Origin of the sequence: Halorhabdus rudnickae (assembly GCF_900880625.1) — an archaeon.
GTDB lineage: Archaea > Halobacteriota > Halobacteria > Halobacteriales > Haloarculaceae > Halorhabdus > Halorhabdus rudnickae.
The window spans coordinates 1,910,943-1,966,045 of the sequence record NZ_CAAHFB010000001.1 but is presented as its reverse complement, the minus strand read 5'-3'; the positions used below and the strand labels follow the sequence as shown (position 1 = coordinate 1,966,045).

Below are 55,103 nucleotides of genomic sequence, written 5' to 3'. Positions count from 1 at the left end.
ACACTCGAGTCGCTGCTGGTCGAACACACCCAGACCGATGACTCGTTGATCGTTCCGACCTGGCGACCGCTGGTCGCAACACTGGGGCTCGAGGACGATCTCACTCGGCGTTGGACCATCGAGGGCCTCTCGGAACGCGCTTGCAACTACGACGACGGCGAGAACGCGATCCGGGCCGTCAACGAAATCGCTCCCTTCGAGGTGCGCGAGCGCGCCCCCACACGGATCGGCAACCGGATGGGGCGCCCGGAGAAGTCAGAGGAACGGGAACTCTCGCCCGCAGTCCATACGCTGTTCCCGATCGGCGAGGCCGGCGGCAACCAGCGCGACGTCGCGAAGGCGGCCGGTCACGCCGACGAGATGGGCGACGCGCCCGGTGAGGTCGATCTCGAAGTCGGCCGTCGCCGCTGTGTCGACTGTAGCACGGACACGTACCGACCGCGCTGCCCCGACTGTGGCGGCGTCACCGAATCCGTCTACGTCTGTCCCGACTGCGATCGCGAGGTCGAACCCGACGAGTCCGGTCGCGCAGAGTGCCCCCGCTGTGAGACGCTCGCCTCGCCGACCCGGATGACCACGATCGACATCGGCGAGGAGTACCGCCAAGCCCTTGCGGCCGTCGGCGAGCGCGAGGTCGCCTTCGACGTGCTCAAAGGCGTCAAGGGGCTCACCTCGAAGGAGAAGACGCCCGAACCCATGGAGAAAGGGGTCCTGCGGGCCAAACACGGCGTCAGCGCGTTCAAGGACGGGACGGTCCGCTACGACATGACGGATCTCCCGGTCACGTCGGTTCGACCCGAAGAGCTGGACGTCACTGTCGATCAGTTCCGCGAGCTCGGCTACGAGGAGGACATCCGCGGCGATCCACTCGTCCACGACGACCAACTGGTCGAATTGAACGTCCAGGATATCGTCCTCTCCGATGGCGCGGCCGAGCACATGCTCAAGACCGCCGCCTTCATCGACGACTTGCTGACGTCTTACTACGGCCTCGAACCGTACTACGAACTCGAGGATCGGGACGACCTCGTCGGCGAACTCGTCTTCGGGATGGCGCCACACACCAGTGCGGCGACCGTCGGCCGCGTGGTCGGCTTCACCTCCGCGGCGGTCGGGTACGCCCACCCGTATTTCCACGCCGCGAAACGGCGGAACTGTTTCGACCCGGGCACGCGGCTGTGGTACGGCGAGGATGGCGACTGGCAATTTGGAACGATCGAGACGCTTGTCGAGGACCATCTCACTGACCCCCAAGAGACGGACTTCGGCGACCTCGTCGACGAACCAGACGTTGAAGTGCTGGTTCCCTCGGTCGAGCAGGACGGCACACCCTGCCGCAAGCCCGTCGAAGCCGTTTCGAAACACCCTGCGCCCGAGCACGTGGTTCGAGTCGAAACGGAGGGGGAATCGCTTTCGGTCACGCCCGGCCACACGATGCTCCGTCGGAACGGTGACGGCCTCGAAGAGGTCAAGGCGTCGGAACTTGCGGTCGGTGACGAACTCCCCGCCTTCGACGGCGGCGAAACGACGCGGATGGGCACCGAGACGACGGGGACGGGCGACGACCTGGACGGTGAGGCAGGCGTCCCGTTCGAGACGGTTACGGCCGTGGAGTACGAACAAAGCGACCGCGAGTTCGTCTACAACTTGACTGTCGCCGATACACACACTGTCGCCGTCGAGAACCTCTATACGGCACAGTGCGACGGCGACGAAGACTGCGTTATGCTGTTGCTGGACGGGTTGATCAACTTCAGTCGGAAGTTCTTGCCCGATCAACGTGGTGGTCGGATGGACGCGCCATTGGTGATGTCCTCGCGGATCGACCCCGCCGAGATCGACGACGAAGCCCACAATATCGACATCGTCGAGGAGTATCCACTGGAACTGTACGAGGCGACCCGGGAGATGGCCCACCCGGAAGATGTCGACGTCAAGATTGCCGAGGACACCCTCGGAACCGACGAGGAGTACACTGGCTTTGCCCACACACACGATACGAGTGACATCGCTCTGGGACCGGATCTGTCGGCGTACAAGACGCTGGGGTCGATGGAGGACAAGATGGACGCCCAGCTCGAAATCTCCCGGAAACTCCGGGCGGTAGAGGAGAGCGATGTCGCCGAGCGGATCATCGAGTATCACTTCCTGCCGGACCTGATCGGTAACCTGCGAGCGTTCTCACGGCAGGACGTCCGGTGTCTTTCGTGTGGCGAGAAGTACCGTCGCGTTCCCCTCACCGGCGAGTGTCGGGAGTGTGGCGGCGACGTTAACCTGACCGTCCACGAGGGATCGGTCAACAAGTACATCGACACGGCCATCCGCGTCGCCGAGGAGTTCGGCGCCCGGGAGTACACCAAACAGCGCCTGGAGATCCTCGAACGCTCGATCGAGCGCGTCTTCGAGGACGATACGAGCAAGCAGACGGGCATCGCGGACTTTATGTGATGGTTTGTTTCCGATCCGAGTAGAGCGAGGATCGGATTTTTGGTCCAGATTTTTGCGCGAGGGTGGCGAGACGCGACCTGTGGGAGCGTCTCGGAAAAGCGAGCGGTGCAGCCGCGAAGCGAGTGACCCGAGCGGAAAAAGGTGGGAGTGATACGAGCAAGCAGACGGGCATCGCGGACTTCATGTAATCGCTGGGATTTGATGATCGAGACTCAGCGACGAATTCTTGCCATTTGATCGCATGGTCTGTGATATGTTTCAGGTCGCCGCTAGCATTGAATCGACTCCCAGGGCACGATACTGTCTGGACCGCTCGCGGGTGGCCTAGCGTGGCCTCGATAGTGACGGTCGGGAGTGCGGTGCTCGATCGCGTCTACACGCTCACGAACTTACCAGAGCGAGATGGTGGCGCCTTTGCCACCGACTGTATCGAGCGGGCCGGCGGCGTCGCCGCGAACGTCGGCTGTGCACTCGCGACGCTCGACCACGATGTCGGAGTGATCTCGCGGGTCGGCGACGACGACGCGGCCGAGACCATTGTCGGTTCCCTGCACGATCACGATGTCGATACCACCGGGATTCGGCAGGGCGATGGCGCGTCCTCGTACACGCTCGTCCTTCGAGGCCCCACCGGTGACCGCATGATCGTCGCCGGGGGCGAGAGTGTCCCACAGTTGCGACTTCAACCGACTGATCGCGATCGGGTACGTGGAGCCGACTGCGTGTTCACGAGCGCCTACGCCCCCGACGCCGTCGTGAACGACCTCTTGGATCTCCGTGAATCGGGGGCTATTGATGCTCTCGCGTTCGATCTCGCTGGCCCTCTCGAGGAACTTGAAGGCCGTGGGACGGCCCCCGAGACGATCGATCGCCTCACCGCGAGCGTTGATTTGTTCGTGGTCGGTGAGGTCGCTGCCCGATCGTATCTCGGGCGGGAACCTCGTGAGGCCGCACGGCGGTTACGCGAGGCTGGGGCCAGCCGTGTCGCCGTCACGGTCGGTGCAGCGGGCGCGTACCTAGCCGAAAACGAACTGCGCCACGTCAATGCTGTCGAAACCGACGTCGTTGACACGACCGGCGCTGGCGACGCTTTCACTGCGGCGTTGATCGACGCCTGGGTGCTGGGCAACCACACAGCTGGGGCCGCGGGCCGAGTCGCAGCGGCCGCGGCGGCTCAAAACTGTACCGCTCCGGGACCTCGCGGGGCGCTCCCCACGCGCGAGGATCTCCCCGAAGCATAACTCCAGGCGTCAGTTGGTGGGCTATCAGTGGTCGCCGTCAGCTTTTGCCGCCCCGACCAACTGCTGTACCCGTTGCTCGTCGACTGGTGCGGTCGTTTCCCCGTCCTGTTTGAGTGCGGTGCCGACGATCGCGCCGTCGGCGAGATCGAGCGTTTCGGCCGCCGTCGCGGCTGTGACGCCGCTCCCGACGAACACCGGCGCTTCAACCCCGAGATCGTCGCGGGCCTCGACGACGCAACGGAGATGATCGCGGTCTGTCTCGGCCCCGGTTCCCGAACCGCTGGCGACGACGCCGTCAGCGTGGCCTCGCTCTAGCAGTTCGGCGATTTCTTCCCCAAGGGGTCGGTCAGCGAGTGGCGCGGAGTGTTTGACGTCAACGTCTGCGAGTATCGAGACATCGGCGTCCAGCCGATCGCGGAGCCGGACGGTCTCGGCCGCCCGCCCGGTGACGACGCCCTGGTCGGTGAGGCGCGCACCCGAGTGGACGTTGACGCGGACGAACGACGCGCCAGCCGCTGCCGCGATCGACAACGCCGATTCGGCATCGTTTCTGAGGACGTTGACGCCAACGGGCAGGTCGATCTCCTTGCGGAGGTCTGTGACGAGGGCTGTCATCGATGCGACGACGTGCTTTGGCACCGCCTCGGCGTAGAAGGGTGCATCGCCGAAGTTCTCGACCATCACGGCGTCGACGCCGCCGGCCGCCAGGCGCCGGGCATCTCGCATTATCGTTTCCCGGATCGCGTCCCTATCGCCGTCAAACGCCGGCGCACCGGGCAGCGGTGGCAGGTGTACCATCCCGACGACGGCTCGATCGCCACCGAAATCGAGACTCATCGGTCGAACCGTCCTCCTTTTGCCGTACCTGGTTTGCCGTCTCCATGCTGGCTAGCGATACCGTCGTCGTATGACATATCGAACTCATGGTGCCACGCGCAGAAATATGTTCAGTCGGCCGATCACGTTTTGCCAGACACGAACTCAAGGAGATGACGTTCCGGAACGACCCTCTCACTCCTCAGCGGGGTCGACCTCGGTGATGAGGCCCGGCTCGTCGCTGGCGATGACGATGATCTGATCGGTGACGTCTTCCATCGTGTTGGCGAGGTCGTCAAAGAGGATGGCGAGTTCGCGATACATCAGCGCTTGTGCGGTCTCCTCGTCGGCGAAGGCGGTCCGGATGACGTCGTTTTTGATCGAGTCACACCGACTCTCCATGTCTCTGATTGCCTTGATCTCATCGTAGAGCGTGTCTGAGCCGCTTGTCGTCCCGAGACCGTGGACGAACCGCTCGACGACTTCTTCGAGCGTTTCGGTCATGTCGGCGACGTGCTCGGCCATCTCACGCAGGCCCTGATAGCAGTCAGTGTCCGTCGGCGGCTGCATCATGGCGATCTCGTCGGCGATCCGCTCGGTGACGTTCGCTAAGGAGTCGACCTGCTTGTAGAACTCGATGAGGCCGGACTGGTTGTAGTTGATTCGAGTGTTGAGCAGTCCCATGTCTTCCGGATCGGAGTTCGTAATCGAACTCGTGATCGAGCGAATCATCCGGTCGCCTTCACTCTCTAAGTCGCCGATGCGTTCGACCGTCTCCGTGTAGTCCTCGCCCGCCTCGTACTGTTCGAGGAGGATGGGGAGCAATCCGACACACTTATCGAGGCGATCGAGATACGCGTCTGTCTGCGATTCGAGTTCGTCCCCGAAGTCGGCATCGTTGGGCATGCAAGACGCCACGTACCGAATAAGGAAAGGGTATTCGTTCTGCCTTCCAACTGGAACACACATTCCCTAGGCTATTTCTGCTGGGTCGAGCCGATACCGGACCGTCGGCTCCCCGTCGAACCGCGGCCCTGTCCCGTCCTCCTCGAAACCCTCTTGCTCGAGGACGCCACGAATGTCCGTGCGAGAATCGGGAAGTAGTACTTCCACGGCCATGGTTTCGCGTCGAGCGAACCCGATCGGCTCCTCGAGGAGCCGGGTACAGGCCGCGGTCGTCCCCTCGAATTGAGTAACGTGGACCACCTCTCGGCGGGCATCGAAACTCACGAAGCCGACGATCGATTCGTCGTCCGGGTCGAGTGCCACTCGGACGGTCCGATCGTGGACGAGATTTCGCATGACGTCGACCGGCGACGCCGTCAACTCGGCGAGTCGCTCGGTATCGGCCTCGACAGCATCTCGGACTTCCATGCCACAGAGACACGTAGCGGACGTAGTTAACCGCTGGGGCGTCGAGCCGTCTCCACGCTGGCTGTCGATTGCTGGCCGACGGTGACGGCATCGCGTCGCGTGATCGCCGGGAAACCTAAGTTACCGACCGATAGATGGGTCCGTATGTACGTCTCTCCTGCCGTCCGATCGATCCGTGAGCATCCGATCGAGGGCGAATCGACCACACTGCTGGTCAGCGTCGCCGATGGCGCTGCCGTCGACGATGTCCGTGACGCGATCGCGGGGGCCGGCGGGCGGATCGAGCGGACACTGGAGTTCGAGACACTGGCTGTTTCCGTTCCCCAGACCGATGTGGGGGAGATCTGTGCGCTCGACGGGATCGAATCTATCGAGACTGACCAGACGCTGGCAATCGATGCCGACGGCGCGGGTGAGGACGTCTCGACGCCCGGGGAATAAGACGTTCCGCTCCGGGGGACGCCCTGCATGCGGGGTCCCGGAATCAGACGCAAATGTTTTGCTTACCCGCCGATTATCCGGATTCAGCATGGCGGACTGTCCACTCGCCGACGATTGCCCCGAATTCACCGAGCGGATCGAGGGCATGGGCTGTACCCACTACGGCGACCGCGGGGGGGCCGAGTGGTGTAACCACTACAACCAGCCCATCTCGGACCTGAAGTCCCAGCCGGTCAAGCCGGGCGAGGAAGTCGTCGTCACCGTCGAGGACATCCACGAGAGCGGGGCCGGTGTTGGTCGCACCGAGGACGGGTTTATCCTCATGGTCGATGGCGTTCTCCCGGAAGCTCGTGCCCGCGTTCGCGTGACGACAGTCCACTCGAATCACGCCCGCGCCGAGGAAGTCGAACGTCTCCCGCTCGATGCGGACGAGGACGTCGAATCTGACGAGGAGACGAGCGAGGACGAGACGGCAGAAACCAGCGAGGACGAGGCAGACGGACCCGATCGGCCGGAACTCGGCAGCCGAGACAACTTCTGGGGCGCCTGAGTCCGGACAGTTCGGGACGCGACCGCATTTTCGCCAGTGGCGCGCCGTACGCTCGGGCCAGTTCCCGTGGGTCTTTTTGTTTCGTGTGGCCCACCTGACGGTATGGATCTCGATCTGGCGGGTAACGTCGCACTGTGTACCGCTGCTACCAGCGGCCTCGGACTCGCGAGTGCTGCATCCCTCGCTACTGAAGGCGCGGACGTCGTCGTCTGTGGTCGTAGCGAATCGCGGCTCGAATCGGCCAGTGATCGACTCGAAGCCACGGGATCGGGTGACGTGCGTGCGATCCAGGCCGATATCACCAATCCGGACCACGTCGAGGCGCTGGTCGCGGAGACCGTCGAGACCTTCGGCGGGCTGGATCATCTCGTGACGAGCGCGGGTGGGCCGCCCAGCGGATCGTTCCTGGATACACCGACCGACGCGTGGTACGACGCCTACGACCTCCTCGTGATGAGCGTCGTCCGCGTGACGCGGGCCGCCTACCCTCACCTCGTCGAGAGCGAGGCGGGCTCGATCGTCAACATCACGTCCCGATCAGTGCGGGAAGTCATCGACGATCTGGTGCTCTCGAATGCCGTTCGGCGGGCCGTCGTCGGTCTGATGCAAACCCAGGCCCGGGAGTTCGCCCCCGACGTGCGGGTCAACGCCGTGTTGCCGGGTGCCCACGAGACGGCACGGATCGAGGAACTGATCCAGGATGCTGTCGATCGCGGGGAGTACGACAGTTACGAGGCCGGGTACACTGATTGGGCAAGCGACGTCCCGATGGACCGCATCGGCGAGCCCCGAGAACTGGGCGATGTGGTTGCGTTCCTCTTGAGTCCCCGTGCGAGTTTCGTCACCGGGTCCGCGGTTCCGGTAGACGGTGGCTCGATCCGGGAGTGACTGGCTTTACATTTCGGGTCGGGCCATCGACAGCGCGATCATCACGCCGACGGTGACGATCGCAACGGCCATCGCGCCGACGTATCCGATCGGAGGGAGATCGCCCCACGGAGGAGCCGGATAGAAGAAATCGACGACCAGAAGGACGATCATACTCAGCGACGTCAGCACCGAAAGGGCGAACAGCCAGAACCAGACGTAGCCGCGCATACGTCCGCGTTCTCGGGGCGAGCTAAAGGAACTTCCGGGATTACCACCGATCAAGAGAGATCGCCCTGAATCGCCGAGTGGCGTACCAGTACCCCCCTGCAGCGACAAGGCCGAGAACGGCTGCGTAGACGGCCAGGAGTGTGATACCGCCCCGTCTCGATTCCGTTATCGTCACCCACAGCAATACGATCCCGATCGCGCCGACGATTATTCCACCCATGAAGAAGGCGATCGTGATCAATAGGGAGGGATGGGCCCGCTCGACGTTCATGTACTCGCGACGTTCGAACTTCGGGACGGCCGCTCCCAACCCGAGTGCGGTCCCTGCAGCGACGACGACCAGGATGGTGGCGAGCAGCGACTGGCCGAGGACGAAAGCGGGGGTGTATTCGATCAGTCCGAACGGGGCCCCAATCCCGATCGCGACCACCAGTCCGAGGGCGATCCCGGCGAGCATGCGCCCCCGGAGGAGCGGCCCGATCTCGGACGTGCTGGTCAGCAACAGCGGGAGCTGGTCCCGATCGTCGCCCAGTGGATTCAGACAGAACGCCCCCCCAGCGAGGATTGACCCCGCGATGACCGTCCCGGGGGGACCGACCGTCAACAACGTGTGTGGGTCCTCCAGGGCTGTCCCAGTCATTCCCAGCGCGCCGAACAACACCGGCATCAGATGGGCAAGCGTCCGCGGGTCACGGCGCGTCCGCAACAGGTACCGCCAGGCGATCCGGCTTGCCGGCGTGAGATCGAACAGCCGCGGGACACCGTCCGTGCCCTCGACGCCCGGTGTCTCACTGTCGCCGACGTCGCCGAGGAGCATGTGGGTTTCAAGCCGGATCGCGACGAGGAATCCGACCGGTCCAACCACGAGCAGCGCCGCGGCGACGGCGACGCCGAGCGGCTCGATCGCCGCCCCGAAGAGCGAGCACACGACGCCAGCGTATGCCTGCACTGGTTCGCCAGGCAGTATCGCCCCGATCGATCCCGGTTCGAGGGCGCTCTCGTCATCGAATACTGACGCCAAAGCGACTTGACTCCCGACGAAGAGTGCGATCATGACTGCGAGAAACAACGCAGCACGGACCCACAGTGACACCTGCAAGCGGTCGTTCACGTACCGTGAACAATCACCGAGGGTTCGCCCGACGACGAGGCCGGCTGCTAGAACCGGGATAGCACCGAGTCCGACGAGGATGGGAACGAGCGGCCCACCAGCCCCCTGGCCGACGATCACGAGCAGGACGATCCCGAACGGAACGATCGCCGCGAGTCCCTCGACCGTCCTCGTGGCGAACTGTCCGATAGCGACGGCACGCGGGGCCATCGACGTACGGATCAGCGGTCCGACGACGCCGACGCGTGACTGATTGAATCCGCCGACGAATCCGAGGTACAGGCCGCTGAAGCCGACGCCGATGTACCCCGCAGCGAGTGTCCCGACGGGTACTGTCCCGCCCGCAGCCTCGCGGCCGAATTCGGCTATCGAACCCCAGAACATCATCGGAAACACGAGTGACATGACCGCCAAGGTTCCCAGTCCGATGAGCTGTCGCGAATTCTCCAGGGTTGCCCTGACCGTCGTGCGTAACTCAGTTCGAGTTAGCGACCACACTATGCTGGCCATCCGTCGGCTGGATTGTTCGCGTCCAGTCATTGCCAGGACGTGGACGAATCGGCAGTCAGTTCGAGGAACGCGTCCTCGAGGTCACCCTCACCGTCGTCGCTGGCTCCGGCGAGGCCGTCGGGCGACCCCTCTGAGACCAGCCGGCCGTCGTAGAGGACGCCCACTCGGTCGGCGATCTCCTCGACGACTGGCAGAATATGGGTCGAGAGAAACACCGTCGTTTCCCCTGCAGCCAGATCCACGATCAACTCTCGGAGGGTCTTGGCTGCCCGTGGGTCCAGTCCCGATGTCGGTTCGTCCAGGAAGACCACCGCCGGGTCGTGCTGGATGGCCTGGACGAACGCCGTTTTCTGTTTCATCCCCTTGGAGTAGCCGTCGATCCGCCGATCGAGGTCGTCTTTCAGGTCGAGCGCGTCGACAATCTCCAGCGCCCGTTGCTTGACCTCGGACCAGGGAATGTCCCGCAGATCGGCGGCGAACTGTAACTGTTCGCGCCCGGTCAATTCCCGATACAGCGGCGGCTCCTCCGGGAGGAGTCCGATGTGATCGACGAGGCTGGCGCGCTCGGTGCAATGGATGCCGTCGACGAACCCGTCGCCACTCGTCGGCTCGATCAATCCCGTCAGAATCCGCATCGTGGTCGTCTTTCCCGCGCCATTGGGGCCGAGAAAGCCGTACACGACGCCCGCGGGCACTTCGAGGTCAAGCCCGTCGACCGCAGTCGTTCCCCCATACCGCTTGGTGATGTCCCTCGCGGTGATCGCGTTCCCGTCAGCTGTCATTACTCGCCTTTCGCTGACACCCATAATAATAGGTCCTCTTCGACTGCACGCGCTGCAGTCGATTCCGTGGATTCCACTCCCTCACCACGTCTCGACTGTCCGTCTGATTCCACTTGCCCAATACGTCTCGACTGCCCTCGGATCCCACCGTTCACCACGTCTCGATCGTGTCCGAACGGATGTCCTCGACGCATCCCTGGCAATCTGGATGCTCCGGGTCGAAGCATTCGGGCCGTCCGTCGGGGTCGACGCTGACCGCTCGCTGTTCGGCGTATCGTCGACAGACGATTCGGGCCTGCCCGTCCTCGGAGAGCGGGAGATCCGCGCGGGCCGAACGCTTTGCGTCCGCGTAGGCCCGCCTCGCCTCACCCAACTGCCGACCGACCGACTGGAGGCGCGAGCGGACGAACTGCGGGAGTCGATCCTCCTCCTCGGCCATACGCTCTCTCCGGTCTCCCGCTTCAAGAACTTTCCCGCCACAGACACGCCCTTCACCCGGTCTTGTCGAGACTTTCACTTCCGGTCCGGTCGCCAGTAATTTAAATAGGAGGACGACCTACCAGTGGATGTCTCCCATCGAAAACACGCGGAGACAGCACAGCTATGACGGATTTGCATACCCACGCGGAAGAGATACACGAGCAGTTCGACGACCAGCTAGACGTTTCTCTCGACGAGATCGAGGACCGACTCGATACGCTGGTCAACGAGTACCAGGTCCCCATCAGCGAGGCCCGTCGCAGCGTCACTAACTCCTATCTCGACGAGGCGGGACTGGATCGCGAGGACATCGGCGGCGGTTCGAGCGGCAACGAGACGGTTCAGGCCGCCGACGTCGACGCACCCGAAGAGTGGGTGGACATGACGGCAAAAGTCGTCGAGTTGTGGGATCCCCGGAGCGACGCCGTCGCGCAGGTCGGTCTGCTGGGCGACGCGACCGGGACGATCAAGTTCACCAAGTGGTCGAAATCGGACCTTCCCGAACTCACAGAGGGCGAGACCTACCACCTCCGGAACGTCGTCACCGACGAGTACCAGGGACGGTTCTCGGTCAAACTCAACCGGACGACTGTCATCGAGGAGGCCGACGAGGAGATCGAAGTCGGCGACGACGCCCTCGAAGTCGAGGGGGCCTTGGTCGACATCCAGAGCGGCAGCGGGCTGATCAAGCGCTGTCCCGACGAGGACTGTACGCGCGTCCTCCAGAACGGCCGCTGTTCCGAACACGGCGAGGTCGAGGGCGAGTTCGACCTCCGGATCAAGGGCGTACTCGACGACGGCGAGGAGGTCACGGAGGTCATCTTCGATCAAGAGGCGACCGAGAACCTCACCGGCGTGACCTTAGCGGAGGCCAAGGACATGGCGATGGACGCCCTCGATACGAGCGTCGTCGAAGAAGAGATGCAGGGGACGATCATGGGGCGGTACTATCGCGTCGAGGGGCCGACCTTCGGGCGGTACCTGCTGGCCGACGAGGTCGAGACGCTGACCGAAGCGATCGATCCTGAAGCTGCTCTCATCAAGGCGAGGTCGATATAATGGCGGCGACGCCAACTCGCGAAGTCGCCCGTCGGGTCTTTGCCGGCGAGTTCAACGACGCGATGTATACGTTCAAAGAGAGCGACGACGAGCGCGCGCCGGTGTACGTCCTCCTTCCGACGGGCGAGCGCGCCAACCGCGTGTTCGTCGTCGGGACGCTGACCGAGACCGAGGACGTCGGCGAGGACAGCGAGTACTGGCAGGGGCGGGTCGTCGATCCCAACGGCGACACATTCTTCATGTACGCCGGGCAGTACCAGCCCGATGCTGCCTCGATGCTGCGGGAACTCGAACCGCCCGCGTACGTCTCCGTGGTCGGCAAGCCCCGGACCTACGAGACTGACGACGGCGAGGTCAACGTCTCGATCAGGCCCGAGTCGATCACCCCTGTCAACGAGGGGACGCGCGACCGCTGGGTCGTCGAGACGGCCGAACGGACGCTCGAACGCGCCCAGGGCTATCGCGAGGCCGACCCGACTCAGGACGAGTTCGCCCCCGACGAGTACGTTCGAATGGCACACGAGGAGTACGAGCCGGTAATGGAGAATTACCAGCGGCTGGCCGTCGAGGCCCTGGAGAGTCTCCAAGCGGAGACGGCAGAATCCGACGTCTGATCCGCTTCGGCGCCGCCCGTTTTCCGGCAGCTCGGGCACGTTTTGGCCGTTGAAGCGTTGTCTGACAAATCATTAAGTAGCTGGACGAACGATCGTCCGCCAACGATGAGTAACAAGAACAAAACGATCTCTTTTCGGGTCAGCGAGGAGAAATTCGAGACCTTGCGGGAGATCGCCGAAGAGCGTGATATCTCGCTGTCGGCTGTCTTTCGGGATTACGTCGACATGCTCGTCGATCACAACGGCAAGGTCGAGGTCGTCCCCGAGCACGAACTCAACGGTGGGGCCGAGAGCGACGACGAGACCTTCCCCCCGCAGGTCGAGGTCCCGAAGTCGTTCATCCGCGAGCACGAGCGCCTCGAACTCGAATCGGATCACCTCCGTGAGCAACTCGAAGAGTACAAGCGCTACGTGACGAAACTCCGCGAGGAAGTCAACGGCGACGACGAGGACATCATCCAGCTCGAGGATCTGGACGGCACAGAGGAAGATGAGGAATCGGCTTACCGTATCGGCGAGTTCGAAGAGACGCTGTAGCGTCTTTCCGGTCGTCTTCTAGAGTAGCTGTTCGCGTCTGTTCTGTGCCTGTCTGGCGACGTCGGTCTCGCCTTCCACGTCCGCCAGCGATTCGACGGCTTCCAGCGTCCGGACAGCGTTATCAAGAAAAGAGAGTACGTCGCCGGGATAGGCATACAGCATGTAGTCGTCGCCCATCACGTCGACGATGGCGTCCGGGCCCAGCCCCCCGGCGCGCAACTCCAGGAGGTACCGGACGAACTTCTCCTCGGGATGGCCACAATGGGGGGCTGACTCGCAGTCACAGTCCATGAAGTCCTCGGCGAAATCGAGGATCCGATCCTGGGTGGCGTCGTCTACCTTCGCCAGGTTCTCCCCGTGAAAGAGGACATCCAGTGTCGCGCCGGAGAAGGCACTCTTCGGGAAGGACGTCTCCAGTTGGGAGACGAGCTGGCGGTGGTTCTTGACGTAGATCTTGTCGGTGATCGCCACGACGACTGAACGAAGGAGAGTGCCGGGCAAAAGCGTCTCGGAAACACGAGCGCTGTCCGGTCGCCGACGTCCTCCCTGCAAGAAATACTGCCGATGATAGGATAGCGACGAAAATTGCCACCCTGTGACGGCGAATAGCTTTCCGGAAGTATCGCCGGCAGTATCTCACCACTTCAGACGAAGCCACTGTTGGCCCTGAGTGCCCTATATGCCTGTACTTCGGCGGTTGACGGCTTCCCATCCTCTTGTGCCCGATACCGGACGCTCCACCGTTGAAGCGTCGGCCAACGGAAGTAGAGAACGGTCGGGATCAGCACCAATCCGATGTAGGCCATATTGGGCAGCGTGCTGCGGGCCAATCCTTCCCCGGAAAGGAGGGCGATAGCGAACACACAGAGCCACCATCGCACCGGCGAGATTCGAAAGCACGGTGTCTTTCAGCGATCTCATATCTATTGTCGTCCTCAACTGTCATGAAAACATTTCCTTATGTAATACTGCGGAATTCTTGGGAACGAACTTCTTCAGCTGGGAGACGAGCTGACGGTGGTTCTTGTTGTAGATTTTGTCGCTGATCGCCACGTCAGTATGATAGCGTGCTCCCGAGGGGAAAAAACGTCTCGGAGGCGTGTCGACGAGGACGGTAGCTCGACACTCGTTACGGTGTCCAGGTATCGATGACCTGCGTTCGATCGCTGTCGGGGGGCTCCCAGACGATACGGACCTCTTCAATGGATCCGGCATTGAGGGTGGAGCCCAGATGACTATCGGAGGGCGAAGCTGTACCCGTATAATCGATGTTCCACTGGTCACCGGCAGTCATTGTATCGCCGCTGTAGTGCTCGTCCATCATTGCATCCCGCGTAAACGCGCCCATATCCACGACAACTCTGTATTCCGATAGCTTCAGGGCCTCTCCACCGTCGTGCGTGATACTGAGCCAGCCTGTGGAGTTTTCGTACCGGAACTCCACCCTGTCAGGCCCGCTGTTCGACGGCCCTTTGTTCATTACGAACCCCGCGATCACCGCAGCGAGGATCACCGTAATCGCAACCATCAGAATCACGCTGATGACCGGCGACAAGCCCCGTTCGTCATTACCTTCCAATCTCTTGAGTACCATCATTTCCGACAGTAATCTTGGTCATATATAAACTCCACGAGTCGAATATGTAATCTCAAAACGAATTTTCGCCACGACAAGACGATTTATCGACGTATTACGATCTAGCTTACTCTCGAATGAAATTTTTCAAACAGATTACTATAGGTTGTTATTGACAATAAAAATGCCTTTCCGCGAAAGAGCTTCATATTTTAGACGACGGCGATCGAGTTCACCTGGTGCTCGTATCCATATACTGCATATTCCGCTTCTGAGGTCGTGATTATACTCCCGGCCGTAACAAACTGAAGGAATTCGTCACCACCGTGGTGGCGAATATCTTTACGAACGTACTGCCCGCAGTATTCGTTTAGCGACTTCCACAATATTGCGAATCTTTGAAGCTCTTTTCGGCTGTTTCTGGCTCGGCATGACTGGAATAATTTGAGAACGAAGGGGTTGTCCTTTCACCTCACGAACGACACGTTCACGCATTTTGTTCGACCTGCTCATTTACTACCAGTTAGCGATTCTGAAAACGCGCATGACGATTTAGGTGGCTTCCATCACTCATGATATTTGACCGGGTGTCCCGTACCGGTCAGGCGATGTGACTATCGCGGCAGTACCGACGCGCGGACTTGATCCGTGCGATCGACACGCTGTCGCTGTCCGTCGTCGATTGTCATCCCCCTCGCTTTGGAGAGGGCCGTCAGAGGCACGGGCCCACTGCACGAAGCGTGTTGCTCACCCCTACCCCCCCACAACACGCACGTTTCAATGAATATGTCTCGTCTGGTTCGATAGTCTTTTCTCGAAAGTACCGCAGTCCGTACGACTGTGTGGGCGTCTCCGGCCAGAGTGAGCAGCTGACTCCGGTCGCTTCGGACGTTCGCTCGCCACTTCTTTGTCCGTGGGCGCGACTTCTCATATCCGTTCGTCGCCAGAAGGTCCGGGTGCGAGAATTGAACCCGCGTCTCAGCCTCCACAAGGCTGAAGGATAGTCCACTACCCTAACCCGGACACGTATCCGAGAGTAACCGAGTCGAAGTCAAATACGTTACGACTCGTCGTCCGACCGCTAGGTCGGGCGATCCCACTCACCACAACCCCTTCGTTTCCACTCGAGATCCATTCACACGGGGACGAGTCACTCACGCACTCGGCCGAGCAGCCACTGGACAGCGACGCCGAGAGCGACCGCGCCGAACAGTCGTTTCCGACCACTGAACCGGACGAATTAGATCTCTTCGGGGAATCCCCACCACGCCGATCAGTGTTGCCGTGATGCCGTCTCCGCCGCCCGCACCCGACCTGTGGTCGGGCGGGCCGTCTTCGGCCCCTTTATCCTCAGCCCTGTTCGATGCCTCCTCGAACCCACTGCCGAAGCTATCGAGTCTGGCCACGGGGATGGCCGTCCTTCAGCGCCCTCTCATCGCCTGCTCTCGTGGCGGCACGAGGACTTCCCCCCGAAGAGAAAGGTATAGCAGTGTCGCTCTCTCAGATGGGGCCAAGATGGCCACAGAGAGCGACCAGCGCGAACGCGGGTTCGATCACGAGGCGATCGAACCCGCCTGGCAGGACGCATGGGCGGAGGCGGACGTTTTCCGCATCCCGGATGACGCCGAGGACCCGGCGTACGTCCTGGCGATGTTCCCCTACACGTCGGGGAACCTCCACATGGGCCACGTCCGCAACTACACGATCACCGACGCGTTCGCCCGCTTCGAGCGCATGCGCGGCGAGGAGGTGCTCCATCCGATGGGCTGGGACTCGTTCGGTCTTCCCGCGGAGAACGCCGCCGAGGAACGCGACACCAATCCCCGGGACTGGACGCTTTCCTGTATCGACTCGATGCGCGAGCAACTCACCCGGATGGGCTTTGGCTACGACTGGGAACGCGAAGTAGCGACCTGCGATCCCGACTACTATCGCTGGAATCAGTGGCTGTTCGAGCGCTTCCACGAGGAAGGCCTGGTCGAACGCCAGGCCGCCGAATTGAACTGGTGTCCCTCCTGCGAGACTGTCCTCGCGGACGAGCAGGTCGAGGGTGAAGACGAACTGTGCTGGCGCTGTGACACGCCGATCGAGACCCGCGAAATGGATCAGTGGTTCCTCACGATCACCGACTATGCCGAGGAACTCTACGAGGCCTTAGACGATCTGGAGGGGTGGCCCAACAACGTTCGGGAGATGCAGCGTAACTGGATCGGCAAACAGGAGGGCGCGAGCGTCGCCTTCGAGATTTCCGGCTACGGCGAGGTCGACATCTTCACGACCCGCCTCGATACGATCTACGGGGCGACGTATTTCTCTCTCGCACCCGGTCACCCCGTCGCCCAGGAGATCGCCGCCGAGAACGACGAGGTCGCCGAGTACGTCGAGATGGCCGCGGCCGCTGACGAGGACGACCTCGACGTGACTTCGGGCGTGTTCACCGGCGAGTACGCGATCAATCCCGCCACGGGCGAGGAGATCCCGGTCTACGTCGCCGACTACGTCCTGACCGACATCGGGACCGGCGCGCTCTATGCGGTCCCGGCCCACGACGACCGCGACCACGAGTTCGCGACGGCCCACGATATCGAGATCCGACAGGTCGTCGAACCCGCGGCGGACGCAGACGTCGATCCCGAGGACATCGACGTTCAGGAGGCAGCCTACACGGAGGACGGCGTCCTCGACCACTCGGCTGTCGAAGACGCTCGCGTCGCTCCCGAACCGTTCGACGGCCTCACGAGCGCTGAGGCCCGCGAGCGCTTCGTCGAGGTCTTCGATGGCGAGCATCGAACGGAGTACAACCTGCGGGACTGGGGCATCTCCCGGCAGCGGTACTGGGGGACGCCGATCCCGATGGTCTGGTGTGACGACTGCGGTGCAGTGCCCGTCCCCGAGGAGGACCTCCCGGTCGAACTGCCGGAATTCGTCCACACGACTGGCAATCCCCTCGACGCCGCCGAGGAGTGGAAGCACGTCTCCTGTCCCGAGTGCGGTGGACCTGCCCAACGAGAGACCGACACGATGGACACCTTCATCGGTTCGTCGTGGTACTTCCTGCGGTACGTTTCTCCGGGCCTGGAGGACGCACCCTTCGACACTGAACGCGCTTCCGAGTGGATGCCTGTCGATCAGTACGTCGGCGGGATCGAACACGCCGTGATGCACCTGCTCTATGCGCGCTTTTTCACGAAGGTGCTCGACGATGTCGACCTACTGGAGGGGGTCCGCGAGCCCTTCGAGAACCTCACCAACCAGGGGATGGTGCTGGGCGAAGACGGCAACAAAATGTCAAAGAGCCGTGGAAACGGCGTCTCGCCCCAGCGGATCATCGAGGAGTACGGGGCCGACACTGCCAGGCTGTTTATCATGGAGGCCGCCCAGCCCGAGAAAGAGTTCGCCTGGAGCGCCGAGGGCGTCCGGTCGGCCCACGACTTCCTGCAGAACCTCTATACGCTGGCCGTGGAGCATGCAGCGGGTGAGGTGACGACTGCAGCGGACGCATCCGCGGGGGATTCGGCGATCGCCGAGTACGTCGACCGCGAGATCGCGGCGACGGCCGCCAGGGCCACCGCGGAGTATGAGGATTTCCGGTTCAACCACGCCTTACAGGCGGTCCGGGAACTTGTCTCGCTGCTGCGCCGCTACCGGGAGGTCACGGCTGTCGATGCCGACACCTTCGAGAGTGGCCTCGTCACGGCGACGAAGTTACTCGCGCCGGTCGCGCCCCACGTCGGCGAGGAGATCTGGGACGAACTCGGTCGGGAGGGACTGCTGGCCGAGGCCGAGTGGCCCGACGCGGCGGCACCGGCCGAGTACGACCTCGAACGCCGCCTGATCGAGGATACCCGCGAGGACGTCCGGGACATCGTCAAGACGGTCGGTATCGAGGAGCCCGCGGAGATCACGCTCGCGGTCGCCCCCGCCTGGAAACACGACGTCGCGGACGTCGCCCGCGACGCTGAGAACGTCGTCCCGGCAGTCATGCAAAACGAGGACCTCCAGCGACACGGCGAGGACGCAGCCGATTACGCGAAGGAACTGGCCGGCCGGGGCCACGTCGAGGAGTTCCTCGATCCCGAACGCGAGGAGGCGACACTCCAGCGGGCCGGCTGGCTGATCGAGCGCGAATTCGACGCCGACGTCACCGTGTGTTCCGCCGAAGACGCCCCCGAGGAACTCGCCGGAAAGGCCGAGCCCGGCCGCCCGGCCATCGACATCGCGGAGTGATCGGATCGCTGACCGCCTCGAAGTCCGTCGGCTCGGTTTTCGTCCGCTCGAGTCTGTTCTCGCCTCCGTAGCGATGTCTGTTCGGGAGGCCACCCCTGCCGAATCGGTACTTTTGTGATGAATCATTTCATAATACGTGGTATGGACGATCGGATCGACGACCTGATCGACGAACTCTCGCTCGCGGAGAAAGTCAGCCTCACTCACGGAGCAGTTGACCCGGACGGCCGGGCTACCGGATACATCCCGGGAATCGAGCGTCTGGACGTTCCGCCGCTTCGGATGGTCGACGGTCCGCTGGGTGTCCGAATCCCGGGGGAGTCCTCGACGGCGTTCCCGGCACCGCTTGCGCTCGCGGCAACCTTCGACGACGATCTCGCCCACGAGTTCGGTGCGGCGCTCGGTCGAGAAACCCGCGGGAAAAGCCAGGACGTGCTCCTCGCACCGGGCGTGAATCTGATCCGTGTCCCGCAGAACGGCCGGAACTTCGAGTACTTCAGCGAGGATCCCATCCACGCGGCGGCGTTTTCGTCCGCGGTCGTCGAAGGGATCCAGTCGATGGACGTGATCGCGACGCCGAAACACTACGTCGCGAACAACCAGGAGACTGCACGCGCTTCGACCGACGTTCAGGTCGGCGACCGACCGCTGCGTGAATGCTATCTGCCTGCCTTCCAAGCGGCCGTCGAGGCCGGTGCTGGATCGGTCATGACGGCCTACAACACCGTCAACGGTACCCGGATGAGTGATCACGACCGCCTGATCAACACCGTCCTCAAAGGCGAGTTCGGGTTCGAGGGCTACACCGTCTCGGACTGGTTCGGGACCGAAGGTGCGGCTGACGCCGCAACCGGCGGCCTCGACGTCGAGATGCCTGGAATCACGATGGACGAGACGGTCGCACCCATGGCGGAGGATGAGGAGGATCCATCGGGTGACGATGGCGGTGTGGAGGCACCCACAGACACGATGTCAGACGACGCGGGGGGAGAGTCGATGTCGGCGGAGGTCGCAAACGGGATGCCCGACCCCGAGACCTGCGAGCGCTTCGAGGAGACGCTTGCGGACGCAGTCCAAGCTGGAGATGTCCCCGAAGAACGTCTCGACGATATCGTCGCCCGCGTTCTGAGGCAGATGGACCGGGTGGGGATGTTCGACGGCGATCGTATCGAGGGGGGCGTCGATACACCCGCTCATCGCGAGCTCGCCGAGCGCGTTGCCACGCGCGCCACAGTCTTGCTTGAAAACGACGGCGTCCTCCCCCTCGAGGCGGATGCCGACGTCGCCGTGATCGGCCCGAACGTCGACGAGGCGACCCTCGGAGGCGGCGGTTCCTCGGAGACCTCGCCCGTCGTCGAGAGTGCTCCCGCCGACGCGATCACCGACAGAGCCGAGGGCGACGTCGATGTCGTTCGTGGCCTGCCGCGGGTCGTGGGTGTATCGCTCATGGACTTCTTGGATGGGGATACCGATCCCGAACCCGACGGTGAGGTGGCCATCGACGCTGCGGTCGACGCGGCGGCCGAGGCCGAGGTCGCAGTTGTCTTCGCCCGCGATGTAGCGACAGAGGCCCTCGATCGAGAGTCCCTCTCGTTGCCCGACCGTCAGGACGAACTGATCGAGGCGGTGGCCGATGCAAACGACCGGACGGTCGTCGTCCTCAACACGAGCGGGCCGGTCGAGGTGCCCTGGCGAGAGGAGGTGGCGGCGATCGTCGAGAACTGGTATCCCGGCCAGGCCCACGGTGACGCGATCGCCGCGGTGCTGTACGGGGACTGCGATCCCGCGGGACGACTCCCGGTCACGTTCGCCCCCGAGGGGTCCTACCCGACGGCCGACGAGCGGCGCTTCCCCGGCGTCGATGGGCAGGTCCACTACGACGAGGGCGTCTTCGTCGGCTACCGTCACTTCGATCGCGCCGGGGCCGAGCCGACCTACTCTTTCGGCTACGGGCTCTCGTATGCCGACTTCGAGTACGTCGACGCCTCGATCGACGGGGAGCGGGCGACGGTCACCGTCGAGAACGTTGCCGAACGCGACGGCCGGGAGGTCGTTCAGGCGTACGTCCGCCCACCCGCCATCGAGAGCGTCGACCGACCGGAGCGAGAACTCGCCGGGTTCGCCGCCGTCGATGTCCCGGCCGGCGAGCGCGTGACGGTCGAACTCGATCTCGACGAACGAGCTTTCGCCCGATACGACGATAGCGACGGCTGGACTGTCGATCCCGGTGAGTACGTCGTCGAGATCGGTCACTCGCCCCGCGACCGTCGGCTGGAGCGGCCCGTCGAACGGTAGGGAGTCGTCCCGGTCGACGTGGCCCCGTGAGCGATCACCCCCGACGGTGCCCGCGGACAACGCCCCCGATAACGTCCGCGGGCGATCGACTGCCGACGACGGGTGATTTATGCCCCCGCTACCCGTAGCAGCAGTATGAGCACCGCCGACGCTGACGAGGAATCGGACGTACGGGCGGCGTTGCGGACGGTCACCCCACTCACGACTGAAGGCCCGAACGTCCAGATGAATCTCTTTGGTTACCTGGTCGCAGCACCGCTCGTCTTGCTGTTGCTCCCGTTGCTTCCGTTCATCGTCGCTGGATGGGTCGTTTCGAAGGGACTCGGCGTTCTCCGAGGCTAAGCCCGCGATATTGGAGCGTCCCGGAGAGCGCACAGAACGGAGACGGCCGCTCGTTACTCGGTTTCGACCAGTTTGTATGGATCGCCAAGATCCGTCTCCCGGGCGCGCTCGTAGATTACGTGCGCGCTGGCCACGTCCTGGATCGCCAGCCCGGTCGAGTCGAAGACAGTGACGCCGTCTCTGTCCCGTCGTCCCGGCAGGTCCCCGGCGACGATCGGCCCGAGTGTGGCGTCGATATCGTCGTCGGTCAGCATGCCCTCCCCGTACGGGACGTTGATCTCTCCCGAGTGCGTACACTGCTCGTAGTCATCGACGACGATCCGGGCGTCTAGGAGGATATCGTCGTCGATCTCGTGTTTCCCCGCGGCGTCGGCTCCCATCGCGTTGACGTGCGTGTCCGGGCCGACGGTCTCGACGATCGGCTCCTCGACGGGCGTCACCGTCGAGACGATGTCGCAGGTGGCTGCCTCCGCGATCGTCCCCTCGCGCACGTCGAAGCGATCGCCCCAACGGTCGAGAAAGCGGGCGACAGCCGTCTCGTCGGCGTCTGCGACCACCACGCGCTGAACGTCCCGGACCGTCGCGATCGCTTCGAGTTGGGAATCGGCCTGTCGGCCGGCACCCACGAGTCCCAGCGAGGTGGCGTCCTCGCGGGCGAGGTACTCGGTCGCGACGGCGGCCGCCGCGCCCGTCCGGAGGCGAGTGATCCGTGTTCCGTCGAGCACCGCGAGCGGAAAGCCTGTCTCGGGGTCTGTGTAGATGATCGTTCCCATCACCGTCGGGAGGTCGTGGTCGGCGGGGTTGTCGGGATGGACGTTGACCCACTTCACCGCCGCGGCGTCCCAGGCCGCTTCGCTCGTCCCGTCGCCCGGACGGACGGCGAGGTACACCGGCATCGACCGGAAGTCACCGTTGTATTCCGGAAGATCGACGTAGGACTTGGCGGGCATGACCGCGCGGTCGCGCGCGCTGGCGGCGAAAGCGCTCTTGACGGCTTCGACAATCGCATCCGTGGCGGCGAGACGCGTCACCGTGTCCGGCCCCAGTACTCTCGTTTCCATGTAACACAGTGTCACACCTATCTGATTAAGCGTTTGCTCTCTCCAGAGACGGTCTGTGCCGACCAAACTCGTAGACCAGAGCATCCAGCCCCACGAAACCTGTCAGTCGGCCCGCGAGATAACCCTCGTCGCCAAGGAACACGCGCCGGAGGGCGAAACCGTCGTCACGTGGTAGGGCCGTCTGCCGCGGGCGATTGTCCCTCTCAGCGCTCGGGATGGGTTGGCGCGTCGAAGCCCCCGCGGACGAGCGGCTTGGCGATGTGGCGTCGGGCGCAGGGCGGCACCTCGTACCACCCGCGTTCCAGGTCGCGGTCGATCGCGCGCTCGGCCTTCCCATCGGCGCTGGTCTCACAGTCCCGACAGCGGTATCCCTGTTCGCGTCCGGCACTCTTCATCGACCGGCCGCAGTCGGGGCACGTCGGCGTCACGCGTTCGGTCACCACGAGGTCGCGGACGGCGAACTTTTCGAGTTTGAGTGTGCCCTCGCTCACCTCGCCACAGACGGTCAGGCGGTCGCCCGCTCTGAGATCCCGCACGCGGTCCCGGAAGCGTTTGGTGGGCTCGAAGGCCGCACACTGAAGCGTCGGTGACTCCTCCCCGGCCACGCCGTCGTCATCGTCGACAATCGAGAGAAAGACGTGCCCGCCCTCGCGGGTTTCCGGCGGGTCGTCAACGACGCCGCTCACGCGATATGAGTGATCGTCCCGGACCGTCCCGACAGTCCCATCCTGCAGGTGTGCGTCGGTCCCCTGGTTGGTGACAAACAGCGATCGCCGCTCGACGGGTTCGGCCTCGATGGCGTCGGCTACCGCCCGCACTGTCGCGGGCTCGTCGCCACGGATCCCGTGGAGGATCGGCCCGGGTGTATGTGGGACGCAGACGAGTTCGCCCTCGCTGCTCGCGGCTCGTCCCTCTCCGATCGTATTTTCCGAGGCCCCCCTTCGGTAGGCCTCGCCACGATCGACGGTATCCCAGGCGGCGGGATAGGCTTGCTCGGCGGCGGCAAAGACCGACTCGGGATCGACCTCGCGGGGCGTCCCCCGACGGTCGGCTTCTCGGTAGGAGATACACTCGTACGTCCAGTCGTCGTTGGCCTGCCACGCGCCGACGGCGGCGAGCGCGCCGATCAGGCCCCGTCCGTTCCCGCCCGAACGGGTCGCGTATCCCAGGTCCGCCAGCAGGTCACGCGCGTCGGCAAGCGCGTGGTGTTCTTGCACGGCCTCGCCGGCGAACGCGACGACCTGATCCGGGATGTTCGTGGGAGCCTCCGGCGCGACGACGACGCCGGGGTTCGTCCGCGGGTCGCCTGTCTCGGCCATGTCCAGGTCCGTCTCGACGGCCGATAGCGCCGCTTCGACGGGCGCGTCGGTGTGGATCGCCAGCGCAGCGTTCCCGCGGGTCTTGTGCTCGACAGCCGGATTCAGACGGATCAGCAACCGGCGGTCGACCGCATGATCGTTTGCCAGTCGATCGGCTACCCGCGCAGCCAGGTAGGTCGTACACATCCCCCACTTCCGGGAGTCGGTGTCGTCGATCCCGATGACCGTCACGGACGGCTCTATTCCGGCGGTAGACTAACGGGTTTCGACCGCACTATCGACGACTAGTAAGTGAGTGGATAGGTCTGGTCGCGTACCGAAACCACCGGAGTGCGGATACACGGGCGCCACAACGCCTTTATAGAACGATCACGTTAGTTTTCCGTAGCGACACCAATGTCACGATCCGCACTGGTCGAGAACGTCACGGCCATGCTCGAGGACGCGGGCTTTCTCGTCAGCGACCGGTGTGCGATCCGACCGAAGAGCTTCGACGTGGCAGCCCGTCGGGGCGAGGACACGGTCCTCGTGAAGATCCTCGGCAACATCGACGCCTTCGACGGCCATACGGGCGCGGAGATGCGTCGACTGGGGGAGTACCTGCGGGCGACGCCGCTGGTTATCGGCCTCCGGACGCGCGACGAGGAACTCAAGCCGGGCGTCGTCTACTTCCGCCACGGCGTGCCCGTGCTCAGTCCGGACACGGCGATGGATTTCTTCCTCGAGGAGGTCCCACCGCTGATCTACGCAGCACCGGGCGGCCTGTATGTCAACATCGACAGTGACGTCCTGGCCGATGCCCGCCAGAATGAGGACATGAGCCTCGGGAAACTCGCTAAAGAACTTGGCGTCTCCCGGCGGACAGTCTCGAAGTACGAGGACGGCATGGACGCTTCCGTCGAGGTGGCCGCCGAACTTGAGGAGATCTTCGACGCGCCGTTGACCTCCCCGGTCCAGGTACTCGAAGGGGCCGAAGAGGTCCGCGACGACGACACGATGCCCGATGACCCCGAGGCCGATCCTGACGACGAACTCGTTGTGACGGTGCTCCAGCGGGTCGGCTTCGACGTGCACCCGACCAACCGCGCGCCGTTCAAGACCGTCAGCGAGAACCAGCGCCGACACGATCGCGTACTGACGGGGCATTCGGAACTCACCGAGGCCGCCGAAAAGCGTGCCCGGATCATGGCTTCGGTCGGCAAAGTGACACGCACCCGCGCCGTCTACGTCGTCGACCGGGCGACGCGGGATTCACTTGAGGGGACCGCCCTCGTCGAGGAATCCGAAATGGAGGGCATCGAGGACGCCGACGAGTTGCGAGACATGATACGCGATCGCGGCGAGGAACCCGCCTGAGAGCCTTTTCTTTCGAGAGCGATGGGAAATCAGAACGCACAACTCCCTGGTCTCCAATGAACGTGTATGTCAAGTGAATTGACGATCTACGAGGATCGTCTCGCCCGCCAGATGGACGCAGACGAGTTCGTCCTCGCAGTCGTGACTGCGACGAAGCCTGACTTCTACAAGCAAGCGCCGGTCGTCACGGCAGCCCGCGAACGGGGTATCCCGACGTTCGTCCTCCACACCGGCCAGCACTACGACGACGTCCTCGGTCACGGCCTCGCGGAGTACGGCATCGAGGATCGCGTCGCCGTCGACCTCGGTATCCGTGGAAGTCTCTCCCAGAAGACCGCACAGGTCCACCGACGGATCGACGAATTGAGTGACCATCTCGCCGAGGAGTGGCCCGACACCACGGTCCTGCCGATCGTCCACGGCGACACCCACGCCGCGGGCGTCGTCCCGCAAGCGTGGCTGTTCGCCACCAATCAGGCTGTCGCTCACAACGAAGCCGGCCTCCGCGGGATGTCCCCGGATTTCGAAACGTACGACGACCCTGCGGCGTTCGTCGAACGCCAGTGGGACGGCGAGTGGTCGATCAACCGCGCCGAACCGTTCCCCGAACAGTACGACACCTTCGTCGGCTCGGCGGCCTCGATCTATCAGTTCGCCCCCGTCGAACTCAATCGCGAACACCTCGAAAACGAGGGCTATCCTGCCGAGGTCGACGGCGAACAGCGGATCCCCGTCGTCGGAAACAGCGTCGTCGACGCCATCGAGATGAAACGTGATGCCGACTTACAAGAGAGTATCTTCGATATCTACCCTGTCCTGGCGGAACGCGACGAGTGGATCCGCGTGGACATCCACCGCCGGGCCAACCTCCTGCCCGACCGCTTCGAGGCGATCGTCGAGGGCGTTATCGGGCTGGTTGAGGCCGGCCACAATGTCAACTTCATCGAGCTGACCGCAACCGAGCAGGCCTTGAAACAGTATGGCTACCGCGAGAAACTGCTGGAACTCGACGAGAACCGGGAGAATTTCCTCTTTACCGGTCTCTGGAAAAAACACGCCCACGTCTATGAGTTTCTCACCTCCGGGCAGTGTTTCGCCGAGTTCACCGACTCGGGCAGCATGCAGGAGGAACTCAACTACATCGACGAGGCAGCCTGCCTGACGGCACGGTTCAACACCGATCGTCCGGAGACGGTCTTCGACGCCCAGACGAACCTTCTCGTGCCGCCAGTCGACGGCGAGTTCGTCCAGAATATGATCGAATACGTCGCCGAAACGACGGCCGTCCGAGAGGAGATCGCGACCGGTCCGAACCTCTATGGCGGGGATGTCGGCGGAGCGATCGTCGAGTTCCTCGCGGAGAAACGCGACGAAGAGCCCTTCGACTGGGCGCACGATCGCGTCGGCTTCTCGACGAGTGGCCAAGACTTCGAGTATCTCTGAGTTACACCGACCGGGGGTGGCATTCGATCCGATACCGCCACGTGATCGAGACAGTAGGTACTGGACGTAGTCCCCGACCCGATACCGCCATGTGATTGGGAAACTAACTTGTGTTCTCCTCGTGGTCCAATGACTATGCGACCGTATGTAGCCCTCGCCGTCGCGATCGCTTCGGAGATTCTCGGTACGACTGCCTTGAAACTGTCCGATGGCTTTAGCAATCTATTGCCGGCCATCCTCGTCATCGCCGGGTACGGTGCTTCCTTCTATACCCTCTCGCTGGCACTGGAGACGCTTCCGATCGGGCAAGTCTACGCGATCTGGGCAGCCATCGGTATCGTCGGGACTGCGACGATCGGTGTCATCTACTTCGGCGAATCCCTCGACTGGATTGCAGTTGTCGGCTTGCTTCTTGTCGTCGCCGGTGTTGTCCTCCTGACCCGTTCTAGTGCGTACACAGCCGCCCACTGATGTGCAGGCCTACCCATACGCTCACCCCTGACTCTTATCACAATGGAACGACAGGTTCTCGTATGGGGTCTCCACACCTTCGCAACGATCTCGCGGCCACGATCGAGGACGGCGACGTCGCTCTCGGTGTACTGGACAGCGCTTACAGTCCGCGACTCGTGGAGTTCTACGGCGAACTCGGTGTCGACTTCGTCTGGCTGGACCTCGAACATGGCGGTCCGGATCCCTGGGATGGCGACCGGATCGAGGACCTGTTGCGGGCCGGCGAGCGGACCGACGTGGAGTTGCTCGTCCGATTGCCCGACACCGATCCGACGCTCGTCCGGAAAGCACTGGATCTGGGCGTCCGGAACGTGTTCCTCCCGCGAGTGGAAACGGCGGCCGAAGTGGAGGCGGCGGTCCGCTCCGGGCGTTTCCGTTATGACGGCGAACCCGGCGATCGCGGGCTTGCAGCCCCGCGAGCCAGTCGCTGGGGGACTTCCGAGGCGTACGTGACGACCGAGGACGAGCAAACACTGGTCGGGACAACCGTCGAGACCGCGGCCGCCGTCGAGAACATCGAGGACATCCTCTCGGTTCCGGAACTCGGATTCGTGTTCATCGGGCCGTTCGACCTCTCAGTTTCGCTGGGTCACCCCGGCGAGGTCGACCATCCCGAAGTGCAGGAGGCCGTCGAGACAGTTCGCTCGACGGCACTCGATGCAGACGTCCCGGTCGGCGGCCTCGGGTTCGGTATGGACGACGTGGCCGAGAAGGCCGAGGCGGGCTACCAGATCCTCAATCTCGGGAGCACGACCGGCGCGATTCAGCAGGTCGTTTCGGAGTGGCTGGCAGATTTCGAGGGCGAACGCGCGTAGTCCCTCGACTGTTCGATCACCGTTCTAAAACTCCTGTTTCGGTCGCTACAGGGGCAGCGCGAAAATCCCTCAGGCGCCGCTGCCGTAGGTCTCTTCGAGATATTCGACGATGTCGTCGCTCTCGGGCATCCCCTCGATTCCGTTGTCGGTGTCGACGAGGACAGGTACGCCCGTCTGGCCACTCACTTCCTTGACTTCCTCTCTGGCACTTTTCGAGGACGGGACCATGTGGGATTCGTATTCGAGATCGAGTTCGTCGAGTTTCTCTTTGACTTTCGCACAGTATGGACAGCCCTGCAGTTCGTACAGTTCGAGGTTTGCCATCACCCAATGTACGGCAGCCATCCAAAAGAGTCCGGCGGTGCTGTCCGTGTTTGCCGTCAGGCAACCGTTTCGAGCACGCCGCCGGTCCGGACGATGAAGTACACGACGAACGCGGCCGCGAGAATCCACTGCCCGATGTGGACGTCGCGGTGCTCGCCTTTGGCGGCCTTCAAGATCGGATAGCTGATGATGCCTGCGGCGATCCCGTAGGCGATGGAGTACGTCAGCGGCATGATGATGATCGTCAGTCCCGCCGGGACCGCGTGAGTCAACTTGTCCCACTGGATATCGACGACGTTCCGTAACATGAGCAGGGCAACGACGACCAGAGCGATGTGCGAGGCGTACTGGGGGACGACCGTCGCCAGCGGGACGACCAGCAGCGCGAGGAGGAACAGCACGCCGATGACGAGTGCCGTCATACCCGTCCGACCGCCCTCCTCGACACCGGTCGCCGATTCGACGTAGGTTGTCACTGTCGAGGTACCGAGTATGCCACCGACGGTCGTCCCGATTGCGTCGGCCATCAGCGGCTTGTCGATGTCCGGGAAGTTGCCGTCCTCGTTGAGGAATCCGCCGGCCTGTCCGACGCCGACGAGCGTTCCGGCCGTATCGAAGAAGTCCACGAAGAAGAACGTGAAGACGATCAGTGCGAACGACAGGGCCTCGACGTTCTGGAGCCCCTCGATGAACGCGCCGGCCAGCGGTGTGATGTCGTATTGGGCTCCGGTGAGGTTCGAGAACTCGAAGCCACCGTTTCGGACGAACGTACCGGCGACGACCCCCGGATCCACGACGCCGGCAAACGTCGCAACGATTCCCGCGAGCGTCGTCGTGACGATCCCGATGATGATCGATCCCGGTGTCCCCCGGACGTACAGTATCAGCGTCAGGAACAACCCAGCCACCGAGAGAATGGCCATCGGGCTGGAGGCGATGTCACCGAGCGTCACGAGCGTCGCCTGGTCGTCGACGACCACTCCCATTGCTTCGAGTCCGATGATTCCCAGAAACAGCCCGATCCCTGTCCCGACTGCGTACTTGACTGGTTCGGGGAACAGCCTGATGATGTACTTTCTGGCCCCGACCGCGGTCAACGCGATAAAGATCAGTCCCTCGACGACCACTGCTGCCAGTGCCGTCTCCCAGGGAACGCCCAGTGCCCCGACGACAGTGAACGCGAAGAAGGCGTTCAGCCCCAGGCCGGGGGCCTGGCCGAAGGGCCGGTTCGCGTAGAACGCCATCACGAAGATCGCTGTCGCCGCTGCAAGGATCGTTACTACCGCTAGCATCTGTTGTACTTCCCCTGCAGTGTAGCCCTCGATCGCGATGCCGTCTGTGAATCCCCCGTCTCCGGGTTGATCAGTCATGATCGACGGATTGACCACCACGATGTAACTCATCGCGAGAAACGTTGTGATCCCGGCGATGATCTCCGTCCGAAGGTCTGTCCCGTGCTCCTCGAAGCCGAAAAAGTCAGCGAGTGTGTCGGTTACCGCCATGTGACTAACACAATCGACTAACTTGCACAGTATCGACTTAATCCTTTATTTATTTGGCCAACCAATGTACAAGAATGTGTATATTACTCGGAGAGCGACGTAAACGAAACGACGGGCCCATCGACGGCGTCCCGAACCCTGTCGATCCCCCCTTCTCCGACGGCGATCAGGGTGAAGACGCCAGTGACGGCCACATTGGCCCGCTCGGCCAGGTCGAGCAGGAGGCGCTGGGTCTCGCCCGACCTGACGAAGTCGTCGACGACCAGCACGTTCTCACCGGGGTCGAGCGCGCTTTTGGGCAGGGTGTACGTGATCTCGATGCCCGGCGTGAGGCGCTGGCGCGCCTCGAAGAACTCGGAGACGGCCGTCTCGCGGGACTTTTTCGCATAGACGGCAGGCACGTCGTAGTGGCGCGCCACCGCGCTCGCCAGGGTGATCCCGTCGGTGGCTGCAGTCAGGACGGCGTCGGGCGTCCCGAAGTCGTTGACTTCGGCGGCGACAGCAGCCACGAGGTCGAGTAGCGACTGGTCGTAGACCACGTCCGTGTTGTCGACGTACCCCTCGTCGTCGCGCGTGATGCGGGACTCGATCTCGGCGGCGAGGGTGTCGGGTCCACACTCCTCGACGACGTACCTGGCCCGATCGACACCGGGTAGAACGTGCCCGTTGACGTATCGGTTCAAGTCCCCCGTCGAGAGCCCGGTCAGTTCGGCGAGCTCGTCGTAGGTCCGCGTCGCTTTCAGTCGCCGGAGGATCGAGACGGCTTGCAACTGGAGGGTTACTTTCTCGGCGCGGCGCATGCCTCACCGCTTGACCGGCACGAACGTGAATATGTCGGAGGCAGAAACAGACTAGCTATACGCTTCTGTGGAATATCCGGTCGCGCTCAGTCCCTGTCGGCGAGCAGGTCCTCGGCGGTCACCAGTGCCTCGAGTTCGAGGTCCGCTTGTGCGAGATTCTCCCTGGCGCCCTCCTGTCGGTCGACGACGACCAGCACGCGCTCGACGGTGGCACCCGCATCCCGGAGTGCTTCGGCGGCGTCGATCGCACTCTGGCCCGTCGTGGCGATGTCTTCGAGGACGACGACTTCTTGCCCGTCAGTCAGTTCCCCCTCGATCAGGTTCCCTGTCCCGTACTCCTTGCGCTGTTTGCGGACGATGACGTAGGGTGTCTCCGTCTCGACGCTCGTTGCCGCGACGAGTGGCACCGCACCCAGTGCGACGCCGGCGAGTTTCGTCCCGTCGAGGCGCTTCCCGAAGGACTCGGCGATCAACCCCAGACAGGTCGGGTCGGTCTCGAAGACGTACTTGTCGACGTAGTAGTCGCTGGTACCGCCGTGGGAGAGCTCGAATTCACCGAATCGGACAGCCTCGGCGTCGGTGAGTGCGTCGATGAGCGCCTGGTTGGCCATGTCGGCGCTTCGACCGCCATCGCGCTAATACCCATCGAAATCACCGCGAGAGACCGAAAGAGGCTGACGGCCGACAGGCTGACTCCGTCGGTCCTCTCCCTGTAGCGAGGAAGAACCTCAGCGCTCCGGGTACTCCGAGAGTGCCTCGATGAGTGTTTCGCGACGCTGCCGCAACGTAGACAGTTCGTCCGCGACGGCGCCACTGGCCAGGCGCTCGCGCTCGTCGTCGTCCAATTGATCGCGTGCGCGGGCACTCTCCCGGAGTCGCTCGTAGTCGGTCTCCCGCGGCAGATCCCGCACAGTTCTGAGTTTCGTGACCACGTCCTCGGGGGCGATCCGACCGACGACGGCGATCAACTCTCGGCAGCGCCACCACAGTGTCGTCGCCTCGGCAGGAGGCCACTCGATCTGCAGCGGCCCGGCGTCGATTCGCCGGAGGTAGGTCTGGTGGGTCGCGACGTTCCGTTTTAGCTCTCTCGCATTGGGGACGTAGTGTTCGAGCTTCGAGACGGAGTACTCGGCGTATTCGAGCAGGGTCAGGATCGATTCATCGCCCGCCTCGCTTCGCTCGACGTACGTGGCCAGATCGTCGGGCGGCTGCCGGTAGGCGACTAGCGGATAGGACTCGGTCGTCTCGACGAACGAAAGTACCTCGCTGGCCGGCGTCTCGCGTTTGAACTCCCTGAACACGTCTTCGATCGTCCGGTTGTACGTCTCGATCGGCTCTCGAAGGCGTTCGATCGGCGCTTTCAGATCCGCTTCGCCGAGCGCGACCAGCTCCTCTCGCTCGCTGATCTCCGCTTCGAGTTCCCGCTTTCGAACCGCAACGTCGTGGCGTGCCGCCTGATAGCGTTCGCGCGTCCGTTCGCGTTCGTCGAGTCGCTCGACCAGGTCGGCGACGGGCGCGAGTTCGTTCCGTGCTGCCTCGAAGTCCGACTCGGTGAGCCGACGCTGGTGGAGGATCTCGTCGACCTCTTCGAAGCGATCGCGGTGGTCTAAGTCCTCGGGCAACCGCTCGACGAAGTTCGCGATCTTCTCCTGGAACTCGATGAAAACCCCGAAGTCACCGTCCCCCGTCGCCCGTTCCTCGTAACGATCGAACAGTTCCAGCAATTCGTCGTAGAATTTTTGGAGTTCTTCGAGGCGCTCTTGACCGCCTTCCTCAACGCGTTTCTGGGCCTCCTCGTGTGCCGTCGCCGCTCGCTGGAGGGTTTCGACGAGTTCCTGCGTGCTCTGGCCGTCACTCGCGGGGACACTCGAACTCATTCGTAGACATCGTCGGGGTCGAAGACCTGGGTTCCGACGAACTCCCCGTCGATCGTTCGGTGGAAACACGACCGATACCCAGTGTGGCAGGCCCCGCCCTCCTGGCCGATCAGGTACAGCAGCGCGTCGCCGTCACAGTCCACCCGGATCTCCTCGACGTGCTGGACGTTCCCGCTCGTCTCGCCCTTCTGCCAGAGTTCCTCGCGACTCCGGGAGTAGTAGTGAGCCAGCCCGGTCTCGCGCGTTCGTTCGAGGGCTTTACGGGTCACGTACGCCAGCATGAGGACATCCCCGTCCTCGGCGTCCTGGGCGACGGCCGGGAGATAGTCGTTGTCGTCGAACGCCAGGTCGACGTCGGCAGTCATGTCTCTTCCATCGGTGGTCTCCTCGCATAGGCTTTTTGTCCGGCACCGGTCTCTGCCGGGCGCCCCTCCGGCCGCTCACACAACTCCGATCCCCACGGCCGCAAGCAGCCACACCAGGACGTCCCCGGCGGTCAGACTCACCAGCAAGCCGCCGAACATCGGGACGAGGAAGGGGATCCCGGGCGTGATCCAGACTGTCTCGTTCTCGCGGAGGACGTCGAGTCCCTCGCGCAACTCCGTGGCGGTCGTCCCGTAGGCTCCGTGATCGAGATCGTCCAGAAATGCTTGAGCTCCCCAGGGATCGTCGTATTCCCCGCCGTCCGGGAGCGCCGGCATAATCGTGCCAGCGTCGCCTGGCGACATCGAACCGTCACCGGGATCGTTGGGGTCGTCCGGCAGTGACGCGGGATCGCGGTAGGTTTCGGGGTTCTCCCGGAGGTCGGCCAGTGACAAGCCCCGCCATTGGAGATACATCCGGAGTGCGTCCAGGTCGAGCCCACGTCTGGTGAACCCTCCCGGCGTTTCCAGCAAACGGCCATATTCCGCGCTCGCTCGCTCGACGGATATGGGCCGACCGATGACCATCGCCTTCGCGACGTGGCCACTAAGTGCGTTTCGCCCGGCAAGCACCAGCGGATACGCCAGTCCCACGAGGACGGCGTTCGAGAGGATCGTCAGTGAGAAGACGCCGAGGGGTGGCTGGATCGCTGGCAGGACGAATCCGTCGAAGAGGTACATCGGATACGTCGGGAACAGCACAGCCAGGACGATCAACGCCTTCGCGTCGGCCCCGCCGAAGCCACCGAACCACCAGAAAGCGTAGGCAAACGGGACCAGCAGGCCGAGGCTGAACGCGACCCGAATCGCGAACAGACCCGGGTCGGAGACGAACAGCCCACCGCCGGTCCAGACGAGCCAGCCGTCCCACGCGAGCAACAGGGCGCCGAGCGCGAGAAGTGGGAGCCAGGTCCGGTTGGGCACCCGGCGTGTCCGGACATCCCGCCAGGCGGCCCACCCCAGAACCGGGACTACCAGCAGTCGCAAGAGATCGGGGAGCGTCGCGTTCACACTCGACACTTTCGGGGCGGCGTGTTAGCGTTTGTGGAACGAATGTACACCAACGCTCTGAACGGATACCTAGCGGCCAGAATTCGAAAGCGGGTCACCGAACGGAAGGGGTGAACCCGATCAGATGACGCGGTTCTGCAGGTAATCGAGGTGTTTGGCGTTGTAGACGATCTTGACGTCGTCGGCGGACGGGGTGCCGACACACGTCAGCCGGACGCCCTTGTCTTCGACCTCCTCATCAGAGAGGATCTGCTGCATGTCCATGTCGATTTCGCCTTCCTTGACGATCGAGGCACAGTTGGCACACGCGCCCGCCCGACACGAGAACGGCCAGTCGTATCCCTGGGCCTCGGCGGCCTCGAGGATGTACTCGCCTTCGGCGACGTCGATGGTTCCGTGGTCCTCTTCGTCGAGGCCAGCGTCTCCGGCCTTCTCGAAGAGGTCGTCGTCGTCCATGTCCCAGCCTTGATCGTCCAGTACTTCGTAATTGAGGTACTCTACAGTGGGCATCACTGCCACCCTTCACGCCCCTGACTGTTAGACTTTGCTGTTCCGAAAGGTGCTTCGGGTTGTGCTGGCGGTCGCCGTGACTAGGCGGAGTTCAAATCCAGTTTATCCCCTATTCGTTGCTCACGAATTGTTCGCGACAGAAGACGCCGGGACTGGGATTTGAACCCAGAACCAGACGATCGCTCACTTCGTTCGCGCTGCGACTGGTAGGGCTTCAAATCCCATCCATATCGTATTTGCCGCTCGCGGATATGCTCGCGGCAAAAGTGTTCACGGGTCGCTTCGCTCCCCGTTCACTATTTCGACGGCCCTCACTAAGTTCGAGCCGTCCACGCCAGGACTGGGATTTGAACCCAGAATCCCGAAGGGGAACACGCTTTCCAGGCGTGCGCCTTACCGTTCGGCCATCCTGGCTCGTACTCGACAGTGTGGTATCGGGGGGTTAATCGTTTTCGCTCTCGATCGCTCAGCATTCCCCTGGTTCGATGGCCCAGTGGCCGGTTGTCCTCACTCTGGCGTTCCCGATTCCACACGTCTTGTTGAACCCGCACCGCCGTGGTTTGTGGACGCGCCGGCACAGACCAGCATGTTGGACTCCGTTCTCGGCCCAGCGGTCGTCCCGCCCACCGTGGTTCCACATGGACGCCCCGGATTGGCCCTCGGCAGGTCAGGACCGTCGTCTGACCAGATACGGACGGCCGAACTTGACGAGTATCGCCGCGCCAACGGTCACGAGCACGGCGATTGTGCCTTTGACGAACGGGTTGACTCGCTCGGTCGTCAGTAGTTCGTACCCCTGGAGCAACACCAGAAAGGAGAATCCACCGACCAGCCCCCACAGGATGGCTGCCCGCCAGCTTATATCGGCGTCGATCATCTCAGCGCGTCGCCACGGCTTCGATCTCGACGCCGACGCCCTTCGGGAGGGCGGCCACCTCGACGGCGCTACGGGCCGGTGGGGACGCCTCGAAGAACGTCTCGTAGGCCGCGTCCATCGCCTCGAAGTCGTCGATGTCCTCGACGTAGACGGTCACTTTCAGTACGTCGTCCATGCCTGCGCCGGCTTCGGCAAGGACTGCCGTGACGTTCTCTAAGGCCTGCTGGGTCTGGACATCGATGTCTGCCTCGTCGAGCAGATCTCCGTCCGGCGTCAGCGGGATCTGTCCGGCGGTGAATACCAGATCGTCCGTCGCTGTCGCCTGGCTGTAGGCACCGACAGCGGCGGGCGCGTCGTCGGTCTCGATCGTGTGCTTCATACGCTCGTTCCCGACGGCCATGTGTATAAAACCGCCGTCGATGCCTGTCACTTTATCATGGTCGCCGACCTCGAATGCCGTATGGATACCCGGCTACGGTACGGACTCGGTGTGTTGGTGCTCGGCCTGGGGAATCTGGCCGTGGGTGTCTCCCAGTTTGCTGTCGGCGATCAGCCGACGCTGACCGTCGTGTTGGAACTGGGCGTGGGCATCCTCTTGACCGGATTTGGCGCCGCTGTCGTCGACAATCCTGATCGGATCGACCTCGACCAGATATCGACGCGGGTGTTGCAAGCGGTCGGCTGGGTTGGTATCGTCCTGGGCGGATTGATGATGGTCTGGTCGGCTGTGGTCGTCGTCGGGGCGCTGTGAGGGCTTTTGGACTCCGGGCGGTCAGCGATCCCCACAGTACTCGACGAAGTTCCGAAGGATGCGAAGGCCAGTCTCCCCTGACTTTTCGGGGTGGAACTGCGTTCCCATGACGTTGCCCGCCTCGTTGGCGACGACGCTGGCGAAGCGCTCGCCGTAGTCGGTCGTGGCGACGGCAGCGTCTCGGTCGTCCGGTTGGGCGTAATACGAGTGGACGAAATAGGCGTGTTCACCGTCGACGCCCGCCAACAGCGGGTGGTCGCGCCCGACTGAGAGTTCGTTCCAGCCCATATGCGGGACTTTCCGGTCGCCACCGAAGCGCACGTTCGTCCCGGGGATCAGGTCCAGTCCCTTCACGTCGCCCTCCCCAGCGTGTTCGGCCTCTTGACTGTCGGTCAATAGCATCTGCATGCCGAGACAGATGCCTAGTAGCGGTTTGCCCTCGGTGGCGGCATCGAGGAGGATATCGCGGAACGGACCGGCGTTATCCATTCCCTCGCTGAACGCGCCCACTCCTGGCAGGACGATCCCGTCGGCGGCGTCGAGATCAGCAGGATCGTCCGATATCTGGACGTGGGCGTCCGCGCGTTCGAGGCCGCGCGTGACACTCCGGAGATTGCCCAGTCCGTAATCGAGGACGACCACCTCGGCGGTCGTCTGGCGCTCGGTCATACCCGCTGTTCGATCGGCCCGGCCTTGGCCCTTTCCGTTCGCTCAACGGTTGCCGATCGTCCCTTGATTCGCCCGCCTCGGCGATCACTCTGACGCGGATCGGGCGACCGAATCCAGGTTCGGATCGCGATGGGGTGACCGACCGAAGACGGCGTCGGCCAGCTCCTGTTCGTCGAGTTGTTCTTCGAGTACCCGCTCTAGGCGGTTGACACTCGTCTGATCGAGGCCGTGGGCTTCGATCAGATTCTGGTAGGCCGACTCGTCGGTGATCGAGGTGAACAGCTCGTACAGTGAGGCCATCTCGTCTGGCGTCAACTCGGCGATCCGCTCGGCGTCCTCGAGACCGAGCTGTCGCCGACGCTCGGCGTCGACGACGTGGCGGATGACGACCAGTGCGACCGTCGGAATCCCTCGCTGGCTCCCGAATGCCGTCAAATCGAGCTCGGTCATGATTCCCAGGATGCGGTCGCGCTCCCAGGGCGTCAGATCGAGGGCGTTACACAGCGCGTGCGTGATCCGTGCCTTGTCCAGGCGGTGCATCCGCTCGGCGTGGCCGGCCATGGCAGGGTGTTGCTCGTCGTGGAGCCGCCGGAGCGATTCGTCGACGTCGGCGTCAGGGCGATCGGGGCGACCGATAATCGTCGCACTGGGGGTTACCACGTCCCACTGCCTGATCGTCGCGTCTCGGTTCGCCTCGGCTCGCGAGAGCGTTCCATCTCCTGGCCGGGTCGAAACTTCGCGCTGCTCGCGCCACTCTTGGCGCTCCCGGTCGGCCGGCTCCTGGGACCGACTCGCGCCGTTCTCGCCCTCGCTGTCCATCACTACGTGACTCCTCGCTACGGACAGTTGAATCCACTGGGTCCGGACGCATTCGCGTCTATCGAACGTTGACTTCCCTCGCAGAAACCCCGTCTATATCTTCACCTTGTAACCAGAAGCACTTAAAGAAAACCGAGGAGCTGAGTCAAGTCGTCGATAAGGCACTCTCGACAGCATGTCTCGAAGCGAAAATCACCGGGAGAAACTCCGTCTATATCTTTACCTTGTGACCAGAAGCACTTAAAGAGATTCGGCCAGGGCGAACTCAGAAGTCCCCCAATTCGGCCTGTCCGCCGCCGCCAGCCAGATCAGCGGCTTGCCGGATCGTCTCCTCGAAGGTTTCCTGCTGGCTCCGGTCGTACAGCGTCGCTGCTGGATGGACACAAACGAGCACGCGTCGGTGCGCGTCTCCGATCGCGACCGTTTCGATCGAACCGGCCTCGCTCGTGACGGCCACGTCCCGACCGAGGAGGTGCTCGCCCGGAACCTTCCCGAGCGTGACGATCACCGTGGGATCGACGAGTTCGATCTCCCGTTCGAGATAGCCCCGGCAATTCGCCAGTTCTTCGCTCCGAGGATCGCGGTTCTCGGGTGGGCGACACCGGACGCAGTTGGTGATGCGAACGTCCGCGCGGGCCAGTCCAGCGTCCCTGAGTGCGTCGTCGAGGACCGTCCCGCTCCGGCCAACGAAGGGTTCGCCGTCGTCGTCTTCATGCTCGCCAGGTGCCTCGCCGACGAACAGTACGTCTGCGTCGGCTGGTCCGACGCCGTCGACGATCCGCGACCGCGAGGTGACGAGTTCCGGGCAGCGTTCACACCCCGTCACCGTGAGGTCGTCCATGTGGTCCATGGGCGGGCGTGGGACCCGGGTCGCCAAAAGCCCCGCTATCGCTTCGAGCCGAACGCGCCGTCCGCGGCGCGGGCCGCCAGTCGCGCCACCCGGAGCGGCTCGGGTCGCCCGCCCTCGGGCGTGAACCCCCGGACAACTTCGCGTGCTTTGGCCCCGTCCAGGCCGACCTGGCGGACGTAGATCGTCTCGCCGTTGACGGCCACCGGTTCGCGGTCGGGCTGGGTCTGGTAGGTCGATAGGCGACGGTCGAGCGCCTCGCCGGAGAACTCCTCGCGAAGCGCCGGCTCTAGCCCGTCGCTCTCCTCGAAGGTGACCGAGAGCACCGGGAACCCGGTCGCCGCGTGGATCGCCCGGAGGTCGACGACGTTGAACCATGCGGGGGCGATCCCGGCGACGAGCAAGTAGCGGACGTCTTCGCGGTCGAGGCGCTCGACCATGTCGACGATCGCGTCGGTCGCGTCGCTCCCCCCGACAGTGCAGGTCCCGAAAACGAAGCCGTCGACGACACGGTTGGCGCGGACGACTGCGCCGGCTAGCGTCGAGCGCTGGGCGACGAACGATTCGGCGATACCTAGGGCTCGAACGCCCGCTTTCATGACGATAGCTGCCAGACAAAGGCGGGAACCATCCCGGACGAACGGCCCGCTCGCGCGACGGCCACGCCAGTCACGTCAGGTATTCTCCTTGATGTCGGATAACTTATCGAGCAGTTCGTCGTTCGAGGCGGTGAACTCGAACTCGACGTTGCCATCGTGTGTGTTTTCGGCGGTATTTACCCCGTCATCATCGTCAAAATCAGCGTCGAGGTCCTGCGCGTCCTGTTCGGATTCGTCGTAACTCCCGAACCCCATGTCATGTGTACGTATGACTGTCGTGGTGAAAAATCACACGCCCCTCTGTACGGTATGGTATTCTTCTAACCCGCGTGCTAACGGATCTACCGCCAGACTCAACAGGTCACTCGCCCCAACCTACACATATGGACGTACACAACGTCACGAGCGACGCGGAGACGTTCACCGCCAACGTCTATCTGGCGACCGGCGAACGCCCGACGCTCGTCGATGCCGGCGCGTGGGACGGCGTCGTCGACGCGATCCGCGAGCACACCGACGAACTCGACGCCGTTGTCGTGACCCATCAGCACGGCGACCACGTCGCCGAACTCGTGTCCGTCCTCGACGCGTTCGACGCCGACTGCTACGCCTACGCCGAGCACCCTCGGCGAACGGATCCTCTCGACGATGGCGACACCGTCGAAATCGGCGACGAGACCTTCGAGGTCGTCCACACGCCGGGCCACGCCGACGACCACGTCTCGCTGGTCAGCGAGACCACCCTCTTTTCGGGCGACGTGGTGGTCCACGACGACGGCGCTTTCGAGTACGGCAGTTTCGGCCGGACGGACAACCCCGGCCAGTCGCGCGAGCGCCTCATCGAGTCGATCCGCGAGTTGCTCGATCGGATGCCCCGTGGCGTCGAGCACATGTACAGCGGCCACGGCGGCGTCTTTCACGGCGACGTCCGCGACGTGGTCGAAACGGCACTCGAACGGGCCGAGAAACGCGAGCCAAAGTACGACTGAATTTTCTGCACAATTCGTCCTTTAAGTGCTTCTGGTTACAAGGTGAAGATATAGACGGGGTTTCTCCGGGCAGTTCTAGTCGTCAACGTGTGTTCTATTCCGAGAGAGGATGGAGTGGTCGGTTGAGGTTGCAAGCGTTCTTTAAGTGCTTCCCGTTACAAGGTAGAGATATAGACGGGGTTTCTGGCGACAGTTTTTCCGTTGCCTACCGTCGGGACTGTGGGCTGATGGCAATCCGGCCACCAGAGCGATACGGTTTTGAGACGCCACCGAGAAGCCGTTTCCATGTTACCACGCCAGTACGTCCGCGAGCATCCTGCGGAGGTTCGAGAGACCCTCGAGGCTCGCGGCGTTGAGGACGTCGACCTCGACGCAATCCTGGAAATCGACGAGGAATGGCGCGAGCTGAAGGCCCGCGGTGACGACCTGCGACACGAGCGCAATGAAGTCTCCTCGAAGATCGGCGAGTTGAAACAGGCTGGCGACGAGGCGGCCGCCCAGGAGGCCATCGAGCGCTCTCAGGAACTGAAGACCGAACTCCAAGAGGTTGAACAGCGGGCCGACGAACTCGAAGACCAACTGGAGAAGCGACTACTGGAACTCCCGAACATTCCTCAGGATGGCGTTCCGGAGGGCGAGGACGAAAGTGACAACGTGGAAACCAGGCGCTGGGGATTCGACGAACTCCGGGACCTGCCCGACGAGGTGATCCCCCACTACGACCTCGGTGAGGAACTCGACATCTTGGATTTCGAACGCGGCGCGAAAGTCTCGGGCGGGGGGTTTTACTTCCTCAAAGGTGACGCCGCCCAGCTGGAACACGCCCTCATCCAGTTCATGCGGGATATCCATCGTGAGCAAGGCTACGACGAGGTGGTTCCGCCAATCCCGGTCTCCAGCGAGTCGATGACCGGAACGGGCCAGCTCCCAAAATTTGCTGACGACGCCTACAAACTCGAAGAGGAAGATCTCTGGCTGTGTCCGACTGCCGAGGTGCCGGTAACGAACATGTACCGCGACGAGATACTGCTCGCCGACGATCTCCCGTTGAAACACCAGGCATACACGCCGAACTTCCGTCAGGAGGCCGGCGAACACGGCACCGAAACTCGCGGGATGGTCCGCGTCCACCAGTTCAACAAGGTCGAACTCGTCAACTTCGTCGAACCCGAGGACAGTGACGACCGCCTGGAGGCACTGCTCGATGAGGCCGAGGCAGTCCTCCGACAGCTGGACCTGCCCTATCGCGTGCTCGAACTTTGTACCGGCGATCTGACCTTCGCGTCGGCGAAAACCTACGATATCGAGGTCTGGGCTCCAGGCGATGACATGGACGACGGTCCCGAAGCAGGCGGGCGCTGGCTCGAAGTCTCCTCGGCCTCGAATTTCGAGGCCTTCCAGGCCCGGCGGGCCGGGATCCGCTACCGGCCCGAACGTCACGAATCCGCGGAGTTTCTCCACACGCTGAATGCCTCGGGACTGGCGCTGCCGCGCGTGCTGGTGGCAATCCTGGAATACTACCAGAACGACGACGGCACCGTGACCGTGCCCGACGCGCTCGTCCCGTACATGGACGGCCAAGAGCGAATCGAAGGTTCGGAGAAAGTCGGCGAGAGCGCGCTCGGCGCGGGCGATCGGGAGTAATCTGCCCGTTCGGCCCCTTTCTAGCCTGATATCGGTATCGCGATCATGGTTGCCGTCCACGTCCCGGCTTCGGCGGCCCGACGTTCGGCAACAGACCCAAACGGGTGGCGACAGTCCCCACATCTATGGCCGACGATCAACTCGCGGACCTCGCCGGATCGGCACTCGAACTCGAAACTCTCCTCGACTATCAGGACGGGGCGATCGTCTCTCGGACGCTGGTCGATCGAGAGAGTGCGACGTTGACGCTCTTCGCCTGCGATGAGGGCCAGACCATCAGCGAGCACACCGCCCCCCATGAGGCACTCCTGCAGGTACTCGACGGGACCGCCCGCGTTACGATCGACGGGACAGACCACGAACTGGAGGCGGGCGAATCGATCGTCTTCCCCGCCGACACACCCCATGCAGTCGCCGCAACAGAGCGATTTAAGATGCTATTGACAATGGTTCGATAGGTACCAGCCACCACGAGACGGCGTCAGGGAACCCGGAAGACTCGTATCGTGTCGCGCTTGGTCCGCTCGACGAGCAGCTGGGCCAGCCCCAGGTCCGTAAAGACGGCTTTCCAGTCGCGATGAAAGAGCGGGAACTCGTCGTCGACGTAGCTGACGTCGTCGGCGTCCGGCCCCCGGTTGGGCCGGTTACCCTCGTTTTCGGCCGTGATCAACAGGTCGCCGGTGATCCGCGTCAGTTCCTCGAACACCCACGCGTCGTCGGGGTGGACGTGCTGGAGGGTCTCGACCGAGTAGACGACGTCGTAGGCGTTCTCGGGATACTCCGGGAGGAGGTCCTCGATTGCGCCACTCAGAAATGTCCCCTCCTCGGCGAGTCGCGGGTACTCATCGGCCATCACCTCGAAGGAGTCGTCGTTGATGTCGATTCCGGCGAGGTCGGTGTAGCCGGCGTCCAGAAGATGCGCGAGGTGGCGGCCCGAGCCACACCCGAGTTCGAGGATGCTCGCGTCCTCGTTCGCGTAGTACTCGAGGACGCTTGCGAGCGTCTCGCTGACCTCGTTGTGGCCGATGTGGGCGTAGTACTCGGGCGAGTAGGCCCCCGAGCGCCCGGCCCAGATCCGGCGGTTGTCTTCCGGGTCCATGTGCGTTACTGCGCGATAGAAGAGTCGAGGAGAAAAGGCCGACGAACCGATTCTCTCGACCGTGTCCGTCTCTCCGGACGTTGGCGATCGTCGATTCGATTATGATACTCTAGAGTATCATACTCCAAAGTATCATACTTTAGAGTACGATTATAGGAAGTATTATTGTAGGCACTACCCTAGGAGAGGTATGGCGGGGTTCGTGAACCGGACGGCGGAGCTGGGGCGCCTCGAGAGTCTCTATGAATCGGACGAGGCCGAACTCGCAATATTGTATGGTCGGCGCCGGCTCGGAAAAACGGCCCTCGTGAAACGATCGCTCGAGGCGTACGACGACACTGTCGTCTACCAGGCGAAACAGAAGACGACTGCGTTACAGCTGGAGCAGTTCATCGACGCGGCTGCAACGTCGTTTCCGGGAGTACGACGGATTCGTGAAGATTGGGAGCAGATCCTGGGGTATCTGGCCGAAGAAGACGCCATCGTCGTCCTCGACGAGTTCCCATACCTTATCGAGCAAGACGAGAGTCTTCCGTCGGTACTGCAGGCGATGTTCGACCACGAACTCGACGATTCGGCGGCGACCTTCGTCCTCGTCGGATCCTCGATCAGTATGATGGAAGAGGCAGCACTCCTTGGGAATAGCCCGCTCTATGGCCGATCGTCGGTGAAGCTCGACATTCGACAGCTCCCATTCGGGGCTGCGATGGCGTTCCTCGATGACGCCTCCACAGCCGACGAACAGATCTGCACGTGGGGCATTTTCGGCGGCACCCCATATTATCTTGAAGAAGTCTCGCCCGAGGCGTCGCTTGGTGAAAACGTCTACAGAACGATCCTCTCCCGGCACGGGACGTTGCACGACGAACCCGATTACGTGCTTCGGATGGAGTTACGGGAACCGACGCGGTATTTCTCGATCCTGGAAGCGATCGCCGGCGGGAAGACGACCCGTAACGAGATTGCCGGGGCGACCGGGATCGACTACAATCAACTCTCGAAATATCTCGACCGGCTTTCGAGATTGCGCTTAATCGATCAACACGTCCCGATTACCGAACGGAAAGAACGGAGCAAACGGAGCCGCTACCGTCTCCGTGATCCCTTCTTTCGCTTCTGGTTTCACTTCGTCTACGGGACTGGAACGCAATACGACGAACTCGGCGAGGAGGCGTTCGAAACCGTCATCGAACCGGAGCTGGCCGACTTCGTGAGTCCATCGTTCGAGGAACTGTCCAGCGACGCACTCAGAACGCTCTATCCGGAACACACGATCACGGAGACGGGACAGTGGTGGTACGACGATCACGAGATCGACGTGGTTGGATTGACGACGAGCGAGACGCTGATCGTCGGTGAGTGCAAGTTTACGCAGGCTCCACTCGGGTACGACGCGTTCTCGAAGCTCCAGAATCACGTCGAGGAACTCCGATGGACGCCCGAAGACGGGGGCGATCGAGTCGAGACGTACGCGCTCTTTTCCCGGAGTGGGTTCACCTCGTCAGTCGAAGAAGCAGCCGACGAACGTGACGATCTGAAATTGTTCAGTGCCGGTGACGTTGTCGAGGCACTCACGTGAGCAGGTTTTGGAGTGACGGAACTAGTGGACTGCACAAGCGTCACTGTCTCTTCCCTAACTGAGCGAAGCAACGGTCGGATTCTCGATATTGTTACTGGTTGGCGTGCAAGATGGGGGCGCGTATCTTTCACCCGATTCGTCACAAAGAATAGTCGATTCAATTATCTTATCGGCGTGTAACACTCTTAGTTTGATCTATTCGAAAGCCATATATAATGTCAACGGAAAATGCAAATTGGAGTTGAAATCCATGCCAGATATTAATCGAAGGAAGCTACTGAAAGCGATTGGTGCAACAGCAAGTACATCTACCCTCGTTGCTGGTTCAGCGGCTGCACAAGGGCACAAAAAAGTTCCAGGCGCCCCCATCCGTAACTGAATATGGCCCGGAAGACGATGAATTAGAGAACATTCTGAATGTTCCTAAGGTCAAATCTATTATCGACGCTGTACAAGGAATCGAAACGGGGGATGCGACAAGGAAAGAAATACAAATATCTGAGACAACTATCAAAGGGTGGGAGATATCTACGAACGTTGGGGTGTTGATTTTTGCGGAATCCTCCTCAGGAGAAACGGAGGCCAAATTAAATTTGGATGATTTATCAAAAAAGACGGGTGTGAAAAAAACATCTCCCGCGGCAGTATAAATCGGTCCCCCGAAATTCGCAAATGGCGATAGTTGGACATGAGGAGTCGATCTCTATGCTTCGACTAGCTACCGATAAGGAAGTCGGTAAGATTCAAAAACGTGCACCTGGTTCTACTGATATTATCCGCGCTGCTTATGATAGTAATGAAGGCGCTTTCCTAGCGCTATCAGATGAAAATAAAATGTATCGCGTTGAAAAGAAAGGGAACGGTCATGGCAGAGCAATCCCATCCAGAAACATTGATGAGGTGACTCCAACGCTTGCATTTACGGATACTTCGACACCGCAGAGTTCCGTGAATGGGGAGAACCCAATATCTACTCAAGGTGCCCTTGATTGTGGCCTATCCTGTGCCGCCTGCGTCTCAGCGGCGCTTTCAAAAGGTCTCTGTTATTGGTCGTGTTTCCAGTCGGCCGGTCTGACTTGCTTGGTCTGCATTGCAAATACTAATTTTGCCCTTCCTCTAGCATGTGCCCAGTGCTTTGAAGATTGTGGGATAAGTGCATGAGCGAGACCAGACTTTTGATTCAGATGGTATTTAAGGAGTAAGAAGAACAAATCTTGACTTCTTTTGGTAAATGAGCTAGATTATTCCTATTGCCCAAAGAACAATTATAATGGATATTATAGTTCCAAGAAGTCCTGCGATTCTCCCTTTGGTCTTTCGTTCCATTACGATGTGTTAATTGTCGATTGAATTGAATTCTTCGATTGTTGCGAATTCCTGAGATCTATCTTCGGCAAGAGCTTGCGGAGACCATCGATTAACAGAGACACTCGTGTTGGACTCGACTCGCATTGACGAGCTCTGTATGAATCGCGGTGGCGAGATCGTGCTCGCCTTTGCTTGTGCTTCGGTGGCAATTCCGAGCCGATAGTAGGTCTTTGTCCGGTTCTGAGTACACAGTTCGGCGAGGCGCTCCCCAAACCCGTCGTCGTAGAGTCCGACCTCGGTACTCCGCTGGTACAGTCGCGGGTGACTGCTGATAACTTCGGAGGCCGCCATTGCACCATCGTGAATCAGGCGGAACTGAATCGTCCGTTCTATCGCGACGAACGACGACTCGATGACGGCGGGGCTTGAGGAAGGAGACGCCGCGCTACAGCGCTTCTTTGTACGCTTCCAGCGCTTTCTCGATGTCTTCCTCAGTATGGGCCGCCGAGACGAACTGGGATTCGAACTGGTTGGGCGTGAGGAACACACCCTGGTCTTTCATCGCCGGCCAGAAGAGCCGCTCCCAGCGCTCGGTTTCGGCGCGATCCACATCGGATCCGTTCTTTGGACAAGCTCCGTAGCTCGGGCAGGATTCGCGCTGGCGACAGCCCGACCCACAGTAATTCTCGCCACTCTCACCGCCGCGGGTGAAGATCACCTTGAACATCGAGTCCGATCCGACGACGGTGTATTCGGGGGCGCGATCGGCGACAATCTCGGTCAGGCCCTCGCGCATTTGCTGGCCCAGATCGTTGACGTGCTCCCAGACGTCGTTCTCGGCAGCGTAGCGCAACGTCTCCAAGCCGGCGGCCATCGTCACTGGATGTCCCGAGAAGGTGCCCGACTGGAAGACATCGCCCGCGGGCGTGAACTGTTCGATGATCTCGCTCTTGCCGCCGATCGCCCCGACCGGGAATCCGCCGCCGACGATCTTCCCGAACGTGGTCACGTCGGGTTCGATCCCGAACTTGCCCTGAGCACACTGGGGACCGCCCACTCGGAAGCCCGTGATCACCTCGTCGAAGATGAGCAACGAGCCGTACTCGTCACAGAGATCGCGGAGGGTCTCGTGGTAGCCGGAGACGGGGTGGACGATGCCGTGGTTGCCAAGGATCGGCTCGGTCATGACCGCCGCGATCTCGTCACCGTGATTCTCGAAGACGCCTTTGACGTACTCCTCGTCGTTGAACGGCACGGTGATGGTGTGCTCGGCGAAACTCTCTGGGATGCCCGGACTCGACGGCTGGGTATGATGGCCCTCGCCCTCGACGAGCGTGGATTCCTGGGCGCCGTGATAGGAGCCCTGCATGATGACGATCTTGTCTCGTCCTGTGTACCCGCGAGCCAATCGGACGGCCGAGACGGTCGCTTCGGTCCCCGAGTTGACGAAGCGCGTCATCTCGACGCTGGGGACGTGGCGAGCGATGAACTCCGCGAGTTCGACCTCGACCTCCGTCGGTGCGCCGTACATCGGTCCTTCGGCCGCTCGCTGCTGGATGGCTGACTGGACCTGTTCGGGCAGGTCGTGGCCGAGCAGAAGTGGTCCGTAGCCCATCACGAAGTCCAGATAGCGGTTGCCGTCGGCATCGATGACGTGGCCGCCGTCGCCCTTTTCGACGAAGAAGGGGTACGGTTGGATCGCTCGCACGGAGGAGTTGACCCCACCCGGGGCGACCGACAACGCGCGATCGTACAGTTCCCGAGAGCGCTCGTGGTTCATGGACTGCGGTTCGGCCGGCAGTGGAAAGTAGTTGACGACGAACGGGTAACGTCAGTTCGCCGGGTGCCTGTGGCTTTACTGTCACTGCCTCCGAGCTTGACCCATGCACGACCTCACCCATCCGATCGAGACCGGGATGCAGACCTATCCCGGCGATCCAGCCGTCAGCGTCGAGCCGGTCGCAACCCACGAAACCGACGGGTATCGCGAGTCCAGTCTCTCCATGGGGAGCCACACCGGGACGCACGTCGACGCCCCGGCCCATATCGTCGCTGACGGGCGGACGCTCGCCGAGTTCGCCCTCGACACCTTCGTCCGGACGGCTCAGGTGGTAGACTGTCGGGACTTCGACGCCCGCGAGGCGATTCCGGCCGATCGCGTGCCGGCGGTCGCGCCCGACGTAGACTGTCTCGTCTTCTGGACCGGGTGGGACGAGCACTGGAACACCGACCGCTATCTCGACCATCCGTCTCTCTCGCCGGCGGCCGCCCAGCGCTGTGCTGAACAGGGATTGGCGGTCGCCATCGACACGCTCAACCCCGATCCAACGCCCAGCGACCGCGCGAGCGACGACGAGCCGGACGGCTTTCCTGCACATCACGCGATACTGGGAGCTGGACTGTTGATCTTCGAGAACCTTCGGAACCTCGAAGCGGTCGATGAGCGCTTCGAGCTCCAGGCGTACCCCTTGGGGCTCGATGGCGACGGCGCACCAGTACGTGCCGTCGGCCGATGAATAGCGGGTGCGGCCTGTATCAAACCGCCAGCACGACGGCGACGGTCAGCAGCGCGCCTAGGGACACGCCTGCAATGGCGAGCTTGGCAGCCTGGACATCGTCCGCCCGTCGGTAGCTTCGATCCTCGACCTCGCCGGTGGCGCCGCCTGCGCCACGGAAATCGTAGCGGTTCAACAGTGCCAACTGGACGCAAAAGGCCGTGTGGGCCTGTAGCCCCCACTCGAAGCCGATTGCCAGCGGTACGAAGACGCCGACGAGGACCGGTTTCGGCAGGAGATCAAGGACTGTCGCGCCGATCCAGACCGCCGCGAACCCGAAGGCAGCGGCGGCGATGGCTGCCCGCCGGCGCCGCTGGTCGGGACCGATGTTGCAGGCTCCTGGCTGGTAGCCGCTCATCACTGAAACCAGGCTTCGAACGCCGTAGTGTCTTGCGATCCGTCCCCTCGATGGCGACTGCTTCGCAGGCGAGACGCCGCGTCAGCGCGGGTCGATGACCAGGAAGTAAGCCCTTCCGCCACACCGAACGGAGCCGAAAACGCTACTGGGGATGAGCCGCTGTCAGACGGCGTCCGGACCAGACTCGCCGGTCCGAACCTGGACAGCGTCGGCGACCGGCAGGACGAAGATCTTGCCGTCGCCCTTCTCGCCGGTGTGGGCAGCCTCCCGAATCGCTTCGACGACATCCTCGCTTGGTACGTCGGCGACGATACACTCGATTTTGACCTTCTGGTGGAGGTCGACGACGTACTCCTCGCCGCGCCACTGCCCCGTCTTGGCGGCCTGGGATCCGCGCCCGGAGACCTGAGTCACTGTCAGGGAGGGTGCGTCTACCTCCGCCAGCGCCGTCTTGACGGCACCGAGTTTCTCCGGGCGGACGACCGCCATCACGAGTTCGATGTCACGGGTATCGGCCGCCGAGTCGGCCGGTGTGTCGTCGGCTGCGACCGGGGGCTGGTCGTCACTCATCGCGACCACCTCCGTCTGTCCGGAGTTCGGGTGCGCCGTCGGTCATCACCGTCGGCTCCTCGCCAGCGCCGAACTCGGGGTAGGTCTCGACGCCGTGTTCGGAAGCGTCCAGGCCGTCGCGCTCGTGGGGTGCAGAGACGCGAGCCTCCCCGAGCGCACGGAGTCCGCCCCAGACGAGCGCCGTCGCGAGGACCGTCCAGGCCGCGATCAGCGAGACGCCGATAACTTGGGCGACGAAGGCCTCGACGACGGTAACTCCGCGGTCTGCGAGCACGCCCGGCGCGGCCACGAAGGGGAACGCCAGGGCACCGAGCATCCCGGCACTGCCGTGGACGGGAAAGACCGCACAGACGTCGTCGATGTGGAGGCGCTTCTCGACGAACGTGAACACGACCGGCAACTGTGCGCCGGCCAGCCCGCCGACGACGAACGCACCCCACCAGGCCGTCGTGTTGGGGATCGCCGTGATCCCGACGAGCCCGGCAAGCAGGCCGTTGGCGACGTACAGCGTGTCGACCTTCCCGGTCTTCAGCCAGGCGACGAGGCCGGCCCCCATCGCTCCGGCGGCCATCGAGAGGGTCGTCGCCATCGCTACCCGCCCGAGGGCGTCGCCCATGAAGGCGATCCCGTCACCCTGGGTGACGAGGATCTCGAACTGCGTGCCGACGTTGAACCCGTACCAGCCAAAGGCGAGCATGAGCGTCCCCAGGACGGCGAACGTGATCGAGTGGCCCGGAATGACGGTAACCGAGTCACCGTCGAAGCGGCCCAGACGCGGGCCCAGAATCCAGGCCGCTGTCAGCCCGGCGATCCCACCCATGCCGTGGACGATCATGCCGCCCGCGAAGTCCTGGAAGGCGATCTCGGTACCGAGCACCATGCCCGTGATCGAAGCGACCAGTCCTGTCTCGGCCGTCCAGGTAAACCCGATCACGACGGGGTAGATGACCGCCGCGAGGACAATCGTGTAGGTGACGTACGCCCGGAGCTTCGCCCGGCCGGCGACGGCCCCGGAGACGATCGTCGCCGCCGTCATCGCGAAGACCGCGCCGAACAGCCAGTCGATCCAGCCGGTCGGCGCGAGGTCGAACGCGGGGGTAAAGCCCAGTCCAGCGACGGCCTGGGCGATGCCGTACCCGACGACGAAGAACAACGACACTCCGACGCTCCAGGTCAACAGATTCTTCGTCAACTGGTTGGCGACGTTTTTGGCCCGAACCTGGCCGGCCTCGAGCATGGCGAAGCCCGCGTGCATGAAGAAAATCAGGAAGGTCACGACGAGAATCCAGAGGCTGTTGACCCCGTCTGTGAGTACCGACGGATCGACGGCCACGTCAGCGACACCCCCGTTCGGTGGTGGCCGACGCGAGTGCGTATTTGTCCACCTTTCTTGCTCCTGTTACCACGTCTATCGTATTCATCACGGGTCGACGGGTGGGGCATTGGAATACATATAGGTTTGGTTTAATACGTCACAAATTAGGATGCGTGGGTTGCTATATGTCCAAAATGGATAAGAGTATTATGGATATAAGGACGTTCATTGTCCGGTCTAGAGCAGAGTTTGGGCCATAGAACTGGACGTTCGTACACCGTTTCGGGGCAGAAACAGGGCCGATTGCGGGGGGCCGCGCGCGAGCGGATCAGTTCTCTGTCGTCTCGATCCGTACCGTCTCACACGCCCGGACGGTATCCAGCACTACGTCGACGGTGACCGAACCCACCGCAGGTTCGGTCAGCAGTTCGGCGACTTTCCCGTGCATGTCGTCAGTGTCGCGGAATCGCCCGATCAGGACGTAGTCGTCTTCGCCGGTCACCTCGTAGACCGAGCGGGCCCAGGCGTACTCCTCGAACGTTTCGGCCACGGCTTCGGTCGATCCACTGACGCGGAGCCGGACGACGGCGGTCACGTCGTACCCCAGCGCGTCGTAATCGACCCGGGCAGTGTAGCCCTCGATGATGTCGGCGTCCTCGAGGGCGTCGATCCGCCGTTCGGCCGTCTCGACGGCGATACCCGCTTGGGCGGCGAGATCGCGGACCGTTGCCCGGCCGTCTTCGAGGAGGGCATCGACGAGCGCGCGATCGGTGTCGTCTAGGTCCATGCCGTCTCCGTGTTCTCAGACTGCTTCCGGGCCGCTCTCGCCGGTGCGGACCTGGATGGCGTCCTCGACCGGCAGGACGAAGATCTTGCCGTCGCCCTTCTCGCCGGTGTGGGCCGCTTCCCGGATCGCTTCGACGACGTCCTCGGCGGGGATCTCCGAGACCACACACTCGATTTTGACCTTCTGGAGCAGGTCGACGACGTACTCCTCGCCGCGCCATTGGCCCTTCTTGGCGGCCTGCGAGCCACGGCCCGACACCTGCGTCACCGTCAGTGAGGGCGCGCCGACTTCCGCGAGGGCCTGTTTGACCGCACCCAGCCGGTCGGGCCGGATCATCGCCATGACCAGCTTGATGTCGTCGTCACTCATTCGTTCTCACCCCCGTTGGGCGAGCGACCGCCGTCCGTCCGGATCTCGCCGCCGTCGGGGCTGACGGCCGGACCAGTCCCGGGCGAGCCGGGTTCGCCACCGACGAACTCGGGGTAGACCGTGACGCCGTGTTCGCCCTCGTCGAGGCCGATATCCTCCTCCTCATCAGTGACGCGAAGGCCAAAGAGGACGTCCGCGATCCCGAAGGTGATTGCCGTGCCGACGATCGCCCAGAGGGCGATGACAATGACGCCGACGATCTGCATCACGAGGACGTCCACACCGGCAAAGGCCCACGGATCGCCGAAGAGAACCATACCGCCGGCCTCGGTGTAGAACAACGGGATTAGTGCCGTCCCGACCGCGCCGGCGACGCCGTGAACCGCGAAGACGCCACAGACGTCATCGATGCCGAGCGTGTCCACGGTGAACCGGAAGGCCGGCAACACCAGCGCGCCGGCCAGCCCGCCGAGGATCATGCCGCCCCACCACGTGACGTGGGGAACGGCACCCGTCACGGCCACGAGCCCGGCCAGCAAGCCGTTCGCGGTCCACAGCGGGTCCGGCTTGCCCTGCCAGGCGTTGGAGACGACCATCGCCATCAGCGCGCCGGCACCCATGCCAAGCGTCGTGTTCAGCGCGACGCGCCCGAGCTGCTCGCCGAGGAACTCGCCGCCGCCCGTGAAGATCGACGACGTACCGACGTTGAACCCGAACCAGCCGAACGCAAGGATCAACGTCCCGAGGACGGCAAGCAGCATCGAGTGGCCGGGGATCGGCTGGCTGTTGCCGTTTTCGTCGTAGCGCCCCTTCCGCGGGCCGACCATGTAGGCACCGACGAGCCCGGCGATACCGCCCAGCATGTGAACGACGGTCGCACCGGCGAAGTCGAGGTAGCCGACGCCGATGGCCTCACCGATGAATCCGCCCGATGCCAGCAGCCCGCCCCACCACGTGATCCCCTCGCTGACGGGGTAGATCACGGCGGTCATCACGAAGGCGACGAAGACGTACGCGCCGAAGTTCATCCGTTCGGCGACCGCTCCGGAAACAATCGTCGCCGCCGTCATCGCGAAGACCGCGCCGACGAGCCAGGTGACCCAGCCGCCGGGACTGCCCCAGTAGGCGAAGGCAGCGCCGATGTCGATGCCACCGCCACTGGTCGCTGGCCCGATGATCCCAGCGACCCCGTACCCGATCAAGAAGTACGCGAGCACGCCGAGCGTCCAGTCGGTCATGTTCTTCATCAGGACGTTGCCGACGTTTTTCGCACGGACCTGGCCGGCCTCCAGCAGCGCGAACCCGGGCTGCATGAAGAAGATAAGGAATGCTACCGTCAGCGCCCACACCATGTTGATGCCGCTGGCGACTTCTCCACCGACAGCCATCTACGACACCCCCATTCCAGTGTTTGCATTCATTTCTGATATTTCGTGTACTTTTCTACCGTATTCGACTACGTTCGTAGTTGCCATCTCGCTTCGGTCCCAAGAAAGGATGCTATATAATCCCTTGGGTCAGCACACCTTTATTTCCAGTCTGTTATAGGACAAACGTCCAATGTTGTGCACTATATTAACAGTATAAGGTCATCGTTCGTCCAGCGGTCACAGTGCTACGAGCGGGTAATTGGACGATCACAAACAGTATCGGACGGTCTCGAGCGACGAGCGACGGGCTGGACGTCGCGCGCGGTTCGATCGGCGGAAAAACAGCCGGCCTTCAGAGCGCGTCGGTCCCGCGATCCCCGGTACGGACCTGCATAGCGTCACTGACTGGCAAAACGAAGATCTTGCCGTCGCCTTTCTCCCCCGTGTTGGCCCCCTCGCGGATCGCCTCGGCGACGGCCTCGGTGCGATCGGCTTCGACGACACACTCGACTTTGATCTTCTGGTGGAGGTCAACGACGTACTCTTCGCCACGCCACTGGCCCGTCTTGGCCGGCTGGGAGCCGCGCCCGGAGACCTGCGTGACCGTCAGCGAGGGGGCGCCGGCCTCTGCGAGGGCGGCCTTGACGTCGCTGAGTTTCTCCGGTCGGACGATCGCCATCACCATTTCGAGGTCAGTGTCGTCGGTGGCTGCCGACATACAGTAGACCTCCGATGGGGTCGGTCATAAACCCCTTCCAAAGCGGCAGTGTTCGGCAGGGACGGCCGTCCGGCAGCGTCGAGAGACGCGTACTCACAGCCGTGCGGCGAGATCTTCCGCGAAGTACGTCAGGATGAGATCCGCGCCCGCTCGTTTGATCGACAGCAACGACTCGTATGCAGTCTCCTCGAGGTCCAGCCACCCCTGCTCGGCAGCGGCGTGGAGCATTGCGTACTCGCCGCTGACGTTGTACGCGGCGACGGGGTGATCGAAGCGCTCGCGCACGTCGCTTACGACATCGAGATAGGGAAGCGCGGGTTTGACCATCAACACGTCGGCCCCCTCTTCGACGTCCAGTTCGACCTCGCGCATGGCCTCACGGGCGTTTCCGGGGTCCATCTGATAGTGTCGCCGGTCGCCGAACGCGGGCGCGCCGTCGGCAGCGTCCCGGAAGGGACCGTAGAAGGCCGACTCGTATTTGGCGGCGTAGCTCATGATCGGGACATCGGCGTGACCGGTCTCGTCCAGTCCATTGCGAATCGCTCCGACCATCCCGTCCATCATCGCCGAGGGAGCGACCATGTCCGCACCCGCTTCGGCGTGAGAGACGGCGATGCGTGACAGCGCCTCTACGGTATCGTCGTTCCGGACCGTCAGCGTCGGTTCCTCGCGGGCGTCGGGTTCCAGCAAGCCGCAGTGGCCGTGTTCGGTGTACTCGCACATGCAGACGTCAGTAATGACGTAGGCGTCGGTCTCAGTCGTAATCCGGCGGACGGCCTCCTGAACGACCCCGTCGTCGGCCCAGGCCCGCGATCCGTCGTTGTCTTTTGATTCGGGGATGCCGAAGACAATGATCGCTTCGACGCCGGTTTCGAGAATCTCTTCGACGCGATCGACCGCGTGCTCAAGGGGGACGCGCTCGTGGCCGGGCATCGTCTCGATCGGCACCCGTTCGTCGGTCGTCGCGTCGACGAAGACGGGTGCGATCAGGTCACTCGCTTCGAGGGTCGTCTCCCGGACCAGCGGCCGGACGCCGTCCGTCCGGAGCCGGCGCGGGCGACGGGTGAGCCCTGGCTCATCGGTCATACCCGCAATTGGACCGAGCGCGGCAAAGTCGTTGTGTCTCCCCGTCGTCCGTCAGATCGTCTATTCCGAACGCACCGCCCGGAAGCGCTCGCCAGCCTGGCCCTCGGCCCGGATCGCCGCGAGGACCGGCTCACCCAGCCACGCCTCGTCGACGTAGCGCTCGTAGACTGGGAGCCGCTCCTGCAGCGGGACTCTCGCTTTTGCGGCGATCGCCCGGAGTTCCTCGAGGGCCGGCCAGGCGTAATCGGGGTTCACGTGGTCGTCGGTGACCGGCGAGACGCCGCCGAGGTCGTCGACACCACAGTCCAGTAGCTCACGCGTTCGGGCGAGGTTCGGCGGC

Annotated in this window: 59 protein-coding genes and 2 tRNA genes (2 of these 61 cut by a window edge); 22 read left to right on the top strand and 39 right to left on the bottom strand. The window is 62.8% G+C overall.

Translation table 11 applies throughout. The features are described from left to right. A protein-coding gene (locus BN2694_RS09945) for a DNA-directed DNA polymerase II large subunit (protein WP_135664660.1) crosses the window boundary here: on the top strand, nt 1–2,448 show its 3' portion. The gene continues 1,683 nt to the left of window position 1, outside the view; only the last 2,448 of its 4,131 coding nucleotides appear in the window; its start codon lies beyond the left edge, outside the window; its stop codon occupies nt 2,446–2,448. A gap of 329 nt (nt 2,449–2,777) precedes the next feature. Continuing rightward, the gene (locus tag BN2694_RS09940) at nt 2,778–3,689 is read left to right on the top strand and encodes a carbohydrate kinase family protein (RefSeq protein WP_135664657.1); all 912 of its coding nucleotides are present in this window, start codon (nt 2,778–2,780) and stop codon (nt 3,687–3,689) included. Nucleotides 3,690–3,713: 24 nt separating this feature from the next. Here the strand turns inward: BN2694_RS09940 and BN2694_RS09935 are convergent, their stop codons facing one another. From BN2694_RS09935 to BN2694_RS09925, 3 genes are all read right to left on the bottom strand, one after another. Then, entirely contained in the window at nt 3,714–4,526 is an 813-nt protein-coding gene (locus tag BN2694_RS09935) for a BtpA/SgcQ family protein (protein ID WP_135664654.1), read from the bottom strand. A gap of 174 nt (nt 4,527–4,700) precedes the next feature. Then, nucleotides 4,701–5,411: a DUF47 domain-containing protein gene (locus tag BN2694_RS09930; protein ID WP_135664651.1), complete on the bottom strand. Its 711-nt coding sequence runs from the start codon at nt 5,409–5,411 to the stop codon at nt 4,701–4,703. 66 nt (nt 5,412–5,477) lie between these two features. Continuing rightward, the gene (locus BN2694_RS09925) at nt 5,478–5,879 is read right to left on the bottom strand and encodes a hypothetical protein (protein ID WP_135664648.1); all 402 of its coding nucleotides are present in this window, start codon (nt 5,877–5,879) and stop codon (nt 5,478–5,480) included. Nucleotides 5,880–6,023: 144 nt separating this feature from the next. Between BN2694_RS09925 and BN2694_RS09920 the strand changes: the two genes are divergently transcribed. The 3 genes from BN2694_RS09920 (at nt 6,024) to BN2694_RS09910 (ending at nt 7,758) form a co-directional block, all read left to right on the top strand. Beyond that, nucleotides 6,024–6,320 carry a hypothetical protein gene (locus BN2694_RS09920; protein WP_135664645.1) on the top strand — a complete coding sequence of 99 codons (297 nt, stop codon included), beginning with the start codon at nt 6,024–6,026 and terminating at the stop codon, nt 6,318–6,320. An 88-nt stretch (nt 6,321–6,408) separates the two neighbouring features. After that, nucleotides 6,409–6,870, top strand: a complete 462-nt coding sequence (locus BN2694_RS09915) for a TRAM domain-containing protein (RefSeq protein WP_135664642.1) — start codon at nt 6,409–6,411, stop codon at nt 6,868–6,870. A 102-nt stretch (nt 6,871–6,972) separates the two neighbouring features. Then, nucleotides 6,973–7,758 carry an SDR family oxidoreductase gene (locus BN2694_RS09910; protein WP_135664639.1) on the top strand — a complete coding sequence of 262 codons (786 nt, stop codon included), beginning with the start codon at nt 6,973–6,975 and terminating at the stop codon, nt 7,756–7,758. 6 nt (nt 7,759–7,764) lie between these two features. Here BN2694_RS09910 and BN2694_RS09905 read toward each other — a convergent pair whose 3' ends face one another. The 4 genes from BN2694_RS09905 to BN2694_RS09890 form a co-directional block, all read right to left on the bottom strand. Then, nucleotides 7,765–7,968, bottom strand: a complete 204-nt coding sequence (locus tag BN2694_RS09905; protein ID WP_135664635.1) for a hypothetical protein — start codon at nt 7,966–7,968, stop codon at nt 7,765–7,767. 40 nt (nt 7,969–8,008) lie between these two features. Beyond that, on the bottom strand, nt 8,009–9,589 hold the full coding sequence (locus BN2694_RS09900; protein WP_244605395.1) for a hypothetical protein: 1,581 nt from the start codon (nt 9,587–9,589) through the stop codon (nt 8,009–8,011). A 26-nt stretch (nt 9,590–9,615) separates the two neighbouring features. Then, nucleotides 9,616–10,371 carry an ABC transporter ATP-binding protein gene (locus BN2694_RS09895; protein ID WP_135664629.1) on the bottom strand — a complete coding sequence of 252 codons (756 nt, stop codon included), beginning with the start codon at nt 10,369–10,371 and terminating at the stop codon, nt 9,616–9,618. 151 nt (nt 10,372–10,522) lie between these two features. Further along, nucleotides 10,523–10,810 (bottom strand): DUF7091 family protein, encoded by a 288-nt coding sequence (locus BN2694_RS09890; protein WP_135664626.1) that lies wholly within the window; start codon nt 10,808–10,810, stop codon nt 10,523–10,525. Nucleotides 10,811–10,974: 164 nt separating this feature from the next. On the opposite strand from BN2694_RS09890, the gene BN2694_RS09885 reads away from it, so the two are divergent. The 3 genes from BN2694_RS09885 to BN2694_RS09875 all read left to right on the top strand — a co-directional run bounded on the left by BN2694_RS09885 (nt 10,975) and on the right by BN2694_RS09875 (nt 13,061). Next, nucleotides 10,975–11,910, top strand: a complete 936-nt coding sequence (locus tag BN2694_RS09885; RefSeq protein WP_135664623.1) for a replication factor A — start codon at nt 10,975–10,977, stop codon at nt 11,908–11,910. Further along, nucleotides 11,910–12,524 (top strand): RPA family protein, encoded by a 615-nt coding sequence (locus BN2694_RS09880; RefSeq protein WP_135664620.1) that lies wholly within the window; start codon nt 11,910–11,912, stop codon nt 12,522–12,524. The genes BN2694_RS09885 and BN2694_RS09880 overlap by 1 nt, the downstream gene beginning before the upstream one ends. A gap of 105 nt (nt 12,525–12,629) precedes the next feature. After that, the gene (locus tag BN2694_RS09875) at nt 12,630–13,061 is read left to right on the top strand and encodes a ribbon-helix-helix protein, CopG family (protein WP_135664617.1); all 432 of its coding nucleotides are present in this window, start codon (nt 12,630–12,632) and stop codon (nt 13,059–13,061) included. A gap of 18 nt (nt 13,062–13,079) precedes the next feature. On the opposite strand, the gene BN2694_RS09870 is transcribed toward BN2694_RS09875, so the two are convergent. From BN2694_RS09870 to BN2694_RS09860, 3 genes are all read right to left on the bottom strand, one after another. After that, nucleotides 13,080–13,532 carry a DUF5814 domain-containing protein gene (locus BN2694_RS09870; RefSeq protein WP_135664614.1) on the bottom strand — a complete coding sequence of 151 codons (453 nt, stop codon included), beginning with the start codon at nt 13,530–13,532 and terminating at the stop codon, nt 13,080–13,082. 658 nt (nt 13,533–14,190) lie between these two features. Continuing rightward, the gene (locus BN2694_RS09865) at nt 14,191–14,655 is read right to left on the bottom strand and encodes a type IV pilin (RefSeq protein ID WP_167880002.1); all 465 of its coding nucleotides are present in this window, start codon (nt 14,653–14,655) and stop codon (nt 14,191–14,193) included. A gap of 932 nt (nt 14,656–15,587) precedes the next feature. Then, nucleotides 15,588–15,660, bottom strand: a tRNA-His gene (locus BN2694_RS09860). A gap of 492 nt (nt 15,661–16,152) precedes the next feature. Between BN2694_RS09860 and leuS the strand changes: the two genes are divergently transcribed. From leuS to BN2694_RS09845, 3 genes are all read left to right on the top strand, one after another. Next, the gene (gene leuS, locus BN2694_RS09855) at nt 16,153–18,864 is read left to right on the top strand and encodes a leucine--tRNA ligase (protein WP_135664608.1); all 2,712 of its coding nucleotides are present in this window, start codon (nt 16,153–16,155) and stop codon (nt 18,862–18,864) included. 141 nt (nt 18,865–19,005) lie between these two features. Continuing rightward, nucleotides 19,006–21,159 (top strand): beta-glucosidase, encoded by a 2,154-nt coding sequence (locus BN2694_RS09850; protein ID WP_135664605.1) that lies wholly within the window; start codon nt 19,006–19,008, stop codon nt 21,157–21,159. A 135-nt stretch (nt 21,160–21,294) separates the two neighbouring features. Further along, nucleotides 21,295–21,501 carry a DUF7535 family protein gene (locus BN2694_RS09845; protein WP_135664602.1) on the top strand — a complete coding sequence of 69 codons (207 nt, stop codon included), beginning with the start codon at nt 21,295–21,297 and terminating at the stop codon, nt 21,499–21,501. Nucleotides 21,502–21,554: 53 nt separating this feature from the next. Here the strand turns inward: BN2694_RS09845 and BN2694_RS09840 are convergent, their stop codons facing one another. Together BN2694_RS09840 and BN2694_RS09835 are read right to left on the bottom strand one after the other, a co-directional pair. Next, the gene (locus BN2694_RS09840) at nt 21,555–22,562 is read right to left on the bottom strand and encodes an ornithine cyclodeaminase family protein (protein WP_135664599.1); all 1,008 of its coding nucleotides are present in this window, start codon (nt 22,560–22,562) and stop codon (nt 21,555–21,557) included. Between the two features lie 203 nt (nt 22,563–22,765). Next, entirely contained in the window at nt 22,766–24,112 is a 1,347-nt protein-coding gene (locus BN2694_RS09835) for a tRNA(Ile)(2)-agmatinylcytidine synthase (protein ID WP_135664596.1), read from the bottom strand. 165 nt (nt 24,113–24,277) lie between these two features. Here BN2694_RS09835 and BN2694_RS09830 point away from each other — a divergent pair, with 165 nt between their 5' ends. The 4 genes from BN2694_RS09830 to BN2694_RS09815 all read left to right on the top strand — a co-directional run bounded on the left by BN2694_RS09830 (nt 24,278) and on the right by BN2694_RS09815 (nt 28,008). After that, complete coding sequence (locus BN2694_RS09830; protein ID WP_135664593.1) at nt 24,278–25,237, top strand: transcriptional regulator; 960 nt, start codon at nt 24,278–24,280, stop codon at nt 25,235–25,237. Between the two features lie 66 nt (nt 25,238–25,303). Beyond that, complete coding sequence (locus BN2694_RS09825; protein WP_135664590.1) at nt 25,304–26,680, top strand: UDP-N-acetyl glucosamine 2-epimerase; 1,377 nt, start codon at nt 25,304–25,306, stop codon at nt 26,678–26,680. Between the two features lie 135 nt (nt 26,681–26,815). Further along, nucleotides 26,816–27,151: a DMT family transporter gene (locus tag BN2694_RS09820; RefSeq protein ID WP_135664587.1), complete on the top strand. Its 336-nt coding sequence runs from the start codon at nt 26,816–26,818 to the stop codon at nt 27,149–27,151. 62 nt (nt 27,152–27,213) lie between these two features. Continuing rightward, complete coding sequence (locus BN2694_RS09815; protein WP_135664584.1) at nt 27,214–28,008, top strand: HpcH/HpaI aldolase family protein; 795 nt, start codon at nt 27,214–27,216, stop codon at nt 28,006–28,008. A gap of 69 nt (nt 28,009–28,077) precedes the next feature. Here the strand turns inward: BN2694_RS09815 and BN2694_RS09810 are convergent, their stop codons facing one another. The 11 genes from BN2694_RS09810 to BN2694_RS09760 all read right to left on the bottom strand — a co-directional run bounded on the left by BN2694_RS09810 (nt 28,078) and on the right by BN2694_RS09760 (nt 35,710). Then, nucleotides 28,078–28,332, bottom strand: a complete 255-nt coding sequence (locus BN2694_RS09810; protein WP_135665540.1) for a glutathione S-transferase N-terminal domain-containing protein — start codon at nt 28,330–28,332, stop codon at nt 28,078–28,080. A 56-nt stretch (nt 28,333–28,388) separates the two neighbouring features. Further along, nucleotides 28,389–29,834 (bottom strand): NCS2 family permease, encoded by a 1,446-nt coding sequence (locus tag BN2694_RS09805; RefSeq protein ID WP_135664581.1) that lies wholly within the window; start codon nt 29,832–29,834, stop codon nt 28,389–28,391. Nucleotides 29,835–29,917: 83 nt separating this feature from the next. Beyond that, nucleotides 29,918–30,634, bottom strand: coding sequence for a phosphoribosyltransferase family protein (locus BN2694_RS09800; protein WP_135664578.1), 717 nt, complete (start codon nt 30,632–30,634; stop codon nt 29,918–29,920). An 86-nt stretch (nt 30,635–30,720) separates the two neighbouring features. Then, complete coding sequence (pyrE, locus tag BN2694_RS09795) at nt 30,721–31,245, bottom strand: orotate phosphoribosyltransferase (protein ID WP_135664575.1); 525 nt, start codon at nt 31,243–31,245, stop codon at nt 30,721–30,723. Nucleotides 31,246–31,362: 117 nt separating this feature from the next. Further along, on the bottom strand, nt 31,363–32,511 hold the full coding sequence (locus BN2694_RS09790; RefSeq protein WP_135664572.1) for a DUF7118 family protein: 1,149 nt from the start codon (nt 32,509–32,511) through the stop codon (nt 31,363–31,365). Then, a complete protein-coding gene (hisI, locus tag BN2694_RS09785) occupies nt 32,508–32,876 on the bottom strand; it encodes a phosphoribosyl-AMP cyclohydrolase (RefSeq protein WP_135664569.1) in 369 nt (122 codons plus the stop codon). The genes BN2694_RS09790 and hisI overlap by 4 nt, the downstream gene beginning before the upstream one ends. 75 nt (nt 32,877–32,951) lie before the next feature. Next, nucleotides 32,952–33,944, bottom strand: coding sequence for an A24 family peptidase (locus tag BN2694_RS09780; protein ID WP_135664566.1), 993 nt, complete (start codon nt 33,942–33,944; stop codon nt 32,952–32,954). Nucleotides 33,945–34,064: 120 nt separating this feature from the next. Beyond that, nucleotides 34,065–34,454: a ferredoxin Fer gene (gene fer, locus BN2694_RS09775; RefSeq protein ID WP_135664563.1), complete on the bottom strand. Its 390-nt coding sequence runs from the start codon at nt 34,452–34,454 to the stop codon at nt 34,065–34,067. 332 nt (nt 34,455–34,786) lie between these two features. Then, nucleotides 34,787–34,868, bottom strand: a tRNA-Ser gene (locus tag BN2694_RS09770). A gap of 253 nt (nt 34,869–35,121) precedes the next feature. Then, nucleotides 35,122–35,331 carry a hypothetical protein gene (locus tag BN2694_RS09765; protein WP_135664560.1) on the bottom strand — a complete coding sequence of 70 codons (210 nt, stop codon included), beginning with the start codon at nt 35,329–35,331 and terminating at the stop codon, nt 35,122–35,124. A gap of 1 nt (nt 35,332) precedes the next feature. Next, nucleotides 35,333–35,710, bottom strand: a complete 378-nt coding sequence (locus BN2694_RS09760) for a Rid family detoxifying hydrolase (RefSeq protein WP_135664557.1) — start codon at nt 35,708–35,710, stop codon at nt 35,333–35,335. Nucleotides 35,711–35,791: 81 nt separating this feature from the next. Between BN2694_RS09760 and BN2694_RS09755 the strand changes: the two genes are divergently transcribed. Beyond that, the gene (locus BN2694_RS09755) at nt 35,792–36,082 is read left to right on the top strand and encodes a hypothetical protein (protein ID WP_135664553.1); all 291 of its coding nucleotides are present in this window, start codon (nt 35,792–35,794) and stop codon (nt 36,080–36,082) included. Nucleotides 36,083–36,103: 21 nt separating this feature from the next. Here the strand turns inward: BN2694_RS09755 and hisH are convergent, their stop codons facing one another. The 5 genes from hisH to BN2694_RS09730 all read right to left on the bottom strand — a co-directional run bounded on the left by hisH (nt 36,104) and on the right by BN2694_RS09730 (nt 39,271). Next, complete coding sequence (hisH, locus tag BN2694_RS09750; RefSeq protein ID WP_135664550.1) at nt 36,104–36,751, bottom strand: imidazole glycerol phosphate synthase subunit HisH; 648 nt, start codon at nt 36,749–36,751, stop codon at nt 36,104–36,106. 84 nt (nt 36,752–36,835) lie between these two features. Next, on the bottom strand, nt 36,836–37,570 hold the full coding sequence (locus tag BN2694_RS09745; RefSeq protein WP_135664548.1) for a DNA-directed RNA polymerase subunit epsilon: 735 nt from the start codon (nt 37,568–37,570) through the stop codon (nt 36,836–36,838). A gap of 265 nt (nt 37,571–37,835) precedes the next feature. Continuing rightward, complete coding sequence (locus BN2694_RS09740; protein ID WP_135664544.1) at nt 37,836–38,420, bottom strand: uracil-DNA glycosylase; 585 nt, start codon at nt 38,418–38,420, stop codon at nt 37,836–37,838. A 35-nt stretch (nt 38,421–38,455) separates the two neighbouring features. After that, entirely contained in the window at nt 38,456–39,016 is a 561-nt protein-coding gene (locus BN2694_RS09735) for an endonuclease dU (RefSeq protein ID WP_135664541.1), read from the bottom strand. A gap of 75 nt (nt 39,017–39,091) precedes the next feature. Then, complete coding sequence (locus BN2694_RS09730; RefSeq protein ID WP_135664538.1) at nt 39,092–39,271, bottom strand: DUF5786 family protein; 180 nt, start codon at nt 39,269–39,271, stop codon at nt 39,092–39,094. A gap of 128 nt (nt 39,272–39,399) precedes the next feature. Between BN2694_RS09730 and BN2694_RS09725 the strand changes: the two genes are divergently transcribed. The 3 genes from BN2694_RS09725 to BN2694_RS09715 all read left to right on the top strand — a co-directional run bounded on the left by BN2694_RS09725 (nt 39,400) and on the right by BN2694_RS09715 (nt 42,107). Then, nucleotides 39,400–40,005: an MBL fold metallo-hydrolase gene (locus tag BN2694_RS09725; RefSeq protein ID WP_135664534.1), complete on the top strand. Its 606-nt coding sequence runs from the start codon at nt 39,400–39,402 to the stop codon at nt 40,003–40,005. 285 nt (nt 40,006–40,290) lie between these two features. Then, nucleotides 40,291–41,649, top strand: a complete 1,359-nt coding sequence (gene serS, locus BN2694_RS09720) for a serine--tRNA ligase (protein WP_135664531.1) — start codon at nt 40,291–40,293, stop codon at nt 41,647–41,649. A gap of 125 nt (nt 41,650–41,774) precedes the next feature. Next, nucleotides 41,775–42,107, top strand: a complete 333-nt coding sequence (locus tag BN2694_RS09715) for a cupin domain-containing protein (protein WP_135664528.1) — start codon at nt 41,775–41,777, stop codon at nt 42,105–42,107. Between the two features lie 23 nt (nt 42,108–42,130). On the opposite strand, the gene BN2694_RS09710 is transcribed toward BN2694_RS09715, so the two are convergent. Further along, complete coding sequence (locus BN2694_RS09710; RefSeq protein ID WP_135664525.1) at nt 42,131–42,748, bottom strand: class I SAM-dependent methyltransferase; 618 nt, start codon at nt 42,746–42,748, stop codon at nt 42,131–42,133. Nucleotides 42,749–42,938: 190 nt separating this feature from the next. On the opposite strand from BN2694_RS09710, the gene BN2694_RS09705 reads away from it, so the two are divergent. Together BN2694_RS09705 and BN2694_RS09700 are read left to right on the top strand one after the other, a co-directional pair. Further along, on the top strand, nt 42,939–44,327 hold the full coding sequence (locus BN2694_RS09705) for an ATP-binding protein (RefSeq protein WP_135664522.1): 1,389 nt from the start codon (nt 42,939–42,941) through the stop codon (nt 44,325–44,327). A gap of 290 nt (nt 44,328–44,617) precedes the next feature. Further along, nucleotides 44,618–44,977, top strand: a complete 360-nt coding sequence (locus BN2694_RS09700) for a hypothetical protein (protein ID WP_135664519.1) — start codon at nt 44,618–44,620, stop codon at nt 44,975–44,977. A gap of 1,103 nt (nt 44,978–46,080) precedes the next feature. On the opposite strand, the gene hemL is transcribed toward BN2694_RS09700, so the two are convergent. Further along, nucleotides 46,081–47,415, bottom strand: a complete 1,335-nt coding sequence (gene hemL / locus BN2694_RS09690; RefSeq protein WP_135664516.1) for a glutamate-1-semialdehyde 2,1-aminomutase — start codon at nt 47,413–47,415, stop codon at nt 46,081–46,083. A 103-nt stretch (nt 47,416–47,518) separates the two neighbouring features. On the opposite strand from hemL, the gene BN2694_RS09685 reads away from it, so the two are divergent. Then, nucleotides 47,519–48,151 (top strand): cyclase family protein, encoded by a 633-nt coding sequence (locus BN2694_RS09685; protein WP_135664514.1) that lies wholly within the window; start codon nt 47,519–47,521, stop codon nt 48,149–48,151. Between the two features lie 19 nt (nt 48,152–48,170). On the opposite strand, the gene BN2694_RS09680 is transcribed toward BN2694_RS09685, so the two are convergent. The 9 genes from BN2694_RS09680 to cofG form a co-directional block, all read right to left on the bottom strand. Next, the gene (locus BN2694_RS09680; protein ID WP_135664510.1) at nt 48,171–48,548 is read right to left on the bottom strand and encodes a hypothetical protein; all 378 of its coding nucleotides are present in this window, start codon (nt 48,546–48,548) and stop codon (nt 48,171–48,173) included. 162 nt (nt 48,549–48,710) lie between these two features. After that, nucleotides 48,711–49,037, bottom strand: coding sequence for a P-II family nitrogen regulator (locus tag BN2694_RS09675; RefSeq protein WP_167880025.1), 327 nt, complete (start codon nt 49,035–49,037; stop codon nt 48,711–48,713). 73 nt (nt 49,038–49,110) lie between these two features. After that, nucleotides 49,111–50,451, bottom strand: coding sequence for an ammonium transporter (locus BN2694_RS09670; protein WP_394346577.1), 1,341 nt, complete (start codon nt 50,449–50,451; stop codon nt 49,111–49,113). A 310-nt stretch (nt 50,452–50,761) separates the two neighbouring features. Beyond that, nucleotides 50,762–51,220, bottom strand: coding sequence for an Lrp/AsnC family transcriptional regulator (locus tag BN2694_RS09665; protein WP_135664504.1), 459 nt, complete (start codon nt 51,218–51,220; stop codon nt 50,762–50,764). Nucleotides 51,221–51,235: 15 nt separating this feature from the next. Continuing rightward, the gene (locus BN2694_RS09660; protein WP_135664501.1) at nt 51,236–51,589 is read right to left on the bottom strand and encodes a P-II family nitrogen regulator; all 354 of its coding nucleotides are present in this window, start codon (nt 51,587–51,589) and stop codon (nt 51,236–51,238) included. Then, nucleotides 51,586–52,977 (bottom strand): ammonium transporter, encoded by a 1,392-nt coding sequence (locus BN2694_RS09655; protein WP_135664498.1) that lies wholly within the window; start codon nt 52,975–52,977, stop codon nt 51,586–51,588. Before BN2694_RS09655 ends, BN2694_RS09660 begins: the two co-directional genes overlap by 4 nt. Before the next feature lie 334 nt (nt 52,978–53,311). Further along, the gene (locus BN2694_RS09650) at nt 53,312–53,677 is read right to left on the bottom strand and encodes a P-II family nitrogen regulator (protein WP_135664495.1); all 366 of its coding nucleotides are present in this window, start codon (nt 53,675–53,677) and stop codon (nt 53,312–53,314) included. A 93-nt stretch (nt 53,678–53,770) separates the two neighbouring features. Continuing rightward, complete coding sequence (gene hemB / locus BN2694_RS09645) at nt 53,771–54,763, bottom strand: porphobilinogen synthase (protein WP_135664490.1); 993 nt, start codon at nt 54,761–54,763, stop codon at nt 53,771–53,773. Between the two features lie 60 nt (nt 54,764–54,823). Further along, nucleotides 54,824–55,103, bottom strand: the 3' end of a protein-coding gene (cofG, locus tag BN2694_RS09640) for a 7,8-didemethyl-8-hydroxy-5-deazariboflavin synthase subunit CofG (protein ID WP_135664488.1). The gene runs 806 nt beyond the window's last position; 280 of the gene's 1,086 nt are visible here — the last part of the coding sequence; its start codon lies beyond the right edge, outside the window; the stop codon is at nt 54,824–54,826.

What these genes read in the sequence shown, in the direction of transcription:
- BN2694_RS09675 (WP_167880025.1), bottom strand. Translation starts at nt 49,037, where the DNA reads ATGGCGGTCGTCCGCCCGGAGAAACTCGGTGCCGTCAAGACGGCGCTG.
- BN2694_RS09900 (WP_244605395.1), bottom strand. Translation starts at nt 9,589, where the DNA reads ATGGCCAGCATAGTGTGGTCGCTAACTCGAACTGAGTTACGCACGACG.
- BN2694_RS09760 (WP_135664557.1), bottom strand. Translation starts at nt 35,710, where the DNA reads ATGAAGCACACGATCGAGACCGACGACGCGCCCGCCGCTGTCGGTGCC.
- BN2694_RS09845 (WP_135664602.1), top strand. Translation starts at nt 21,295, where the DNA reads ATGAGCACCGCCGACGCTGACGAGGAATCGGACGTACGGGCGGCGTTG.
- BN2694_RS09820 (WP_135664587.1), top strand. Translation starts at nt 26,816, where the DNA reads ATGCGACCGTATGTAGCCCTCGCCGTCGCGATCGCTTCGGAGATTCTC.
- fer (WP_135664563.1), bottom strand. Translation starts at nt 34,454, where the DNA reads ATGCCCACTGTAGAGTACCTCAATTACGAAGTACTGGACGATCAAGGC.
- BN2694_RS09875 (WP_135664617.1), top strand. Translation starts at nt 12,630, where the DNA reads ATGAGTAACAAGAACAAAACGATCTCTTTTCGGGTCAGCGAGGAGAAA.
- BN2694_RS09925 (WP_135664648.1), bottom strand. Translation starts at nt 5,879, where the DNA reads ATGGAAGTCCGAGATGCTGTCGAGGCCGATACCGAGCGACTCGCCGAG.
- pyrE (WP_135664575.1), bottom strand. Translation starts at nt 31,245, where the DNA reads ATGGCCAACCAGGCGCTCATCGACGCACTCACCGACGCCGAGGCTGTC.
- BN2694_RS09840 (WP_135664599.1), bottom strand. Translation starts at nt 22,562, where the DNA reads ATGGAAACGAGAGTACTGGGGCCGGACACGGTGACGCGTCTCGCCGCC.
- BN2694_RS09930 (WP_135664651.1), bottom strand. Translation starts at nt 5,411, where the DNA reads ATGCCCAACGATGCCGACTTCGGGGACGAACTCGAATCGCAGACAGAC.
- BN2694_RS09915 (WP_135664642.1), top strand. Translation starts at nt 6,409, where the DNA reads ATGGCGGACTGTCCACTCGCCGACGATTGCCCCGAATTCACCGAGCGG.
- BN2694_RS09850 (WP_135664605.1), top strand. Translation starts at nt 19,006, where the DNA reads ATGGACGATCGGATCGACGACCTGATCGACGAACTCTCGCTCGCGGAG.
- BN2694_RS09745 (WP_135664548.1), bottom strand. Translation starts at nt 37,570, where the DNA reads ATGGACAGCGAGGGCGAGAACGGCGCGAGTCGGTCCCAGGAGCCGGCC.
- BN2694_RS09885 (WP_135664623.1), top strand. Translation starts at nt 10,975, where the DNA reads ATGACGGATTTGCATACCCACGCGGAAGAGATACACGAGCAGTTCGAC.
- BN2694_RS09895 (WP_135664629.1), bottom strand. Translation starts at nt 10,371, where the DNA reads ATGACAGCTGACGGGAACGCGATCACCGCGAGGGACATCACCAAGCGG.
- BN2694_RS09825 (WP_135664590.1), top strand. Translation starts at nt 25,304, where the DNA reads ATGTCAAGTGAATTGACGATCTACGAGGATCGTCTCGCCCGCCAGATG.
- BN2694_RS09800 (WP_135664578.1), bottom strand. Translation starts at nt 30,634, where the DNA reads ATGCGCCGCGCCGAGAAAGTAACCCTCCAGTTGCAAGCCGTCTCGATC.
- hemB (WP_135664490.1), bottom strand. Translation starts at nt 54,763, where the DNA reads ATGACCGATGAGCCAGGGCTCACCCGTCGCCCGCGCCGGCTCCGGACG.
- leuS (WP_135664608.1), top strand. Translation starts at nt 16,153, where the DNA reads ATGGCCACAGAGAGCGACCAGCGCGAACGCGGGTTCGATCACGAGGCG.
- BN2694_RS09665 (WP_135664504.1), bottom strand. Translation starts at nt 51,220, where the DNA reads ATGGACCTAGACGACACCGATCGCGCGCTCGTCGATGCCCTCCTCGAA.
- BN2694_RS09680 (WP_135664510.1), bottom strand. Translation starts at nt 48,548, where the DNA reads ATGAGCGGCTACCAGCCAGGAGCCTGCAACATCGGTCCCGACCAGCGG.
- BN2694_RS09735 (WP_135664541.1), bottom strand. Translation starts at nt 39,016, where the DNA reads ATGAAAGCGGGCGTTCGAGCCCTAGGTATCGCCGAATCGTTCGTCGCC.
- BN2694_RS09920 (WP_135664645.1), top strand. Translation starts at nt 6,024, where the DNA reads ATGTACGTCTCTCCTGCCGTCCGATCGATCCGTGAGCATCCGATCGAG.
- BN2694_RS09740 (WP_135664544.1), bottom strand. Translation starts at nt 38,420, where the DNA reads ATGGACCACATGGACGACCTCACGGTGACGGGGTGTGAACGCTGCCCG.
- BN2694_RS09655 (WP_135664498.1), bottom strand. Translation starts at nt 52,977, where the DNA reads ATGGCTGTCGGTGGAGAAGTCGCCAGCGGCATCAACATGGTGTGGGCG.
- hemL (WP_135664516.1), bottom strand. Translation starts at nt 47,415, where the DNA reads ATGAACCACGAGCGCTCTCGGGAACTGTACGATCGCGCGTTGTCGGTC.
- BN2694_RS09660 (WP_135664501.1), bottom strand. Translation starts at nt 51,589, where the DNA reads ATGAGTGACGACGACATCAAGCTGGTCATGGCGATGATCCGGCCCGAC.
- BN2694_RS09715 (WP_135664528.1), top strand. Translation starts at nt 41,775, where the DNA reads ATGGCCGACGATCAACTCGCGGACCTCGCCGGATCGGCACTCGAACTC.
- BN2694_RS09685 (WP_135664514.1), top strand. Translation starts at nt 47,519, where the DNA reads ATGCACGACCTCACCCATCCGATCGAGACCGGGATGCAGACCTATCCC.
- BN2694_RS09830 (WP_135664593.1), top strand. Translation starts at nt 24,278, where the DNA reads ATGTCACGATCCGCACTGGTCGAGAACGTCACGGCCATGCTCGAGGAC.
- BN2694_RS09650 (WP_135664495.1), bottom strand. Translation starts at nt 53,677, where the DNA reads ATGTCGGCAGCCACCGACGACACTGACCTCGAAATGGTGATGGCGATC.
- BN2694_RS09765 (WP_135664560.1), bottom strand. Translation starts at nt 35,331, where the DNA reads ATGATCGACGCCGATATAAGCTGGCGGGCAGCCATCCTGTGGGGGCTG.
- BN2694_RS09890 (WP_135664626.1), bottom strand. Translation starts at nt 10,810, where the DNA reads ATGGCCGAGGAGGAGGATCGACTCCCGCAGTTCGTCCGCTCGCGCCTC.
- hisH (WP_135664550.1), bottom strand. Translation starts at nt 36,751, where the DNA reads ATGACCGAGCGCCAGACGACCGCCGAGGTGGTCGTCCTCGATTACGGA.
- BN2694_RS09805 (WP_135664581.1), bottom strand. Translation starts at nt 29,834, where the DNA reads ATGGCGGTAACCGACACACTCGCTGACTTTTTCGGCTTCGAGGAGCAC.
- BN2694_RS09810 (WP_135665540.1), bottom strand. Translation starts at nt 28,332, where the DNA reads ATGGCAAACCTCGAACTGTACGAACTGCAGGGCTGTCCATACTGTGCG.
- hisI (WP_135664569.1), bottom strand. Translation starts at nt 32,876, where the DNA reads ATGACTGCCGACGTCGACCTGGCGTTCGACGACAACGACTATCTCCCG.
- BN2694_RS09935 (WP_135664654.1), bottom strand. Translation starts at nt 4,526, where the DNA reads ATGAGTCTCGATTTCGGTGGCGATCGAGCCGTCGTCGGGATGGTACAC.
- BN2694_RS09815 (WP_135664584.1), top strand. Translation starts at nt 27,214, where the DNA reads ATGGGGTCTCCACACCTTCGCAACGATCTCGCGGCCACGATCGAGGAC.
- BN2694_RS09880 (WP_135664620.1), top strand. Translation starts at nt 11,910, where the DNA reads ATGGCGGCGACGCCAACTCGCGAAGTCGCCCGTCGGGTCTTTGCCGGC.
- BN2694_RS09710 (WP_135664525.1), bottom strand. Translation starts at nt 42,748, where the DNA reads ATGGACCCGGAAGACAACCGCCGGATCTGGGCCGGGCGCTCGGGGGCC.
- BN2694_RS09725 (WP_135664534.1), top strand. Translation starts at nt 39,400, where the DNA reads ATGGACGTACACAACGTCACGAGCGACGCGGAGACGTTCACCGCCAAC.
- BN2694_RS09865 (WP_167880002.1), bottom strand. Translation starts at nt 14,655, where the DNA reads ATGGTACTCAAGAGATTGGAAGGTAATGACGAACGGGGCTTGTCGCCG.
- BN2694_RS09705 (WP_135664522.1), top strand. Translation starts at nt 42,939, where the DNA reads ATGGCGGGGTTCGTGAACCGGACGGCGGAGCTGGGGCGCCTCGAGAGT.
- BN2694_RS09905 (WP_135664635.1), bottom strand. Translation starts at nt 7,968, where the DNA reads ATGCGCGGCTACGTCTGGTTCTGGCTGTTCGCCCTTTCGGTGCTGACG.
- BN2694_RS09790 (WP_135664572.1), bottom strand. Translation starts at nt 32,511, where the DNA reads ATGAGTTCGAGTGTCCCCGCGAGTGACGGCCAGAGCACGCAGGAACTC.
- BN2694_RS09910 (WP_135664639.1), top strand. Translation starts at nt 6,973, where the DNA reads ATGGATCTCGATCTGGCGGGTAACGTCGCACTGTGTACCGCTGCTACC.
- BN2694_RS09730 (WP_135664538.1), bottom strand. Translation starts at nt 39,271, where the DNA reads ATGGGGTTCGGGAGTTACGACGAATCCGAACAGGACGCGCAGGACCTC.
- serS (WP_135664531.1), top strand. Translation starts at nt 40,291, where the DNA reads ATGTTACCACGCCAGTACGTCCGCGAGCATCCTGCGGAGGTTCGAGAG.
- BN2694_RS09755 (WP_135664553.1), top strand. Translation starts at nt 35,792, where the DNA reads ATGGATACCCGGCTACGGTACGGACTCGGTGTGTTGGTGCTCGGCCTG.